This is a genomic window from uncultured Arthrobacter sp. (genome assembly GCF_964021775.1).
GTDB lineage: Bacteria > Actinomycetota > Actinomycetes > Actinomycetales > Micrococcaceae > Arthrobacter.
Genome location: NZ_CAXHZI010000003.1, coordinates 1 through 55,472, shown reverse-complemented (window position 1 = coordinate 55,472; position 55,472 = coordinate 1). Strand labels below are relative to the sequence as shown.

The following is a 55,472-nucleotide window of genomic DNA, read 5'->3' as shown; positions in this document are numbered from 1 at the left end:
GACCTGCCGTGGCGGGCCGCCGACTGCTCCGCCTGGGGCGTGCTGGTCAGCGAAATCATGCTGCAGCAGACCCCCGTGGTGCGGGTGCTGCCGGTCTGGGAGGAATGGCTGCTGCGTTGGCCCGCCCCGGCCGATCTCGCCCGGGAGCCTGCCGGCGAGGCGGTCCGGTCCTGGGGACGGCTGGGCTATCCGCGGCGGGCGCTCCGGCTCCATGCGGCCGCCGTCGCGATTGTGGACAACCACGACGGCGAGGTGCCCGGCAGCTACCCGGACCTGCTGGAACTTCCCGGCGTGGGCAGCTACACGGCGGCCGCCGTCGCCGCGTTTGCCTTCGGCCGCAGGGAGACGGTGGTGGACACCAACATCCGCCGGGTCCACGCACGCCTCTTCACCGGGGCCGCGCTGCCGGCGCCGGCCCTGACAGCCGGGGAGATGCGGCTGGCCGCGCAGTTGCTGCCCGACGACGATGCCGCCTCGGTGCGCTGGAACGCCGCGGTGATGGAACTGGGGGCGCTGGTCTGCACCGCCCGGTCGCCGAAGTGCGGCGAGTGCCCTGTCCGCGGGGCTTGCGCCTGGCTAGCTGCCGGTGAGCCGCCGCCCACCTACACGCCCAAGGGGCAGGCCTGGCACGGGACGGACCGGCAGGTGCGCGGGGCAGTGATGGCGGTCCTGCGGCTGGCCGAGTCGCCGGTGCCCCGGGAGCTGCTGGAGCGCGCCCCGGCGGACCTGGGGTTCGACGCCGACGGGATCGGCGTCCCGCTGGCGGCGCTGCACCGGTTGAACACGGCGCCCGAGCAGCTTGAGCGGGCCGTGGCCGGGCTGCTGGGCGACGGCCTGGCCGAGCTGCACCCAGGCGGCCTGCGGCTCCCGGGCTGACCTGTCCCTGGCTTCCTTACCCTGGGCGCGGGCCTAGGGCTCGCCGAAGCCGGCGCTGATCAGTCCGCCGAGGTAGTCCACCGCTTTAGCCGCGTCCGTGCCGCTGGCCTCAATATGCAGCACGGTCCCCTTGCCGGCGCCGAGCATCATGAGCTCCGTCATGGAGGCGCCGTCGACGCCGTTGACGGTCACCTCGGCGTCCATTCCGGCCAGCCCGCCGGCAATCTTGGCCGCCGGCCGGGCGTGCATGCCGGCCTGGTTGACGAGTTCGAAGTCGCCCTGGGCATCCGGCGGCTGCTGGTGCTCGTGCCCGGGCGCGTGCGGGTGGGCCGGGGGCCGGTAAACGGCTTCGGCCGCATCTTTCACCGTCCCGGCGTCGGCCCCCGCCTGGGCGGAAACGGCTGCCGCGACGAGCCCCTCGATCAGCGGGGCGTCGGCCAGCCGGATGGACTCCGGGTCGGCGGCGAACTCGACGGCCGATTCCGCGGTCATGACGGCGGAACCCAGGTCGGTGAGCACCACGACGCCGCTTTCCCCGGCCGCCCGTTCCAGCGCGGCCATCACCTTCTCCAGGCTGGTTCCGATCCGGCCGTCGTCGGTGCCGCCCGCCGCGACAATCACGACGTCGGGGGCCATTTGCGCGGCGAGTTCGACGGCGCCGTCGGCGATCTTTTCGCTGTGCGAGACGACGACCAGCCCGACCGTCATCCGGCGGCCCCCACGGCGGCGCGCAGGATCAGGGCGCTCGAGACGGCACCGGGGTCGCGGTGGCCGATGCTGCGCTCCCCCAGGTAGCTGGCGCGGCCTTTGCGGGCCAGCATCGGGTCGGTGGACACGGCTCCGGCTTCGGCCGCGTCGGCCGCCGCGGCCAGGACTTTGCGGACGTCGCCGTCGCCGGCCGCGGCCGCGGAGGCGTCCACCGCGGGCGTCCAGGCGTCCACCATCGTTTTGTCCCCGGACTCGGCCTTGCCCCGGGCCACAATGCCGTCGCGGGCCGCCTGCAGGGCGCCGGCCAGCGTGGCGGCGTCAATGTCGGCGGCGTCCCCGAGTGCCGTGGCGGCGCGCAGGAAAGCCGTTCCGTACAGCGGCCCGGCGGCGCCGCCCACCTTCGACATCAGGGTCATGGCGGTCAGCTTCAGCGCCGCTCCGGCGGTTTCGGGGGGCGATTCAGCGAGTTTGTCCATCACGGCTTTGAACCCGCGGTCCATGTTCTCGCCGTGGTCGGAGTCCCCGATCGGCCGGTCCAGTTCAATGAGTTCGACGCGGTGTTCTGCCATGGCCTCCGCGGAAAGCGTCAGCCACCGCACGGCCCAGTCGACATCCAGCCCCACGTTCAGACGCCCCAGCGGAGGGCGGCGGTGTGGACGGGCGCGTCCCAGAGGGCGGTCATTTCGTCATCGAGGCGCAGGACCGTGATGGAGCAGCCCTGCATCTCCAGCGAGGTGATGTAGTTTCCGACCAGCGAGCGCTCCACGGTGACGCCCTGTTCGGCGAGCCGCTGCGCGGCCCGGCGGTAGACGATGTACAGCTCGCTCTGCGGTGTGCCGCCCATGCCGTTGACGAACAACAGCACCTTGTCCCCCGAGGCGAGTCCGAGGTCGCTGACCACGGGGTCCAGCAGCCGGTCCGTGATGCCGTCGGCGGCCTCCATCGGGATTTTGTGCCGGCCGGGTTCCCCGTGGATGCCAATGCCGATCTCGATTTCGTTGTCCTCGAGCTCAAAGCTGGGCACACCGGCGTGCGGGACGGTGCAGGCACTCAGGGCCACGCCCATGCTGCGCACGTTCTGGTTGACGCGGTCGCCGATGGCCGCGACGGCGTCGAGGCTGTCGCCGCGCTCGGTCGCGGCGCCGGCGATCTTCTCAACCAGGACCGTTCCGCCCACACCGCGGCGCCCCGCCGTGTAGAGCGAGTCCTGCACGGCGACGTCGTCGTTGACCAGCACGGTGCGGACCTCCACCCCCTCGGCCTGCGCCAGTTCGGCGGCGGTCTCGAAGTTCAGTACGTCGCCGGTGTAGTTCTTCACGATGTGCACGACGCCGGCGCCGGAGTTCACCGCGAGCGTCGCCGGCAGGATCTGGTCCGGCGTGGGTGAGGTGAACACAGCCCCGGGAACCGCGGCGTCAAGCATGCCCATCCCGACATAGCCGCCGTGCAGGGGTTCGTGGCCGCTGCCGCCGCCGGAGACCAGACCGACCTTCCCCGCCACCGGGGCGCCTTTCCGGACGATGTATTTGGGATCCGGGTAGACGGTCACGAGGTCGGCGTGCGCAAGCCCGAACCCCTCCACTGACTCGTCGACCACGGCCTTGGGATCGTTGATGAGTTTCTTCATGGCTGTGCTCCCTGGATGGTTGTCCTGGCTGCTTGCTTAGACCCTACTACCGGGGCCCTGCCAGCGGTAGGCTCCCGGTGCGGCCGCCAAAAGGGGCTCAGGGGCTGGCCGCAGCCTCCGGCGCGAAGCTCGGCCAGGCGTCCGGGCCAAGCGCGGCCCGGGCCCGGAGCCGGCGGGAGGAGGCGTCGTCGGGCGCACCGCCGGAGCCGCCGCCCGCACCGGATGAATCCGGCAGAACCGACACGGCGTCGACCGTCATTTGGAATGCGGAGAAATCTGGAAAAATCACGCGATTCTGCAATTTCTGCCTCCGGAAGCTGGCGGCCCGCCCCATCGGGCCGGGATCAGTTTATCCACCAAGTTGATTTGGCGATAGACCCCGCGGCGGCAGGTTCAGGCGCAGCCTAGAGCGTCCGGATCATCCGGGTGTTGCCGAGTGTGTTGGGCTTGACCCGGGCGAGGTCCAGGAATTCGGCAACGCCTTCGTCATGCGAGCGCAGGAGCTCCGAGTACACCACCGGGTCCACGGCTGTCTGGTCGGCCATCACGTCGAAGCCGTGCCTCTTGAAAAACTCCACCTCGAAGGTCAGGCAGAAGACGCGGGAGACGCCGAGGGCCTTTGCGTCCTCCAGCAGGCGCTCCACCAGCAGGTGGCCTACACCCTTGCCGCGCCACGCGTCCGAGGTTGCCAGGGTGCGGACCTCGGCCAGGTCATCCCACATCACGTGCAGGGCCCCGCAGCCGATCACCTCGCCGTCGGGCGCCTCGGCGATCCGGAACTCCTGGAGGCTTTCGTAGTAGGCGACGGTTTCCTTGGCCATCAGGATCCGCTGGTCGGCCAGGGGTGCCACCAGGGTCTTGATGGCGGCGACGTCGCCGGTGCGGGCAGGGCGGATGCGGATCGTCTCAGTCACAGCCCAATCCTACGGCGCAGGTCCGCCCCGCCCCCGCCCGGAGCCCAACCCGAGGGCCCAGGCCGGGGGCCCAACCCGGCCCGGGCCGGGCCGGGCCGGGGTGGGCAGGCGTCAGAGGCCGAGCCCGTCGGGGACGGGGAGGAGGTCCTTGTCCAGCAGGTTTTTGGCCAGGAAGTGTTCGACGACGCCGTACCAGACCTTGGCGTGCTGCGGCTGCAGGATCCAGTGGTTCTCGTCCGGGAAGTAGAGGAAGCGATGGTCGGTCTCGCCGTTCTCGTCGGCCGGAAGCTGGGATTTGGAGAGCAGCTCGTACCAGAGCCGCAGCCCCTCCCCGATCGGTACCCGGTAGTCCTTGTCACCGTGGATGACCAGCATGGGCGTGCGGATGTTCTCCACGTGCAGGTGCGGCGAGTTCTCCGCAGCCATCCCGGCCGTCATTTCCTTGAGCCAGTACTGCGCGGAGTCCGTGGTGGGGCCGAACTGGTCCAGGGCCCAGAGGCTGGCGTGCGTGACGATTGCCTTGAACCGGTCCGTGTGGCCCGCCACCCAGTTGGCCATGTAACCGCCGAACGATCCGCCCATGGCCGCGGTGCGTGTCTCGTCGATGTCGGGGCGCTGCTCGACGGCATCGGTGATCGCCATCAGGTCCAGGAAGGGCGCCTTGCCCCACTCGCCCCAGCCGCGCTGGATGTGGTCCTGGCCGTAGCCGGTCGACAGGGCCGGGTCCGGGAGCAGCACCGCGTAGCCCCGGGCCACAAGCAGCCACGGGTTCCAGCGCCAGGTCCAGGCGTTCCAGGACCCCAGCGGGCCGCCGTGGATCCAGAGCAGTAGCGGAGCGGGGTTTCCGGCCGAGGCGCCTTCCGGCAGCGCAAGATATGCCGGGACGCGGTCACCGGTGGCCGAGGTCGTTTCCACCCGTTCGAGCGTGCCGCGGTAGGCCGGGCGCTCCGCCGGGGCCGGCAGCCGGGTGACGTCGCCACTTGCCACGTCGATGCGGACGGCCTCCGCCGGGAATTCGTAGGAGCTGCGCAGCGCGTAGGCGGTGCGTCCGTCTGGGGCGACGGCGACGTCGGTATAGGCGGCCGCATCGGCCGTCAGCCGCACCGGCGCGGAGTCTCCGCCGTCCGTCCCGGGTACGCTGATCCGGAACACCGGGGACGCCCCGTCCTCGTCGGCCGTCACGAGCAGGGCCGAGCTGTCCGGCAGCCAGGCCGCCGGGTGCGGCCAGCGGTCCCACTCCGGCGCGAGCGGCGTCAGGCGCGCGCCGCCGTCGGCACCGCCGCCCGAGTCGCCGCCCGTGACATCGAGCAGGTGGAGCCTGATCTGCGGTGCCTGCTCCGGGGTCGTGTCGGTCTCGCTCAGCACCGCCAGGGTGCGGCCGTCGGGGCTGACCGGACCGGGGAAGTAGTTCATGCCCTCGGTGTCCAGCAGGGTCCGGCGGGTGCCGGTGGCGACGTCGACCGCCACGAGCACGGTGCGTGAGTCGGCGTTGGCGAGCGGCTTGGTGAAGCTGCTGTACAGGGTTTTCCCGTCCGGACTGACGACGGTCTCGGCCTCCCGGAGCCCGTTCCCGGCGTCCGGAGTCAGGTTGCGCAGTGTGACCGGCGGGACGGCGTCGACCGTCGCGGGTTTGCCGGGCTCCGGCTCCGCGCCGGGCTCGACGGCGAACAGCCGCGGCTGCGCGGGGCCCAGGTCCGAGTCCCAGTACCGCACCGGGTAGCCGCTGTGCAGAATCGCGGCGACCTTATTGTCCTTGCGGTCCTTGCGGCGCTCCTCGTCGTTGTCCTCGTCGGTGGATCCGGCGAGCACGGACGCCGTCAGGAAGAGAGCGTCCGCCTCCTTCGCGGCCAGCAGGCTCCCGACGCCGCCGGCGCGGGAGAGCGCGACGCGGGCCTCGCCGCCGTCGGACGGAAGGACCCAGAGCGCGTTGACCGGCTCGGCCTCCGGACTTTCGGGGTCGGGCCGCGCGGAAGTGAAGTACAGGCTGCCGTCCGCGGCGAACACGGCGCCGGCCTCGCCCTTGGCGCTGCGGGTGATCCGCCGGGCCTGCTTTTTACCCTCGGGGTCCAGTTCCCACAGCGCCGTGCGGTACTCGGTGCCCTTGTCGTTGAGCGTGGCGACGGTGGTGACGAGCCGTCCGCCGTCGGGGCTCAGCGCCAGGCCGCTGACCCTCGGAATGGCGAGGTAGTGGTCCAGGTCGTAGAAAGGGGTCTCGGGGTGTTCGCCGGGGGTCTGCGTGTCAGAAGAAGCCATGCCCCCGATTCAACACCGCTTGTGCCCCGGATCACACCCCGTTCACTCAGAGTGAAACAGTGCTTTCAGACTGGATCTGCCCGGAAATCGCAGCGGGCTTTCAGGCAGGGTTGGCATGATGGGGGCATGAACCCTGAAAAGTCCCTGCCCCGACGCTCGATTCTGCTTGGTGCCGGCGCCGTCGGGGGCGGCGCACTGGCCCTCTCGGCGTGTGCGGCGTCGCCCACCGGCGCTACCGCTTCTCAAACCGCGGCCGGCCCCTCAGTCCCGCCCGGCACCGCCGTCCGGGTCGGCAAGCTCAGTGAGGTGAAGGTGGGCAGCACGGCCACCGGAAACGTCAACGGCAAAACGGTGGTGATCTTCCGGCAGGATGATAAGACCGTGCTGGCGTACGACGCGGCCTGCACGCATGCCGGCTGCCCGGTGGCGCCGGCGGGCGAAGACTTCGACTGCCCGTGCCACGGTTCCTCATTCAAAGGATCCGACGGCAGCGTGGTCAACGGCCCGGCCCAGGCGCCGCTGGGTAAGTTGAAGGCCGCCATCGACGGCGAATGGATCACCGTTACCGCCTGATCCCGCCGCTCCGGGCAAAGCCGCGCCGCGCAAGCCGCTAAGCCGCAAGGCGCGGCCACATCCTGCCGCGAAGCCCGCCGGCCGCCGGCCGCGCGCGGGCAGCGAAAAAGGCCCCGGCCGCCTCCCTGAAGGAAACGGCCGGAGCCTTCTGCTTGGAACCTTATATCCCTTGGCGCCTAGACGCTCGGAGCGATCTCCGGGATGCGCGGCTTGGCGTTGCCGGCGAAGGTGAACTTCGCGTCGTCGCCCTCGCCCTCCACGTCCACCACCACGATGTCGCCGGCGTGCAGCTCACCGAAGAGGATCTTCTCGGAGAGCTGGTCCTCGATCTCGCGCTGGATGGTGCGGCGCAGCGGCCGGGCACCCATCGCGGGGTCGTAGCCGCGGGTGGCGAGCAGCACCTTGGCCGCGGGCGTGAGCTCGATGCCCATGTCCTTGTCCTTGAGGCGCTTCTCCAGGCGGGTGACGAACAGGTCCACGATCTCGATGATCTCGTCCTGGGTCAGCTGCGGGAACACCACCACGTCATCGACACGGTTCAGGAACTCGGGGCGGAAGTGCTGCTTAAGCTCCTCCGTGACCCGGGCACGCATGCGGTTGTAGCCGGTCTGTGTGTCCGTCCCGGACTGGAAGCCGGTGGCGACGCTCTTGGAGATGTCCCGGGTGCCGAGGTTCGTTGTCATGATGATCACGGTGTTCTTGAAGTCCACCACGCGGCCCTGGGAGTCGGTCAGGCGGCCGTCTTCCAGAATCTGCAGCAGTGAGTTGAAGAGGTCGGCGTGCGCCTTCTCCACTTCGTCGAACAGCACCACGGAGAACGGACGACGACGGACCTTCTCCGTCAGCTGGCCGCCTTCCTCGTAGCCCACGTAGCCCGGAGGGGCACCGAAGAGCCGGGAGACTGTGTGCTTCTCCGAGTATTCGGACATGTCCAGCGTGATCAGCGCGTCTTCCTCGCCGAACAGGAACTCCGCGAGAGCCTTGGCCAGCTCGGTCTTGCCGACGCCGGTGGGGCCGGCGAAGATGAACGAGCCGCCCGGACGCTTCGGGTCCTTCAGGCCGGCACGGGTGCGGCGGATCGCCTGGGACAGGGCCTTGATAGCCTCGTTCTGGCCGACCACACGCTTGTGCAGTTCATCTTCCATCTTCAGCAGGCGCGAGGACTCTTCCTCGGTCAGCTTGAAGACCGGGATGCCGGTGGAGTTCGCCAGCACCTCGGCGATGAGATCCTCATCCACCTCGGAGATGTCGTCCATGCCGCCGGTCTTCCACTGGCGTTCCTTTTCGGCGCGCTCGGCAATGAGCTTCTGCTCCTTGTCGCGCAGTGAGGCGGCGCCTTCGAAGTCCTGCGCGTCAATCGCGGATTCCTTCTCCAGCTTCATGGCCGCGATCTTCTCGTCCATGACCTTGAGCTCGGGCGGGGCGGTCATCCGGCGGATGCGCAGCCGGGCACCGGCCTCGTCGATCAGGTCGATCGCCTTGTCCGGCAGGAAGCGGTCCGAGATGTAGCGCTCGGAGAGGCTGGCCGCCGAGGCGAGGGCGCCGTCGGTGATGGTGACGCGGTGGTGCGCTTCGTAGCGGTCACGCAGGCCCTTGAGGATCTCAATCGCGTCGGCGACGGAGGGCTCCTTGACCTGGATCGGCTGGAAGCGGCGCTCCAGGGCGGCATCCTTCTCGATGTGCTTGCGGTATTCATCCAGCGTGGTCGCACCGATGGTCTGGAGCTCGCCGCGGGCCAGCATGGGCTTCAGGATCGAAGCCGCATCGATGGCACCTTCGGCAGCGCCGGCACCCACGAGGGTGTGGATTTCGTCGATGAAGAGGATGATGTCGCCGCGGGTACGGATCTCCTTGAGCACCTTCTTGAGGCGCTCTTCGAAGTCACCGCGGTAGCGGGAGCCGGCCACGAGGGACCCGAGGTCCAGCGTGTACAGCTGCTTGTCCTTGATGGTCTCCGGCACGTCGCCGCGGACGATCGCCTGGGCCAGGCCCTCGACGACGGCGGTCTTGCCGACGCCGGGTTCGCCGATCAGCACCGGGTTGTTCTTGGTGCGGCGGGAAAGGACCTGCATGACGCGTTCCATTTCCTGCTCGCGGCCGATCACCGGGTCCAGCTTGTTCTCCCGGGCGGCCTGGGTCAGGTTCCGGCCGAACTGGTCAAGGACGACCGAGCCGGCGGGGGTGCCTTCGGCCTGGCCGGAGCCGACGCCTGCGCCGGTGGTTTCCTTGCCCTGGTAGCCGGAGAGCAGCTGGATGACCTGCTGCCGGACGCGGTTCAGGTCCGCTCCGAGCTTGACCAGCACCTGCGCTGCCACACCTTCACCCTCGCGGATGAGGCCGAGCAGAATGTGCTCGGTGCCGATGTAGTTGTGGCCCAGCTGCAGGGCCTCGCGCAGCGAGAGCTCCAGCACCTTCTTGGCGCGCGGGGTGAAGGGGATGTGGCCGGACGGGGCCTGCTGGCCCTGGCCGATGATCTCCTGCACCTGCTCGCGGACACCGTCGAGCGAGATGCTCAGGGACTCGAGGGCTTTGGCGGCAACACCTTCACCCTCATGGATCAGGCCCAAGAGGATGTGTTCGGTACCGATGTAATTGTGGTTCAGCATGCGTGCCTCTTCTTGGGCAAGCACAACTACGCGACGGGCACGGTCCGTAAATCGCTCAAACATTTCGCCACACTCCTAGCTACGACGTACTTTGATGCTACGTGGCGGAGTTGCAGATTTGTGGCTTGTTCGCCACGGGGGAAACCGGGACACCCTGCGCACCCCTTCCGGACCCACGCCGGCGGCGCTCCGCCCCCGGCGGCCCGCAGCCTGCCCGCAGTCACCCGCGACCCGGCCCCGGCGGCGCTCCTGCCCAGTTCTTCCTGCCGGGACCGGCGCGGCCCCGGCGTGTCCCGGCGTTTCAGCCGCTAGTCCGCCAACAACCGGGCTGGAACGCAGCAGCACGGTCAGCACACCCGGCCGGCACCCGCGGTCAGCACCCGCGGCCGGACATGACAAAGCCCCCGCCGGACGACGGGGGCTTTGTTGACGTCAATTGCGTCGCGGCACCGGTTCGACGCCGCGGGCAACCAGGCCGTGCTAGGAATTTGCCTTTTGGTAGGCTTCCTGAATTTCGGCCTGGATACGGCCGCGGCTGTTTACCGCATAGCCGTTGTCCCGGGCCCATTGACGGATCTGTGCCGAGTCCTGATTACGGCCGCCCGAGACTTTTGTCCGGGTTGCGCGGCCACTTGACGTTTTACGGGCGTGGGCTACGTACCGCTCGACTGCCGAGCGGAGTCCCGACGCATTGCTTGAGGACAGGTCAATTTCGTAACTGACGCCGTCCAGGCCAAACCGGACAGTTTCGTCCGCGGATCCCCCATCCAGATCATCAACGAGGATGATTTTAACTTTCTGTGCCATAAAAACTCTCTTTTCAAAAGGATGAGTATTTAGAAAAGCAGGATGTATCTGTAAAAAGTATCCATCGTTTTATGGCCGTGAGTCAAAGCGAAAATGCCCTCGCAAAGAAAATCCGCAGAAGGGAATCGCCCGCGCTTTTTAGCGCTGGTCGGGGGAATGCCCGTTTCCGGGGGCGGGTTTCTCTTCCGGGCCACGGGCGGCGGCCTCCGCCTGGGCGCGGGCCTCCGCCTGGCGCTCGGATTTGTCGGCGTTGAAAATTGCCTTCATGGCGAACCAGAAGATGAGCCCGACCACCACGGACGGGAGCAGGACGGCAATGTATTCCATGATCAGTGGCCCTCGGGCTTGAGCAGCGGGAAGAGGATGGTCTCGCGGATACCCGCGCCGGTGAAGAGCATGACCAGCCGGTCGATGCCCAGGCCGATGCCGCCCATCGGCGGCGCACCGTACTCAAGGGCGCGGAGGAAGTCCTCGTCCAGCTGCATGGCTTCGACGTCGCCGGCGGCCGAACGGCGGGACTGCTCGGTGAGTCGTTCGCGCTGGATCACCGGGTCGATCAGTTCGGAGAACGCGGTGCCGCGCTCCATTCCGCCGATGATCAGGTCCCAGGCTTCGATCAGCCGGTTGTCCTCGCGGTGGTGGCGGGCCAGCGGCTGTGCGGAGGGCGGGTAGTCATAGACGAAAGTCGGGTTCAGCAGGGTCGGTTCGACCAGCTCGCCGAAGAGCTCGACCACGAGCTTCTCGGCATCCCAGCCGGCGTCGACCTTGACCTCGTGCTTCGCGGCGAGGGCCAGCAGCTCCGCGGCCGGCGTTTCCGGGGTGATCTCCTGGCCGACGAAGTCGGACAGGCCCGGGTAGACGGCCATCCAGGCCCAGTCGCCGTCGAGGTTGATCTCGCCGGCCTCGGTCTGCAGCACCCGGCCCACGCCGGCGGCGTCGGCGGCGTCGAGGATGATCTCCTTGATGCGGTCCGCCATAACGAACTGGTCGGCCCACGCCTCGTAGCTCTCAAGGGTGGTGAATTCGGGGCTGTGCGTGGAGTCAACGCCCTCGTTGCGGAAGACCCGGCCCATGTCGTAGACCCGGTCGATGCCGCCGACCACCGTGCGCTTGAGGTACAGCTCGGTGGCGATCCGCAGGGTCATCTTCTGGTCGAAGGCGTTCATGTGGGTCTCGAACGGACGGGCCGTGGCGCCGCCGTGCACCAGCTGCAGCATCGGCGTTTCCACCTCGACGTACCCCTGGCGGTGCAGGGTTTCGCGGATGGACCGGGTGATCGCGGCCCGGGTGTAGACCATTTCGCGGGCCTCGTCGCGGACAATCAGGTCCACGTAGCGCTGGCGGACGCGGGTTTCCTCGTTGAGCTCCGCGTGCAGCACCGGCAGCGGCCGCAGCGCCTTGGACGCCATGGACCACGATTCGGCCATCACGGAGAGCTCGCCGCGGCGCGAGGAGATGACTTCGCCCTTGATGAAGACGTGGTCGCCGAGGTCAACGAGGGACTTCCAGTCCGCGAGCGCTTCCTCACCGATGTTGGCCAGGCTGAGCATGACCTGCAGCCGCACGGCCTTGCCGTCGAGGCCGCCCTCCTGCAGGGTGGCGAAGCAGAGCTTGCCGGTATTGCGGATGAAGACGATGCGGCCGGTCACGCCGACGACGTCGCCGGTAGTCTCGTCGGCCACGAGGTGCGCGTACTTTTCGCGGATCTCCGTCAGCGAGTGGGTGCGCTCGACTCCCACCGGGTACGCCTCAACGCCGCGTTCGATCAGCTTGGCGCGCTTTTCCATGCGGACCAGCGTCTGTTCGCTGGCGTCGGAGTGCTCGGCGGAGTTCGGGGCGGGGGTGTTTTGGGAAGTCACAATCCCCAAGTTTACCGGGAGTTCGCCCTCCGCCGGTGCGGCGGGGGCGGGAATGGGCCGGGAATAGACTCACAGCTATGGAGACGTGGACGATTCGGACCGACGACGGCGAGGGGCACCTCGAGCTGCACACCTTCCGGCCCGCCCCGGCAGCAGCCCCGGAACCGCATCCGGAGCGCACCGCCGGCGCGTCTGAGCCGGCGCCGGAAGCGGCGGCTGGGACTGGCGTCGGGACCGGCGTCGTGCTGGTGCATGGGACCCTGGTTACGGACGCACTGTACCGTTCGTTCGCGCGGAGCCTGGGCCGGCTGCTGGGCCGCCCGGTGCACTGCTACAACCGCCGCGGCCGGGCCGGTTCCTCGCCGCAGCCCGCGGACTACTCCGCCGCCACGGAGGTGGCCGACCTGGCCGCCGTGCTGCGCCGGACCGGCTCCACGGACGTCGTCGCGCACAGCTACGGCGGTTTCGTGGCGCTGCAGGCCGCGCGCAGCGTTCCGATCCGCCGCCTGGTCACCTATGACGCGGCCGTGTCCCTGGCCGGGAACCTGACCAGCCGCTGGCGCCCGGAGCTGGAACGGTCGGTGGCCGCCGGGGAACTGGACCACGCCTGGGCCCACCTGGTCCAGGGGCTGGAAACCGCGGGCCCGGTGTCCCGGCTGCCGCTGGGTGCCCTGCGGATGCTCAGCATTCTCTCCGCGCGGACCACCCTGGGCGCGGAAATGCGGGCGCTGCTGCCCACCGCCGTGGCGGAAATGCGCGCCGTGCTGGCCGCCGACGCCGAGCTGGGCGACTTTGCCGGCGTCGGGACCCCCACGCTGATGCTCACCGGGGGCTGGAGCCCGGACTACTTCGCCGAAACCGGGCGGCAGCTCGCGGCGGCGGTCCCCGCGATCGAGTTCGCGGTGGTGCCGGGCCAGCTGCACGAAGGACCGATCCGCCCCGGCAACCGGCGGCTGGCGGTCATCGCTGCCAGGTTCCTGCTCGGCGGCGACGCTTCCGGCCCGGCGCGGTTGCAGGTGCGGCGGCGGCTGCGGCCGGCCCGCTGACGTCTGGCATTGGACGTCTGGCACTAGAATCGGGGGCGACCTAAGTCGAAAGGACCCCCTTGGCCAAGCTCTACTTCCGCTACGGAGCGATGAACTCCGGCAAGTCGACGGGCCTGCTGCAGGCAGCGTTCAACTATGAGGAGCGCGGCCAGCGAGTGGTGCTCGCCAAGCCGGACATCGACACCAAGGGCGACGCCGACGTCGTGTCCCGGCTGGGGATGACCCGCTCGGTGGACTTCCTGATCCCCGCCGGGGCGTCCGCCCGCCAGCTGTTCTCCGCGCACGCCCACGGGGATGACCCCGACGCCCTGCTGCAGCACGTGGACACGCCGCCCGTGGCCTGCCTGCTGGTGGACGAGGCCCAGTTCCTCGAGCCGGAACAGGTGGACGATCTGTTCCGCATCGCGGTGCTGGACAACGTCCCCGTGCTCGCCTACGGCATCCGCACCGATTTCCGGACCCGCGCCTTCCCCGGTTCGCTCCGGCTGCTGGAAATTGCGCACACCCTGGAGGAGCTCAAGACGATCTGCCGGTGCGGCCGCAAGGCCATCTTCAACACCCGCCGGATCGGCGATGAGGTGGTGTTCGACGGCGACCAGGTGGCCATCGACGGGCAGGACGCCTGGTACGAGTCGCTGTGCGGATCCTGCTACCTGGAGATCTCCGGCGGCCGCCTGGGCTAGCCGCTCCCCGCTGTGCGGTTCCGGGCGCCTCGGCTAGGCTCGGAGCATGACCCGCGAGAACATCAGAACCCCCGACGGCGGAACCCTTGAGCTTTTTAGCACGGGCGCGGAGCTCGCCGCGGCGGGTTCCGGCGTCGTCGTCGTCCCGGCCTCAATGGTGACGGCCGCCGACTACACCCGGTTCGCCCAGAAGCTCAGCGCCGCCCTGGGCCGCCCGGTCCACACGTTCAACCGCCGCGGCCGCGGCTCGTCCTCACCGCAGCCGGAGGATTACACGCTGGACGTGGACATCCGTGACTTGGACGCCGTGATGAAGCACACCGCCAGCACCGACGTCTTCGGCCACAGCTTCGGCGGCGCGGTGGCGCTGCACGCGGCCCGCACCCTGCCGGTGGAACGGCTGGCCGTGTACGACCCGGCCGTCTCGGTAAACCACAGCGTCACGGCGGACTGGACTGCCGAATACGAGCGGCTGACGGCGGCGGGCGACGACGACCGCGCTCTCGCCGTGCTGGTCCGCGGCCTGGAGACCGGAAGCGCGCTGTCCCGGATGCCGCTGTCGATGCTGACGCTGGCGCACAAGCTCACCGCCGGCACCCCGGTCGGCAAGCAGCTCCGCGAGCTGATGAAGACCGGCGTCCGGGAGATCAAGGCGATCATCGCCGCGGACATGCCGGCCGAGCCGTTCCTGGAGCTGCCGCTGGAGACGCTGATCATCGTGGGCGAGAAGAGCCCGGCGTACTTCGGGGTGGCCTGCGGACAGATCCACGACGTGCTCTCCGGTTCCAGCTACACCATCCTGCCGGGCATGGGCCACGACGGGGTCAACAAGGCGCCGGACAAACTCATCGCCGAACTCAGCGACTTCTTCGCCGGCTAGACCCGGCCTCCCCAGGCGCGAACGTACACTTGCGGCCCTTTTGTTAGGGCCCCAAGTGTCCGTTCGCGCGAAAAGTCGGCCCGCTTAGTGGGCGGCCGGGGCTGCCGCGCCGTCGGTCTTGCGCATCAGCAGGGACAGCACGACGGCGGCGAGTGCGATGGCAGCCGCGGTCAGGAACGCCGCGTGCATGCCGGCGACAATGCCGGAGCCGGCCGAGACGGCCGCGAAGATGGAGACCAGCAGCGCGGTGCCCGCCGCCCCCGCGACCTGCTGCAGGGTGCTCATGATGGCCGAGCCGTGGGAGTACAGATGCGGCGGCAACGGGTTCAGCCCCGTGGTGAAGGCCGGGGTAAACAGCAACGCCAAGCCCAGGCTCAGCGCCACGTGCAGCGCGATGATCCAGCCCACCGGCGTCTGGGCGTCCAGCCGGGAGAACTGCCAGAGTGAGAGCACCATCATGACCGACCCGGTCACGGTCAGCGGCAACGGGCCCACCTTGTCGAAGAGCCGGCCGATGACCGGGCCCAGCAGCCCCATCGCCAGGCCGCCCGGCAGCAGGGCGAGGCCGGTCTCGAGCGACTTCAGGCCCCGGATTTCCTGCAGGTACAGCGGCAGCAGGATCACGGCGCCGAACAGGGCAATCATTGCCACCACCAGCAGCAGCACGGATACAGTGAACATCCGGAAGTTGAACGCGCGCAGGTCCAGCAATGGCGCCTCGGCCTTCTGCAGCCTGAGCTGGCGCAGGACAAAGGCCAACAGGGCCACGACACCGACGGCGAGCGCGGCGACCGCCGGGGCGCCGGCACCGCCCCCGCCGCCGCCAATCTGGCTCAGTCCGTAAACGACCCCGCCGAAGGCCGGGACAGAAAGGACGACCGACAGCACGTCGAGCCGGGTTTTCTCGTTTTCGCCGATGTTCCTCAGGAACCGGGCACCGATGCCGAACGCGAGCAGCGCGATGGGGAGCACGAACACGAACATGAACCGCCAGGAAAAGTGCTGCAGGATCATTCCGGACACCGTGGGCCCCATGGCCGGTGCCACCGAGATCGCGATGCTCACGTTGCCCATGACGGCGCCGCGGCGGGAGACCGGGACCAGGGTGAGGATGGTGGTCATCAGCAGCGGCAGCATGATGGCGGTGCCGCCGGCCTGGATAATTCTGGCCAGCAGCAGGACTTCAAAACCAGGGGCGAGGGACGCCAGTAGGGTGCCCGCCGAGAACAGCCCCATCGCCAGCATAAAGACCGCCCGGGTGGAGAGCCGCTGCAGGATGAAACCGGTGGTGGGAATGACCACGGCCATGGTCAGCATAAAGCCGGTGGAAAGCCACTGCACGGTGGGGGCGTCCACCCGCAGGTCCACCATCAGCCGCTGCAGGGCGACGTTCATGATGGTTTCGTTGAGGATCACCACGAAGGTGGCTACCAGCAGGGTGGCGATGATGGTGACGGATTCCCGGGACAGCTTCTCCGGCGCCGGGGTCTCCGGGCGCTGGACGGGCGCCGGGGGCACGACGGCGGTCCGGGCCGGCTGCGCCAGGCCCTCCTGGACGTTGGAAGGGGCATCTGCTGGCATGGGAATCCCCTTTGGAGTCGACGTTGGGTTTCGGCGAACTATGTCGCCACTACGATTTCCAACCCGTGCCGCGCGGCAGTAATTCCCTGTCCCGCAAAAGTGCCTGCCCTGGGCCCCCGGAACGGCGCGAACGGGCACTTGCGGCCCTCGGGAGGGGGCCTCAAGTGTACGTTCGCGCTATCAGCAGTAGGAGCTGGGGTCAGGGAGCTGGGGTCAGGGGCCTCAGGAGTCCAGCGGCACGTTGTCGATCAGCCGCACCGGGCCGACCTTGGCCGCGATCAGGACCAGGCCCTCGCCGCGGAACGGGGTCTCCCGGCAGTTCTCCGCGAGCGGCTCGAGGGTCCGCGGGTCCACGACGTCGAAGTAGTCCAGTTCCACTAGGGGCTGGGACTCCACCAGGGCCCGGGCGGAGTCCAGGTCCAGGGGTTCGTGCGCGTTGGCCCGCTCCTCGACCAGCCGCAGTGCCCGGGACAGCACCAGGGCCGCCTCGCGCTCCTCGGCCGAGAGGAAGCGGTTCCGGCTGGAGAGCGCCAGCCCGTCCGGGGACCGCACGATCGGCACCGGGACGATCTCCACCGGAAAGTTCAGGTCCGCCACCATGCGCTTCACGAGGGCCAGCTGCTGGGCGTCCTTCTGGCCGAAGTAGGCCCGGTACGTGCTCTGTCCCAGCGCGGGCAGCCCGTAGTGCAGCAGCTTCGCCACCACCGTCAGGGCGCCGTCGAAGTGCCCGGGCCGGGAGGCGCCCTCCCACTTGTCTCCCAGCACACCGGAGGTGATCCGCACCAGGGGTTCCCCGCCGGGGTACACCTCCTCCACCGCGGGCGCAAAGGCGAGATCGACGCCTTCGGCCTCGAGCAGGGCCAGGTCCGCCTCCAGTGTCCGCGGGTACCGTTCGAGATCCACCGCCTCGCCGAACTGCAGCGGGTTGACGAAGATACTCGCCACCACAACGTCGTTCTCGGCGACGGCGGTGCGCGCCAGCTGGGCATGTCCCTCGTGCAGGGCGCCCATCGTCGGCACGAGCCCCTGCGAGGTGCCGCGTTTCTCGGTGAGCAGGCGGGCGCTCTCGGCACGCAGCCGGGCAGCCGTGGTCACGAGCTGGATTGCCATCTCAGGGTCCTTCCTCAGGAATCGGGCCATCGGCGTCGGGGCCCTCGAGCGCCCGCCGGATGCCCTTAATTTGGTCCGGCTTCAACAGCCCGCGGCTGCCCGCGCGGCGGGCCGTCGCCCGTGCCATGGCCAGGTACGCCTCCAGAATATCGCCGCCGGAGCCGCCGTCGAGTTCCCGCAGCGCCTCCGAGTGCGCGGCGACAGTACCCACGTCACCGCGGGCCACCGGCCCGGTCAGCGCAGACTCGCCCGAGGCCAAGGCGTTTTCCAGGCTGGCGCGCAGCAGGGGCCCCAGCATGCGTTCGGGGGCTTCGACGCCCACCTCGCGCAGCAGTTCGGACGCCTGGGCCACGAGGGTGACCAGGTGGTTCGAGCCGTGGGCCAGGGCCGCGTGGTAGAGCGTGCGGTCGCCCTCGGCGATCGCGACCGGCTCGGCGCCCATCTCCACCACGAGCGCCTGCGCGATGGGCAGCATCGCCGGGTCGGCCGTCACGCCGAAGCTGCAGTCCAGCAGCCGGGTAAGGTCCAGGCTCATGCCGGTGAAGGTCATGGCCGGGTGCAGCGCCAGCGGGATTGCGCCCGCGGCCCGGACCGGGCGCAGGATGCCGACGCCAAAACGCCCGGACGTATGGGCCACGAGCTGGCCGGGCTGCCAGGCGCCGAGCTTCGCGAGTCCTTCGACCAGGGGGCCGAGCGCATCGTCGGGGACCGCCAGCAGCACCAGTTCGGCGCGCTCCACAATGTCCTGCACCTCGAGGACGGGGACACCGGGCAGCAGGGTTTCCGCGCGTTCGCGGCTCGCGTCCGAGACGGCGGAAACCCCGACGACGGCGTGCTCGGCGGCCCGCAGCGCCGCGCCCAGGACGGCGCCCACCTTGCCGGCTCCGATGATTCCGACGCCGAGGCGTCCTGGCTTAGCCATGCTGCGGCCCTTCCTTCGGTTCGTGGTCGAGAAGTTCGTGGTCGAGAAGTTCGTGTTCGACTGGTTCGTGTTTGAGCGGTGCGGCCGTGTCGAGCCAGTGTTCGCTGGTCTGCAGTTTCCGCGCGCTCCGGGCCCGGGCCGCCTGCGCGTCGAGCAGGGCCCTGCCCTCGTCCAGGCCGGCCTGGACCAGCCGCGGCGTCACCGGCCCCGCGGTGGTGTGCAGGACCAGGTCCGCCACCCGGAAGCGCCGGGCCAGCGGACCTTGCTGCAGCGCGATCGACTGGGTGCGCTGGTGCGGGACCAGCACCAGCTGGCGCCACCAGCGGCCGGACCGGATCAGCAGCGCGGTGTCGGTGGCGGCGAAGCCGTTGCGCCGCCAGCCCAGCGGGGCGAGCGGCCGCGCCCGCGCCGGTGTGGTGACGAAGCCGCCGTCGTCATCCCGGGCCGCCGGACCGCCGGAGGGCGCCAGGCCCTTCAGGCCCGCCGTGAAGACGCGCACGGGGTCCGGGGTGCCGGGGTCGGGCAGGACCAGCGAGAGCATGATGAAGACCTCCGCCAGCGTTCCGACCGGCAGCAGGGTGGTCCTGGAGGAGCCTTCGCCGTTGCCGCCGGTCGTGCCATAACCGGCCACGTTGACCTGCATCCGGTACCAGCCGAAGATCCGCCAGAGCGGCGGCTGGCTGATGCGCAGGGCCTGGACCCGGCCCGGCGGCAGCGTCTGGGCCTGGGTGTCCAGCAGGCCGTAGCGGAGCCGGATGCCGTCCGGGGAAATGGCAGCGGTGAAGTTGTAACCCTTGTTGAAGGAGTTCCAGTACGCCGCGGCCAGGCCCAGCCCGGCAGGGATCAGGTAGAAATAGAAGCTGCGGTTTTCCGTGACGGCCGAGAGCAGCACCGAGGCCACGGCACCAAGGACAATGAAGACGCTCTGCTCGCTCAGCACCAGCGACCCCGCCAGGCGTCGCGGCGGCACGGTCAGCACCACCCGTTCCGGCGCCTCCACGGCGGCTGCCGCCGGCTGGCCGGGCGCTGCCGCCGCCGCGGCACCGGCAGCACCGGGGGCGCCGGTGCCTACGGTAGCACCAGAGGCACCGGCCAGGATGGTCGCGCGCAACTGGCGGGCCTCGTCCGCGCGCAGGTAGGCCAGGTGCACCGCGGACGCTCCGGCGTCGGCGACCTCGAACCGGAGCTCAGCGAGCCCGAAAATCCGCGCCAGCAAAGGCTGCACGACGTCGATCGCCTGGACCCGGTCCAGCCTGGCCTGGCGCTGCTGCTTGAACAGCACCCCGGTGTTGACGCGCACGTACCCGTCAGCCACCTGGTAGCGGGTGAAGTACCAGCTCAGGACAAAGCCGATCACGGTCAGCAGCAGCACCGTGCCGCCGCCGAGCACCAGCCACGGCGCCCGCCCGGCGAACCGCTCGTCAAAGACCGGGCCGCCCTGGAGCAGCCGTTCGAAGGCGTCGCGGCCGAAAAAGAAAAACATCGCTGCCAGCGCCACCCAGCCCCGGACGAACGGGGAGGCCGGATGAACGCGCTGCCAGCCGTCCCCGGCGGCGCTCACAGCCCGGCCAGACGGGCCTCGCCGCGGGCGGACAGCTGTTCGCGCAGCCGCGCCCCCTCTGCCGCGGGCAGGCCGGGGATCTCCGCGCTGGTCCCGGCCGAGGCGGTGTGAAGCTTGAGGGTGCACAGGCCCAGTCCGCGTTCCACCGGGCCGGCGCCGATGTCCACGTACTGCATCCTGCCGTACGGCACCACCAGGACGCGCTGGAAGAAGATGCCGCGCCGGATCAGGAGGTCGTCCTCGCGTTCGGCGTAACCGATGGAGCGCACCTGGCGCGGGATGAGGACCAGCCGCCAGAGGGCCAGCACGAGCGCCGCGGCGGGCAGCGCGACGGCGAGCCAGAGCGGTGGCCAGTCCCACACGCCGGTGAGGACCAGGACGAGGGGCAGCGACAGGACCGCGACGGCGGCCACGTTGGCCAGGGCCCAGGCCGCCACCCGCACGGTGACGTAGCGCGGGGAAACCCGCAGCCAGGCCACCCCCGGAGGGTCAATCGCCTCGGTACGCATATTCGCCTTCGGCCTCGGGTTTGCCGCGCTTGCCCTGCAGCCCGGGGGTTCCCTCGGCGTCGCCGTCCTCCGGGGGAATCCGGCAGAACCGCTCCACCACGAGGCCCACCACCACCATGACAAGGCCGCCGCCGGCCATGGACAGCGTCTCCCAGGTGATGGATTGCCCGCTGCGCACAGACCACAGCCGCAGCTGGTCCAGGAAAATCCCGGCGTGCCAGCCCAGCAGCACGGTCCCGGTGTAAGCGCAGGCCTGGGCGAGGACGAGGGTCCAGGCGGCAAGGATCGGGTTGAGCATTTTCTTCTTTTTCCCGTTGCGCCAGCGCAGCACGCGGATGCCGAGGACCAGGGTGACGGCCACGATCACGCCCATGGTGATCAGACCGGTCAACGGCAGCACCGGGGTGTTCAACCCGTAGCGGGCGGTCATCAGGCTGGCGAGCCAGCCCAGGACGGCGAGGGCGACGCCGATGACGAGCAGCAGGAGCGGGCTGATCAGTTTCACGGCGCCTCCACCACGCCGGCCGTGCCCTTGAGTTCCTCGAAGCCGTCGAACGGCACGAGGTCCGGAAAATCGGCGGCCTTGGCCGCGAGGTCGCCCACCCGTTCCCCGTTCAGCTCGGCCGCGGGCTCGATCAAGGACCAGGGATAGAGCACAAAGGCGCGCTCCGCGGCGCGCGGATGCGGAAGCGTCAGGTCGGGGTCGGAGCTGACCACGTCGCCGTAGGTGATGATGTCCACGTCGAGGGTGCGCGGACCCCAGCGGACCTCGCGGACCCGGAAGTGCTTTTGTTCCACCGCGTGGCAGTGCCGCAGCAGGTCCTTGGGGGACAGCGAGGTTTCCACGGCGATCACCATGTTCAGGAAGTCCGGCTGGTCCGGCGGGCCGCCGACGGCCTTGGTCTGCACGATCGGCGAGATGGCCAGCAGCCGTACCTCGGGCGGGTCGACGAGGTCGGCGACGGCGGCGGAAAGCGTGTCGTTGCGCTCCCCCAGGTTGCTGCCAAGCGCGATCACGGCGCGCGTGTAGGGGGCGGCGTGCGGACTCATGGCCGTTCCCGGTGCACGCTGACGGACACGTCGCCAAAGTCGACCTGGATCGGGGCCTTGGGCTTGTGCACGGTGATGTCCACCGCGGCCACCGGGAAGCGCAGCAGCACATCGTCGGCAATCCGCACCGCGAGGGCTTCAATCAGGTTCAGCGGGGTACCGGTAATCCAGCCGCGGATACACTCGGCCACCTCGCCGTAGTGCGCGGTGTCCCGCACGTCGTCGCTCGCGGCGGCCTGGGAAAAATCCAGGTGCAGCACGGCGTCGACGACAAACGGCTGGCCGTCCCGGCGTTCGAAGTCGAACACTCCGTGGTGCCCGACGGCGGTAACACCGCTCAGCGTGATCCGGTCCATAATGCGCCGGTTCAGCTGTCGCCGGGTGCGGCCGGAGCCGCCGGGCCGGTGGCCGGGAGGGCCGGGCGGGCCGGACTGCTGGCCGGGGCGAGGCGGGCGGCGACCTTGACGGCGTCGAGGCTGGGCCCAACGTCGTGCACCCGGACGGCCCAGGCGCCGCGGTACGCGCTGATGGCGGTCACGGCCGCGGTGGCGGAGTCCCGTTCGTGGGGTGCGGCGGCCTTGCCGGCGACGGTCAGGAGGCTGCCCAGGAAGCGCTTCCGGGACGCGGCGACCAGGACCTTGTGGCCCAGGCCCTGCAGCACGTCGATGTTGTGCAGCAGTTCCCAGTTCTGCGACTCGTTCTTAGCGAAGCCCAGACCCGGGTCCAGGATGATCTGCTCCGGCGCGGCGCCGGCCGCGTACAGCTTGTCCCGGACACCGGCGAGTTCGGCGGCGACTTCCGCTGCCACGTCGTTGTAGTCGGCCAGCGAGTCCATGGTGTTCGCGTCGCCGCGGCGGTGCGTGAGGATGTACGGCGCCTTGCTCCGCGCCACGAGTTCGAGCATTTCCGGCTCGATCGTGAGGCCGGAGACGTCGTTGATGATCGCGGCGCCGGCGGCCAGGGCGGCCTCGGCGGTGGCGGCGTGCGTGGTGTCGATGCTGACGAGGGCTCCGGCCTTGACCAGCGCCTCCACGACGGGCAGCACCCGGCGCTGCTCCTCCTCGACGCTGACCCCGGCCGCGCCGGGACGGGTGGATTCCCCGCCGACGTCGATGATGTCCGCGCCGGCGTAGAACATCCGCAGTCCGGCGGCGATGGCTGTGTCCGGCGTCGCGTGGCGGCCGCCGTCGCTGAACGAATCAGGGGTGACATTCAGGATCCCCATCACGAGCGTCCGGTCCGTCGGCAGGTCCTTGAAACTCGCGGCCGGGCGCGGCTTGCGCAGCACGGGCAGCGGCGAGGTGGCAGGACCTGTTCCAGGGGCTGCGGCGAGGGAATCCATAGTGTGTTTTTTCTTACCTTCCGAGGATGAGGCTCATGGCTTCGGCGCGGGTGGCCGGGTCATGCAGTTGCCCGCGGACCGCGCTGGTGACGGTCTTCGCACCGGGCTTGCGGATGCCGCGCATCGACATGCACAGGTGTTCGCATTCGACGACGACGATCGCGCCGCGCGGCTTGAGGTGGGTGACGAGGGCTTCGACAATCTGCGTGGTCAGCCGTTCCTGCACCTGCGGGCGGCGGGCGAACATGTCCACCAGCCGGGCCAGCTTGCTCAGCCCGGTGACCTTGCCGTCGTGTGAGGGGATGTACCCGACGTGGGCGACGCCGTGGAAGGGCACCAGATGGTGCTCGCAGGTCGAGTAGAACGGGATGTCCTTGACCAGGACCAGTTCCTCATGGTCGAGGTCGAAGGTGGTGGCGAGGATCTCGGCCGGGTCGTGGTGCAGTCCGGCGAACATCTCCGCGTAGGCCTTGGCGACGCGTTTGGGGGTGTCCTGCAGGCCGCTGCGGTCCGGGTCCTCGCCGATCGCGAGCAGGATCTCGCGCACCGCCGCCTGGATCCGGGGGTGGTCCACGGTGGTGGTGTTCTGGCCGGGGGCCGCCGCCCCTTCCGCGGGGAAGGGGCCGGCGGTGGCGGGAACGTCGTCGTCGTCGAAGTAGGAAGTCACAGAAGAAGCCTAGCCGGGATGGCCGTCAGGCCCCAGATCCGTAACACCGCCCTGGAAGGGCTCCTGCCCGGGGACGCCCTGGGCGTGCGGCGGCCGGGTGTCCAGCGGTTCCTCGAGCCGGGCTTCCTTGGCTTCCTCCTGGGCTTCGCGCTCTGCCTTTTCACGGCGGGACTCGACCGGGCCGACGGCCTGGATCGGCCGGGTCTCCTTGGAGAGCCAGATCTCGCGGAAATCGCGTTTGCGGATATTCGTGAAGACCTGCGCGATCTCGTTCTGGTTCAGGGTTTCGCGTTCCAGCAGCTCCAGGGCCAGCTGGTCCAGGACGTCGCGGTTCTCGGTCAGGATGGCGTAGGCCTCGTCGTGCGCTCCCTCAATCAGGCGGCGCACTTCCTCGTCCACAACGTAGGCGATCTGATCCGAGTAGTTGCGCTCGTGGCCGGCGTCGCGGCCCAGGAACGGTTCGCCGCCGCCTTGTCCGAGGCGCACCGCGCCCACCCGCTCGCTCATGCCGAACTCGGTGACCATCTTGCGGGCGATCCCGGTGGCCTTTTCGATGTCGTTGGAGGCGCCCGTGGACGGGTCGTGGAAGACGAGTTCCTCGGCCACCCGGCCGCCCATGGCGTAGGCCATCTGGTCCAGCAGTTCGTTGCGGGTTACGGAGTACTTGTCGTTCTCCGGAACCACCATGGTGTAGCCCAGGGCCCGGCCGCGCGGCAGGATGGTGATCTTGGTGACCGGCGCCGAGTTGCGCAGCGCCGCCGCGACCAGGGCGTGGCCGCCTTCGTGGTAGGCGGTGACCTTGCGCTCGTGTTCCTTCATCACGCGGCTGCGCTTCTGCGGGCCGGCCATGACGCGGTCGATCGCCTCGTCGAGGGCGCGGTCATCGATCAGGTTGGCGTTGGAGCGGGCCGTGAGCAGTGCGGCTTCGTTGAGCACGTTCGCCAGGTCCGCGCCGGTGTAGCCCGGGGTCTTCTTCGCGACGGCCTTGAGGTCGACGCCGGGAGCCATCGGCTTGCCCTTCGCGTGCACCTTCAGGATCTGGTCGCGGCCGATCAGGTCGGGCGCCTCGACCGAGATCTGGCGGTCAAAGCGGCCCGGCCGCAGCAGCGCGGGGTCGAGCACGTCGGGCCGGTTGGTGGCCGCGATCAGGATGACGTTGGTCTTGACGTCGAATCCGTCCATTTCAACCAGGAGCTGGTTGAGGGTCTGCTCGCGTTCGTCGTTGCCGCCGCCGATGCCGGCACCGCGGTGCCGGCCGACGGCGTCGATCTCATCCACGAAGATGATGGCCGGCGAATTCGCCTTGGCCTGCTCGAACAGGTCACGGACCCGGGAGGCACCCACGCCAACGAACATTTCAACGAAGTCGGAACCGGAGATGGAGAAGAACGGCACGCCGGCCTCGCCGGCGACGGCGCGGGCCAGCAGCGTCTTGCCGGTGCCGGGAGGGCCGTACAGCAGGACGCCCTTGGGGATCTTGGCGCCCACGGCCTGGAATTTGGCCGGTTCCTGCAGGAATTCCTTGATCTCCTGGAGTTCCTCGACGGCCTCGTCGGCGCCGGCGACGTCGCTGAAGGTCACCTGCGGCATGTCCTTGTTAACCATCTTGGCCTTGGACTTGCCGAACTGCATGACCTTGGAACCGCCGCCCTGCATCCGGGAGAGCAGGAACCAGAAGAGCACACCCAGCAGCAGCACCGGGACCAGCAGCGAGAACAGGCCGGAGAACCAGTTGCTTTCGACCGGCTGGTCGGTGAAGCCGCTCGGCGGCTTCGCAGCGGTCACGGCCTTGACGACGTCGGCGGCGCGGGCGTTGACGAAGTAGAACTGGACGTTTTTGCCCTTGTTCTGCCCGTCAGCCTGGTAGTCGTCCCGCAGCACCAGGTCCACGCGGTTCTCGGCGTCGAAGATCTTGGCCTGCTCGACCTTGCCGGTGGACAACTGCTCCAGGCCCTTGTCCGTGTCGATCCGGACCGATCCCCCCGGGGCCAGGGTGGCAAAGGCCAGCAGGAGCATGCCGATAACAACGACAATCCAGATGCCCGGGCCTTTGAAGAAACTCTTAGCTTTCATCTGATCGGGGGCTCGCCCCGTCCCTCCTGGTAGTGCTGCACGGCGACCGATCTGCGCGCGTGTGGTGCTGCGTCAGGTTCTAGCTATACACCGTCGCAGTAACTCACGCACGGTCAAGGGTAAAAGTTCCCTATCGGCGTAGCGGAGGGCTGTGCGGGGGGCAGAACGGGCTCAGCGTCGAGCCGGGGCGGTGCCGCCGGTTCTACTCGTAGACGTGCGGTGCGAGGGTGCCCACGAAGTCGAGGTTGCGGTACTTCTCTGCGTAGTCCAGGCCGTACCCCACGACGAATTCGTTGGGGATGTCATAGCCGACGTACTTGACGTCGATCTGGACCTTGGCGGCAGTGGGCTTGCGGAACGCGGTGCAGATCTCCACCGAGGCCGGGCCGCGGGACTCCAGGTTGGTCTTGAGCCAGGAGAGGGTGAGGCCGGAGTCGATGATGTCCTCGACGATCAGGACGTCCTTGCCCATCAGGTCCGTGTCCAGGTCCTTGAGGATGCGGACCACGCCGGAGGACTGCGTGCCGGAACCGTAGGAGGAGACGGCCATCCAGTCCATCGAGACGTGGCTGTGCAGCGCGCGGGCCAGGTCCGCCATGACCATGACCGCACCCTTGAGCACACCGACGATCAGCAGATCGCGGCCTTCGTAGTCCTTGTCGATCTGGGCAGCGAGTTCGGTGATCCGGGACTGGATCTGCTCCTTGGAGTAAAGAACGTGCTTGAGGTCTGCCTGGACGTCGTTTGAATCCACCAATGGCTCCTGTGTAGATGCGGGTGCGACTATTCTTGGGGCGGTTTTTGAGGCCGGAATACAAGCTTCCCACAGCGGGCGCCCTCACGGGGACCGCCGGCGTCGGCGGACCGCTCCGCCGCGAGCAGCTGGGCGAGCGAGAGCCGGTAGACGCTGACACCGCCGGGCAACTCCACCGGCCCCGCGGAGCCCTGCCGGCGCAGCAGCGCCTCCGCGGCGAGCAGCCGCTGGTAGCTCGGCTGCTGACCGCCGACGGCGGCGGCCGCCTTGGCGATCACGCGGAACCTCACTGCCGGCGCCAGTTCGCGCAGCGCGGCCTCGGGCAGGCTGAGCTCCGTGCCGGCGCGCTCCTGCAGGCGGGCAAAAGTGTCGTTTGCCACATCCTCAAGGTAGTCGGCGTCGAGCTGCAGGATGGACGCCGTCCTGGCCAGCGACTCGGCCACGCCCGGGCCGAGTTTGTCCTCCAGCATCGGCAGCACCTCCACCCGGGTCCGTGACCGGGCGAACGAGGGGTCCTCGTTGCTGGGGTCGTGCCAGGGGTCCAGTCCCTCGACGGCGCAGATTTCCAGGGTGTCGGCCCGGCGCAGGCCCAGGAACGGCCGCAGCAGGCGGCCGCGCACCGGCCGCATCCCGGCGAGCGAGCGGGTCCCGGAGCCGCGCGCCAGCCCCAGCAGGACCTGCTCGGCCTGGTCGTCCAGGGTGTGGCCCAGCAGGATGGCTCCGGCGCCGGTCCCGTCGGCGGCGGCTTCGAGGGCGGCGTGCCGGGCGTCCCGCGCGGCGGCTTCCGGGCCCATCCCGGCGGGGGCGACGTCGACCGTGCAGACCTGGACAGGGGCGAGTCCCAGCTCCTGCAGCGCCGCGGCCGCCGCGGCGGCCACCTCCGCCGAGCCGGGCTGGAGCTGGTGGTCCACCACGACGGCGCCGACGGACACCGGGTGCCCGTCCACGTGGCCGCGGCGGCCGAAGTAGGCCGCGACGGCGGCGAGCGCCAGCGAGTCAGGGCCGCCGCTGCAGGCCACCAGCACCCGCGCGGGGTAGCCGGCGTCGGCGAGGGCGTCCTGCAGCATTTTCCGCGCCTTGCCGACGACGGGCGCCAGCCGGCCGGGCCGTCGTCGTCCGCCGGAGGCAGCTGGGAGATCCGGGTTGCTGGTGGCCGGCACGCGGACTAGAGCCCCATCCGTTCGAGCCAGAGCTTCGAGTCGTGGATTTCGGGTTCAGTGGGCAGGTGGTCGGCGGACTCCCAGACCTTGTTGAAGCCTTCCATGCCGGCGGCGTCAACGACTTCGCGGACGAATTTCGACCCGTCGCTGTACTGCCGCATTTTTGCGTCCAGGCCGAGCAGGCTGCGGATGAACTTCTCGATCGCTCCGCGGTCCTTGCCGCGGGCGTTGAACCGCTGCCGGATGGTCTTGACGGACGGGACGATGCTGGCGTCCACCGCATCCATGACCACGTTGGCGTGGCCTTCCAGCAGGCTCATGACCGCGGTGAGGTGCGAGATCGCCGCACGCTCGGCCGGGTCCTGCAACAGGTCCAGGATTGCCCCGCGGCCGGGGGCCGCTCCGGGCGCGGACCGGTCCTTGAGGGCCTTCGCAGCTGCCGCGGCGCGTTCCATGATCGAGTCGACGTTGCCCAGCAGGTGGGCGCTGAGGTCCTCGATCTGGTCCAGCATGTGGTGACGGAGCCAGGGGGCGGCGGCGAATTGCACGCGGTGGGTCTGTTCGTGCAGGCACACCCAGAGCCGGAAATCCTCGGGCGCGACGTTGAGCTCACGTTCCACCGCGATGATGTTGGGGGCCACCAGCAGCAGCCGGCCGGCGGCGGGGGCCGTGGAATTTTCAGCCAGCGCGGAAAAAGGGTCGTACTGGCCCAGGACCTTGCTGGAGAGGAACGCCAGGATGGCGCCCAGCTGGCTGCCGGTGATCGCGCCGCTGACGCTGGCGGCGCCCGGGCCCACGTTTCCACGGCGGCCTTCGAGCATTTTCTCGATGGCGGGCTGGAGCATCACGGCGAAGCTCTGCGTGTTCGCCTTCGCCCAGGACGCACGGTCCACCACCAGGACGGAGGAGTCGCGGAGGTCCCGGGCCGCCTCGAGTCCGGTGATGTCATGGACGTGCGGCACGGAAATGTCGGCCATCAGGCGCAGGTTTTCGACGGCGGCGCCGATCTCCGCGGACCCCAGCGACGGCCCGGCCGGCGTGAGCCGCGCGGCCGTGGACGCCGCGAGCTCCCAGTTGATCAGGGCCTGGGCCGGTGTTTGGCCTGGCGTCTGGGCTGCTGTCTCGCGCGAAGAGGACTCCATAGCCCCATCAGATCACAGCGGACCGGGGATGCGCCTTAAGTTCGTCGCGGAGCGAACGGGCAGCCGGTGCCCGCCGTTTCGATGGTTCCCCGCCGATTAGACGTTTCGCCCCACGAAAGCGCAGGGAACCGTCGAAACGGCGCCGCCTCAGCGGCAGCCGCAGCCGGCCAGGACCGAGGCTGTCCGGTCTAGGGCCGTCTTGTTGCCGGCAGCCCCGGGGGTGAGGCCGTTGCCGATGAAGGAGAAAACCAGGAGCCGGCCGTCGGCGTCCACGACGTAGCCGCTGAGGGCGATCACGGTGTTCAGCGTCCCGGTCTTGGCGCGGACCAGGCCGGCGCCCCGGGCGGTGCTGGTATCCGTGTACCGGCTGCCCAGTGTTCCGGTCAGTCCGGCCACGGGGAACCCGGCCAGGGCGGACCGGAGGCGGGTGTCCGTGCCCGTGGTCATCGCGCGGACGACGGCGGCGAGCTGCCGCGCCGAGACCTTGTTATCCAGGGTCAGTCCGGCCAGGTCGGCTGCCCGGAGCGTGGCCGCGGGAATGCCCAGTTCCTCGAGCTGCCGCAGGACGGCCGCGACGGCGCCGGCGTTGCTGGCCGGTTTCCCGCTGGCCACCGCCACCATCCGGCCCAGCACCTCGGCGAGGTAGTTGTCCGAGGTGCGCAGCATCAGGTCCACCTGCTGGCTGACGGTGGCGGACTGGACTTCGGCGAGGACCTTGCCGGCCTGTCCGCCGGCGGCCGGGGAAGGCTTGCGCGCCGCGGGCAGCCTGGCGACGCCGGGTGCCACGGTGAGCCCCGCGGCGGCGCCCGCGGCCGAGAGCCGGGCGGCGAACGCCTCGGCAGCGGTCATGGCGGCGTCCCGGGGACGGGGTCCGGTGGTGACGGCGGGGTCGAAGCGGGCCGAGTTCAGTGCCAGCGGAAACAACGGCGCCACTTCGCCGGCGGCCACGTCCTCCGGGCTCCAGGCCGGGCTGAGGGACGGTCCGGTGAAGAGCGAATCGTCCAGCAGGACGGACACCGGGCCGGTTGTGCCGGCTTTCCGCAGGGCATCCACGGTGGACTCCGCCAGGGTGGCGAGCCCGCCACGGCCCAGGACCGCGTCCGGCGCGGACTTGCCGGCGCCCAGCAGCACATCTCCGCCGCCGGTCAGGACCACGGAACCGGGCTTGGGGCCGGCCACGACCCTCGTGCTGAAGCGCCGGTCCGGGCCCAGCGTGCGCAGCGCGGCGGCGGCGGTCAGCAGCTTGATGTTGGATGCCGGGGCGCGGACCTCGTCGCCGGACCGGTCGAAGAGCACCTTGCCGGTGATGGCGTCCTGCACCACGCCGCTGAAGGATCCGGCGCCGTCGGTCTTCAGCGTGGCGGTGAGGGCTGCGGTGAGGACTGCGGCTTCCGGTACCGGTGCCGCGTCACTGAGCGGCCGCATGGCGCCGGCGGTTCCCGGACCGCCGTCGGGCGTGCTGAGGCTGGCGGGCAACTGCTGCCAGGGTCCGGCCGCGGCGGGTTCCGGGGGCCGGGCCGGACCCCGGAATCCGGGGCTGACCGCCACGCCGGCGGGGACGGCGAGCGCGATGACCAGAAGGGTCAGCAGCAGCATCGGAATGGTGCGCCCCAGCGTTCCGGGCGCGTGAGCCGTGCCCTCCCGGCTCTTTCTGGGTTTCATGCTGCTGTTGGTCCTTTAGTCCTGAAATGTCCCCACTAGTTCCTGAAACCAGGGCCTGTCGCTATATCCTCAATAGTAGTCGGCGGCACCGGCACTGATTTTTTGCTGGTCGTGTGTGCCGCGCACCCCCTGAATCCGTCGAGGAGCATTCCATGAAGCATGACGTGACCATCGAGATCCCCAAGGGATCGCGCGTCAAGTACGAAGTCGACCACGAGACCGGCCGCGTCCGCCTGGACCGCGTCCTGTTCACCTCCATGCAGTACCCCACGCACTACGGTTTCTTTGAGAACACCCTCGGCGAGGACGGCGACCCGCTGGACGCCCTGGTGCTCCTGCAGGACTTCGACCTCTACCCCGGCGTGATCGTCGAGGCCCGCCCGATCGGCGTCTTCAACATGACCGACGACGGCGGCGGCGACGCCAAGGTCCTCTGCGTCCCGACGGATGCCCGTTTCGACCACATCAACGAGATCGGCGACGTCAGCGAGTTCCTGATCAAGGAGATCGAGCACTTCTTCACCCGGTACAAGGACCTGGAGCCGGGCAAGTGGGTCAAGGCCGAGGGCTGGGGCGACCGTGCCGCGGCCGAAGCCGAACTCGAGGCGTCGATCAAGCGCTTCGTCCCGGGCGCCGGACACTAGTCCCGCCCCCTTCAGAGCGCGAACGTACACTTGAGGCCCCCGAATCCGCGGATTTTGGGGCCTCAAGTGTACGTTCGCGCTCTGCCAGCCGTGGATCAGGAATGTGTGAAATCGTTGGTTCATGAACGCCGAGCCTGCCTTTAGCCCGCCCTGCGGCCCGGTCACCGGGTGGCGCGACGGCGGCGTGCTGCGCGCCACCGGAATCCCGTACGCCACCGCCGCACGTTTCCAGCCGCCGGCGCCCGCGCCGGACCGGACCGACACCCTGGCCGCCACCTCGCTCTCCCCCGCCTGCCCGCAGGCCCCGGTGCCGTTCCTGGACGACATCCTCGGCACCCGCTACGGGGAGCTTCCCGGCAGCGAGGACTGCCAGCGGCTTTCCATCACCATTCCGGAGGACCTGCACGACGGCGAACGCGTGCCGGTGATGGTCTGGCTGCACGGCGGTTCCTATACCTCCGGCTCGGGCGACCTGGCGATCTTTGACCCCAGGGCCCTCGTCGCCGAAAACCGCGTCATTGTGGTCTCCGTGACGTACCGCCTGGGCCTGTTCGGCTATCTGGCCACCGGCACCGGCCGGCCCGCCAACCTCGGCCTGCTGGACCAGCTGGAGGCCTTCCGCTGGGTGCAGCGCAACATCAGCGCTTTCGGCGGCGATCCGGAAAACGTCACGGCCTTTGGGCAGTCCGCCGGCGGCGACGCCGTCGCGCACCTGATGGCGACGCCGGAGGCGCCCGCCCTGTTCCGGCGCGCCATCATCCAGAGCGCGCCGCTGGGCATCACCCGGGGCCGGGACAAGATGAGCCGCGCCATGGGTGTCGCCGCGGAAGCCGTCACCGAAGACACCCCGGCGATGGATGTCGTGGAGATCGAGGAGCACGTGTCGCAGGTGGCCCGGAAGTTCGGGCTGATCGCGGCCATGCCCTTCGGCACGCAGTACGGGCACGCGCCCCTGCCGCCGGAGTCCGGGATTGAGCAGGCCTGGAACAGCACGGCCCCCGGCATCGAGGTCCTGATCGGGCACACCTCCGAGGAGGCCCGGATGTTCCTGCCCCGCAACCGCGCGGTCAGCCGCCTGGCCAAGGTCCCGGTACTCGGAACCGCCGCCGTCAAGGCCATCAACTGGGCCGTGACCGAGGCGGTATACGGCCGGTCCGCCAGGCGGTTCGCCCGGCGCCACGCGCGGGCCGGCGGCACGGCGTACAGCTATGTGCTGTCCTGGGCCGCGCCGGGGAACTTCTACGGGGCCGCGCACACCGTGGACCTGCCGCTGCTCTTCGGCGACCGGCAGACCTGGGCCGGAGCCGGGCTGCTCACCGGCGCCAGCTGGGAGGACATCAACGCCCACGGCCGGGCCCTGCGCGCCGTGTGGGCCCGCTTTGCCTCGGGGAAGGGCCTGGAGCGCCGCGGCGGGATTCCCGGCGCGTTCCGGTACCGCTCGCTGTGAGCCGGACGAAGGGCTGATGCCGTGACCGTGTCGCCGAACAACCCGGACCGGCCGCGGATGCTGACCCTCGGCATCGACCTCGCCGCGGCCACAAAAAAGACCGCGGCAGCCGTGATCGAGTGGGGCGGGGGCACCGCCCGCCTGTCGCACCTGTCGCTCGGCGTGGACGACGACGACATTGTGCGGCTTTTCGGCGCCAGCGACATGACCGGGATCGATTGCCCCGTGGGCTGGCCGGACGCGTTCCTGCCGTTCATCGCGGGACACCTGGCCGGCGAGGCGCACCCGGTGCTGGACTACGACGGTATCGAGGGCCGCCGGTTGCTGGCCTACCGCGACACCGACCGCTTTGTCACCGGGCGGACCGGGCTGATCCCGCTCAGCGTCTCCGCCGACCGGCTGGCGCACCCGGCGATGCGTTGCGCCGTCATCCAGGCCAAGATCGCCCTGGACCAGGGGCCGCAGGCCAGGGACGGCAGCGGACGGCTGGCCGAGGTCTACCCGGCCGCGTCGCTGAAGTCCTGGGGCCTGCTGGCCCGGGGGTACAAGGGCCGCGGCGGCGCGGAAACGCAGCGGCTGGGTGAACTCCTGGACGGGCTCCGGCAGGCGGCACCCTGGCTGGACCTGGCCGGACATGAGGACGCGCTGGCCGGCTCGGACGATCTGTTCGACGCGCTGATCGCCTCGCTGACCGCGCGGGCCGTGGCCCTCGGCGCGACCCTCCGTCCCGACGCCGGCCACGCCCGGGCCGCCCGGTCCGAGGGCTGGATCCATCTGCCCACCGGGGGGCTGTCCGGGCTCACCGGCCCTTAGCCGGCCCGCGGCGCGGGCTGCTACCCGGGCCGGCCGGTACGCGGCTATTCAGGTACGCGGCTATTCAGAGCTGAGGGTCCAGCCGCTGATCTCCTTCGCATCCTCGCCGTGTTCCCGGGTGTGGTTGTGCGCGCGGATGCGCCGGTCCTGCAGCGACTGGCGCAGCAGCGAGTGCCGTTCCGCCAGTCCCGGCACCCGGTCGATCGCGTCGATGGCCAGCTGGTAGCGGTCGATCCCGTTCAGCATGGCCATGTCGAACGGCGTCGTGGTGGTGCCTTCTTCCTTGTACCCGCGCACGTGCAGGCCGTCCTGGTTGGTCCGGCGGTACGCCAGCCGGTGGATCAGCGACGGGTAGCCGTGGTAGGCGAAAATGATCGGCTTGTCCGCGGTGAAGATGCCGTCAAAGTCCCGGGACGAGAGGCCGTGCGGGTGCTCGGCGGCGTCCTGGAGCCGCATCAGGTCCACCACGTTCACCACCCGGATCTTCAACCCGGGCGCCCCTTCCTTGAGCAGTTCGGCCGCCGCCACCGTCTCCACCGTGGGGACGTCCCCCGCGCAGGCCAGCACGACGTCGGGCTCCTCGCCCGGAACCTCCGACCCGGCGAATTCCCAGATCCCCAGGCCGCGCTGGCAATGGTGCGCCGCCTCGGCGGGCCCCAGCCAGGTGGGTGAGGGCTGCTTGCCGCTGACCACGATGTTGACGTAGTCCCGCGAGGCGAGGCAGTGCTCCATCACGGAGAGCAGGGTGTTGGCGTCCGGCGGCAGGTAGACGCGGATGACCTCCGCTTTCTTGTTCACCGCGTGGTCGATGAAGCCGGGGTCCTGGTGCGAGAAGCCGTTGTGGTCCTGCTGCCAGACGTGGGAGGAAAGCACGTAGTTCAGCGAGGCGACCGGCTGGCGCCAGGGCAGCTCGCGGTGGACCTTGAGCCATTTGGCGTGCTGGTTGAACATCGAGTCGACAATGTGGATGAAGGCTTCGTAACAGCTGAACACCCCGTGCCGGCCGGTCAGCAGGTAGCCTTCCAGCCAGCCCTGGCACAGGTGCTCGCTGAGGACCTCCATCACCCGGCCGGCGCGCGCCAGGTGCTCGTCGATCTCTTCGATCCGGTACTGCCAGACCTTGTCCGTCACCTCATACACGTCCTGCAGCCGGTTGGACGCCGTCTCGTCCGGACCGAACAGACGGAAGGTCTCCGGGTTGAGCGCAATCACGTCCCGCAGCCAGCCGCCTAGGGTCAGCATGGCGCTGACCCGCTCCTGGCCCGGCCGGGCGACGTCCACTGCGTGGTCCGTGTAGCCGGGCAGCAACAGGTCCCGCAGCAGGACGCCGCCATTGGCATGCGGGGTGGCGCTCATCCGCAGCTTCCCGCCGGGGGCGTTGGCGGCGACGTCGGGCCGGAGCCGGCCCTCGCCGTCGAACAGTTCGTCCGGGCGGTAGGACTCCAGCCACCGGCCGAGCTGGGCTAGGTGTTCGGGGTTGGTACGGACTTCGGCCAGGGGCACCTGGTGGCTGCGCCAGGTGCCTTCCACCTGCAGCCCGTCGACCGTCTTCGGGCCGGTCCAGCCCTTGGGTGAGCGCAGCACGATCATCGGCCACGCGGCGGCTGGCGCGTCGTTGCCGCCGGCCCCGCCGGCTGTTGTTGCGACCCTGCGGGCCGCCTGGATCGCCCGGATGTCGGCCAGGCAGCGGTCCAGCACCGCGGCGAAATCGCGGTGCGCGGTCGCGGTGTCCTCCGGGTCGGTGACGGTGACGAAGTGCGGTTCATGGCCGTACCCGCGCAGGAGCTGCTCCAGCTGGGTCTCCGGCATCCGCGCCAGAATCGTCGGGTTGGCGATCTTGAAGCCGTTCAGGTGCAGGATCGGCAGCACGGCACCGTCCGCGGCCGGGTCCAGGAAGTTGTGCGAGTGCCAGCTCGCGGCCAGCGGCCCCGTCTCCGCCTCGCCGTCGCCGATCACGACGGCGGTGATCAGCTGCGGGTTGTCGAACACCGTGCCGTAGGCGTGCGCCAGCGAGTAGCCGAGTTCGCCGCCTTCGTTGATGGAGCCCGGGGTTTCCGGGGCGGCATGACTGGGGATGCCGCCGGGGTAGGAGAACTGCCGGAACAGCTCTGCCAGGCCGTCCTCGTCCGGGCCCACGTTGCTGTAGATCTCGGAATAGGTGCCCTCCAGCCATGCGTTCGCGACGACGGCGGGCCCGCCGTGGCCGGGGCCGGCGACGAACAGCATCTCCTGGGAATCCCGCCGGATGACCCGGTTCAGGTGCGAGTAGATGAAGTTCAGCCCCGGCGTGGTCCCCCAATGGCCGAGCAGGCGCGACTTGGTGTCCGCGGCGCTCAGCGGTTCGCGCAGCAGCGGGTTGGAGCGCAGGTAAATCTGGCCCACGGACAGATAGTTGGCCGCCCGCCACCACCGGTCCACCAGGCCAAGTTCGTCCGCGCCGGCCGTCTCCGCGGTCCGCTGCCCTGTCCCCTGCTCCAACCCATCAGCCACTGCTGCACTCCGCCCCGGTTCGTGCCGCCGTCGGCAGCGTCTTGATCCATCGCAACATTTCCGGCGGCCCGAGACAAGCCCGCCGCGCGTCCCGGCGGGGGCCGCGGCGGGTCTGTGACGGGGGCTGTCCCGGGTACTTGCCTCGCGTTTGCCACGCGGTAGTGTGGCATCCAGTATGTTCACGCTGACCATCAACCAAACCGACAGCCGGCGCGACGGCGACCGTGTGCCGCAGCTCCTCAAGGACCTGCGGCACATTCCCGCGCGCCTCGACTTCGACCGCTCGGTGGAGGATGAGGTCCAGGGCATCCTGGACTGCCCGCGGCAGGCCGTCGAGGCGGCGCTGATCGCCCTGCGGACGGGTGCCTGGTACGTCGGCATCGGAGTCGGCCCGGTCAACGAACCGCTGCCGAACCAGATCAAGGACGCCTCCGGCCACGGACTGATTTATGCGCGCCGGGCGGTGGACCGGCTGAGGAACAGCAAGGAACGCATCCCGGTGGCGGTTGAGGGCCCGTACTCGGACCTGGCCGCGGAAGCCGAGGCCGTGCTGCGGCTGCTGGGCCATATTGTGCACGACCGAAGCGCCGCCGAGTGGCGGGTGCTGGACCTGCTCACCCCCGGCGTCCGCGGCCAGCAGAAGGCCGTAGCCGAGGAATTGGGGATCACCACCCAGGCCGTGAGCAAGGCCGTGGCCCGGTCGCAGTGGAATGAGGAGCACGCGGCCCGGCCCGCCGCCGCCCGGCTGCTGGGCCTGATCCTCGACGTCCGTTAGGCCGGACCCGCCCCGCAGAAGCCGGCCCGCCCGCGCCGCCTTAGCCGAGGATGCTGCGCAGCACGTGCGCGGCGCCGTCGTCGTATACCGAGTGGGTGACCTCGTCAGCGGCGGCGATCACCTCGGCCGGCGCCTGTCCCATCGCCACGCCGCGGCGCGCCCAGGTGAGCATTTCGATGTCGTTGCGGCCGTCGCCGACGGCCACCGTGCGGTGCGCGCCGATGCTGAGGCGCCCGCGCAGCTGCTCCAGGGCGCTGGCCTTGGTGACGCCGGCGGCGGCGATGTCCAGCCAGGCCGTCCAACCGACGGAGTAGGTGACGCCGGCGAGGCCCACGTGGCGGATCGCCGCGTTGAACTCCTCGGGCGTGTTCTCGGAGCTGAACACCACAACGCGGACGGCGGTGGCCTCCAGCATGGTCTGGAAGTCGACGCCGATCGCCTCGACGCCGAAGCTGGCGTCCTGGAAGCGTTCGGTGGAGAGGAAGTTGCCGTTCTCGTCCTCGAGCGCATACTTGGCCGAGGGCAGCCGCTTGCGCAGCGCCCGGAGCGCGGGGCCGGGGTCGAAGGTGGCCTTGTGCAGCACCTGGTAGCCGTCGGCGAGTCCGGAATCCACGCGCAGCGTAACGCCGCCGTTGGAGCAGACCGCGTAGCCGGTCTCGATGCCGATGTGCTCGATGATGGGCAGGGTCGCGTTGAGCGAACGGCCCGTCGCGATCATGACCTCGTGCCCGGCAGCCACCACGGCCTGCGCGGCTTCCCGGACGGGAACGGACATGTGCCCGTCGTGGTCGACGAGGGTTCCGTCGACGTCGAGGGCGATCATCATTTTTTCGTTTGCTTCGCGCTGGTCATCGTTGCCAGCGACTGAGGCTTCAGTCAATGTAGTCATCCAATAAGTAGAGCAGACACCGCCGACAGCTGCTAGGACGCGCGCCACAGCGGCGCGTGAAGCCTGGGTAAACAGCTGCCGACGGCGGGTGGGCTAGAGGACTGATCGTTTTAGAGGACCGGGAGCACCGTCATGCCACCGAGGTACTTTTGCAGCGCTGCCGGGACGTTGACCGAGCCGTCCGGGTTCTGGTGGTGTTCCAGGATGGCGACGATCCAGCGGGTCGTGGCGAGGGTGCCGTTGAGGGTGGCCACCGCGCGGGTGCCCTTGGGTGCGCCCTCCTCGTTCAGCACGCGTTCACGGATGTTGAGCCGGCGCGCCTGGAAGGTGGTGCAGTTGGAGGTGGAGGTCAGCTCGCGGTAGGCGCCCTGGGTGGGGACCCAGGCTTCGCAGTCGAACTTGCGGGCCGCGGAGGTGCCAAGGTCGCCGGCGGCGGTGTCGATCACGCGGTAGGGCAGCTCGCACTTGGCCAGCATTTCCTCTTCCCAGGCCAGCAGGCGGGCGTGCTCGGCGGCGGCCTCTTCGACCGTGGTGTAGATGAACATTTCCACCTTGTTGAACTGGTGGACGCGGATGATGCCGCGGGTGTCCTTGCCGTGCGAACCGGCCTCGCGGCGGTAGCAGGAGCTCTGCCCGGCGTAGCGGATCGGGCCGCCGCTGAGGTCCAGGATTTCGTCGGCGTGGTAGCCGGCGAGGGCCACCTCGGAGGTTCCCACGAGGTAGAGGTCGTCCTCGGCGAGGCGGTAGATCTCGGCGTCGTGCTTGACGTCGAATCCGGTGCCCTGCATGGTTTCGGGACGGACCAGCGTCGGGGTGATCATGGGGACGAAGCCGGCGTCGATGGCCTGTTCCATGGCCATCTGGAGCAGCGCCATTTCGAGCCGGGCGCCCACGCCGCGCAGGAAGTAGAAGCGCGATCCGGAAACCTTGGCGCCGCGTTCCATGTCGATCGCGCCGATCAGCTCGCCGATCTCCAGGTGGTCCCTCGGCTCGAAGTCGGGGAATTCGCGCGGCGTTCCGACCGTCTTCACCACCACGTAGTCATCCTCGCCGCCCGCCGGGACGCCGTCCTCTACCAGGTTGGGGATGCCTCGCAGGAGCTCCTCCTGGGCGGCCTGGGCGACGTCGGCCTCGGCCGAGGCTTCCTTGACCGAAGCGGCGAGCACCTTGACCTCTGCGAGCAGGGCCTGCTTCTCCTCGCCCTTGGCCTGGGCCACCTTCTTGCCGAAGGCGTTCTGCTCGGCCCGCAGGTTTTCGAATCGGATCAGTGCCGCGCGCCGGGCCGCATCCGCGGCGATGATCGCGTCCACCACGGATTCATCGGCGCCGCGGGCGCGCTGGCTGGCACGGAACTTGTCCGGATTTTCGCTGAGGTCTTTTACGTCGATCACGAGATAAGAGTATCGAATCCGGGGGCCGCGACCGGGCAGTCCTGCCGGGTCGCGGGCGCGGGATAGTGTTGGAGCATCATGCGCGACTGGCTGCTCTACCTCATAATCGCTGGAGCCCTGGTATTTGCCCTCTCCAGTTGGTGGGGCGTGCGCCGGCTGAAGGCCAAGCACACCCGCAGCGCCGTCTGGGAAGACACGCACAACCCCGGCCTGGCCAGGCAGAAGGTCGCCGTCGTGATGAACCCGATCAAGTCCAGGTCCGCGGAGGCCCGGGTCCTGGTCGAAAGCGCCTGCCTCGCGGCCGGCTGGGAGGCCCCGCGCTTCTTCGAAACCACTGCCGAGGACCCCGGGTTCTCGCAGGCCCGGGCCGCCGTCGACTATGGCGCCGACGTCGTCCTGGTGGGCGGCGGCGACGGCACCGTCCGCGTGGTGGCCGACGCCCTCGCGCACACTGACATCGCCATGGGGCTCCTCCCGCTGGGCACCGGCAACCTGCTGGCCCGCAACGTCCATCTCGACATCGGGGACCTGCACGGTTGCGTCGAGATTGCGCTGTTCGGCCACCAGCGCTTCATCGACACCGCCCGCATGAGGGTGGAGAACGCCCTGACCGGCCAGTCCGAGGACCATGCCTTCCTGGTGATCGCCGGGATCGGCATGGACGCCGAGGTGGTGGGCGACACCAACGACGGGCTCAAGAAAGCGGTGGGCTGGCTGGCCTACACGGAGGCCGGGGTGCGGCATCTTCCCGGCCGCCGCAAGCGGGTCTCGATCTCGCTGGACGACCAGCCCGAGCAGTCCCGGAAAATCCGCAGCGTGCTATTCGCGAACTGCGGCCTGATCCCCGGCGGAATCGACTTCATCCCGCAGGCCATGATCGACGACGGCATGCTGGATGTGGTGGTGATGAGCCCGCGCAGCGCCATCGGCTGGCTGGCGATGTATTGGAAGATCGTGCTGAAGCACAAAAGAAACCTGCCGGTGATGACGTATTACCGCTCCGGCAAGATCGTGATCAAGTGCGCCGAACCGATGCCCACTCAGGTCGACGGCGATCCGTCCGGCGAGGCCACCACGGTCACCGTCCGGGTGGCCCCCCGCTCGCTGCTGGTCCGGGTTAAAGAGGACGAAGCCAGGGACGCCGCGCTGACGGCGGGCGGGGCCGGCAGCCAGCCGGGGCCGGACGCCAACTAGGCGCAGCACCCCGGCCGGCCGGCGTCCCGACAGGGCAGCCTGGCGGGGCAGCCTGGCGGGCGCCCCGACGGGGAGTTGGCTGGCCTAGCTGGCTTCCTTTTTGGCGTCTGCTTCCTTCTTCGCATCCGCGGCCGCCTTGGCGGCGCGGGCCTCGGACTGTTCGCGGATCATCGCCTGCTCCTCTTCGAAGCGCAGCCGGTCCGCACGATCGGCGTCGTCGCCGTCCCAGTCCTGGTTTTCAGCTGTCGGCTTGGGATTAACAATCATTCCCTGGCCGTCATTTTCTGTGCTGGTGCCTGACATGACCTGCTCTTTCCGGTAGAGGGCTACCCAAATATGGATCAGGCAAGCATACGCACAGTTTCCATGGGGAGGAAGTGCCGGATGTGGCGTTTGTCTACGCTGTGGGCGAAGCCTCCGGCTTATATTCCGGAACCACAGATGCCCCCGTGAGTATGTCTTCGACCCAGGCATGGGCGGCCCGGAATGCCTGGTCCGACGTGTGCGGCGCGACATCTGCGCGCTGGCCGTCGGCCCGGCCGTAGGAGCCCAGAAACCTGGTCGCGGGGCTGATCCGGTGCAGCCCCGCGAGCGCGTCGGCCACCCGCGCGTCACCCACGTGGCCGTCGGCGTCGATGCTGAAGAAGTAGTGGCCCAGGTACTGGCCGGTGGGCCGCGACTCGATCCGGCTCAGGTTCACGCCGCGGGTGGCGAACTGGTCCAGGATCTCCATCAGTGCGCCGGGCCGGTCCTCCGGAAGCGGGACCACCACCGTGGTCTTGTCCGCACCGGTTCGTTCCGGCAACACACCGGGCCGGCCGACGAGCACAAAGCGGGTGACCGCTCCCGGGTTGTCGCCGATGTTTTCGGCCAGCACGGCCAGTCCGGGTTGCTCGGCGGCGACTATCGGGGCGCAAATGGCGGCGTCATAGTGCGGGTCGCCTTCCAGCAGGCCCAGTGCCGCTGCGGCTGTGGAAGACCCCGGGATATATTCCGCGTCAGGAATATTCGTGTCGACCCAGAGCCTGCACTGCGCCCAGGCGTGGCCGTGGGTGGAAACCCGGCGGATGTCCTCGATCCGGACGCCCGGCCGGGCCACCAGCACGAAGCTGATGGGCACCAGGGCCTCGCGGAGGATCCGCAGCTCCTGGCCGGTGGCGATCGCGTCCAGGGTCGCGGTGACCCCGCCCTCGACGGAGTTCTCGATCGGCACCATCGCCGCGTCCGCGGATCCGTCGCGGACCTTGTCCAGCGCCGTGTTCACGTTCGAGGACGGGATGCGGACCGCCTCCGCGGCACCGGGCACCTGCATCAAGGCCGCCTCGGTGAACGTGCCTTCGGGGCCGAGGAAGGTGTAGGTGACAGGGGAGGCGGGCATGGGTTCTTCCTTCGTTTACAGGATGACGGGCTTGAGCCCGTTGTCGGACACGAGCGGCAGGCCGTTCTCAAGCCACTGGTCCATGCCGCCGGCCACGTTCATCGCGGAATAGCCCTGGCCGACGAGCCATTGCACGGCGCGGAAAGAACGTCCGCCGGTGCGGCAGATGACGTAGAGGTCCTCGTCCGGGTCCAGTTCGTCGAGCCGGGCCGGGAGCTGGTCGAGGGGAATATGCACAGCGCCCTCCGCGTGGCCGGCAGCCCACTCGTAGTCCTCGCGTACATCCAGAATGCGCGCCGCTTCGGGCATATCGGAAACGGTCACGGTGTCGATATCGCTCATGGTCGTCCTCTCCGCTGGTACCAGGGTTCTTCCCCCAGCGTATCGCCAGCCGTCGGAGCCAGGTCCAAACCAGCGGCAGGTTACGCTTCTGGAGAGCGCAAAGGAGACCCATGGCAGCCGCACGGCGCACGATTCCGGCCCCTCGGCCACCCCGCCACCACCGGACATGCCCTCCCCCGGCCGCCCCGGTTGGACATGCTGCCACTATGTCCAATGCTGGCCACGAAGAATGGGCATGTCCCCCGGGCGCGGAAGCCCGCACGGACCGCCACCACCGGAAGCCCCTCCACCGTGGCTGAGATCCACGAACTGTCGGCGGTCGCGCTCCGGGATGCCCTGCGCTCCGGCGAACTCTCCGCCCGACAGGCCGCGGCGCATTACCTGGACCGCATTGCCTCCGAGAACCCGCACCTTGGCGCCTTCATTACCGTCACCGCTGAGCAGGCGCTCAAGGACGCCGATACGGCGGACAGCCGCCACGCCTGCGCCTCCGCCGCGTCCACGAGCGACGGCGGCGGCCCGGCCCTGCCGCTGCTGCACGGGATGCCGACCGCTTTTAAAGACCTGACCGACGTCGCGGGTGTCGCCACCACGCACGGCAGCGCCGCCCTGGAACACAGGCCGGCCCCGGCCGACGGCGCCCTCGCCGCCACGCTGAAGGGCGCCGGGGTTGTTTCGCTGGGCAAGACGCAAGTCCCGGAGTTCGGGCTGACGGCTTACAGCGAGAACCGGATCGCCCCGCCCTCACGCAACCCCTACGCGCTGAGCCGGAGCTCCGGCGGCTCCTCGGGCGGCAGCGCTGCCGCCGTCGCCGCGGGGCTGCTTCCTTTCGCGCCAGGGTCCGACGGCGGCGGCTCCATCCGGATTCCCGCCGCCGCATGCGGCCTGGTGGGCCTGAAGCCGGGCCGCGGGCTGGTCCCGTCCGGGGAAAGCACCGGCGACCCTGCCGGACTAGTGGTCGCCGGCCCGCTGGCCCGCTCCGCGGCCGACGCCGCCCTGATGCTCGACGCCCTCGTCCCGCCGCGCCCGACCCGCCAATCACCGGGAGAACCAGCCGGCAGCCGGGGCAGCTACCTCCAACTGGCCGGCCAGGACCCGCCCCGGCTCCGGATCGGCGTCAGCCTGGACAGTCCGTGGCAGGCGGTCTTCCCTTTCGCCCCGGAGCGCGAAGCCCTCGATGCGCTCAACACGGGTATCAGGCTGCTGGAGGCGGCCGGGCATGAGACCGGCGAGGCGGCCATCCGCTACGACAACCGTTACCCCGGCGCGTTCACGACCGCGTGGACCGCCGGCGTCGGGAGCGCCCGCATCGCGCCGCAGCGCGAGGCCCTGCTGACCCCGTTAACCCGGACCTTCCGGCGCCGCGCCCAGCAGCGCAGCGCTGCGAAATTGAACGAGGCCCTCGGGTTCCTGCGCCAGTTCCAGCGGGACACTGTCGCCCAGTTCTCGGCCTGGGACCTGGTGCTGAGCCCCGCGTTGGCACAGACGCCCCGGCCGGTGGGCTGGTTCACGGGCGCCGCGCACGGCGACGGCTACTGGCCGGCCGAGTGGCCCGCCGACGCCGACGACGACTATCGCAAGCAGTGCGAGTTTGCCCCGTGGTCCTCCCTGGTCAACGTCTGCGGGCTGCCCGCGATCAGCATTCCGGTGCACTGGACGGGCGGGTCGCCGGGTGAAGGGCTGCCGATGGGCATCCAGCTGGTCGGGCCGATGGGTTCCGAGGCGCTGCTGCTCCAGGTGGCCGGGCAACTGGGCTTCTAGGCAGCCGCCGGCGGGGATTTCCCGGGTCCGGCCGGGTGCGGTTTACTGGTCCAAACGCGGTTAACGACACGAGAGGGATCGATGAAGATCACCGGTGCAGTACTTGAGGAAATCGGCCGCCCCCGGCCCTTCGCGGAGTCGAAGCCGATCAGTATCTCGGAACTGGAGCTCTCCGCCCCCGGGCCCACGGAGATCCTCGTCCGGCTCGAGGCCGCCGGCATCTGCCACTCGGACCTCAGCGTCGTCGACGGGAACCGGGTGCGCCCGGTGCCCATGCTGCTGGGCCACGAAGCCGCCGGACGCGTCGTCGAGGTCGGCGCGGAGGTCACCGACCTGCAGCCCGGCCAGCGCGTGGTCATGTCCTTCCTGCCGCGCTGCGAGCAGTGCGCGAACTGCGCCGCGGACGGCCGGCTGCCGTGCACCGCCGGTTCCAAGAGCAACAACGAAGGCACCCTGCTGCACGGCTCCATGCACCTGAGCCGCGGCGGCGAACAGATCTACCACCACCTCGGCGTCTCCGGCTTCGCCAGCCACGCCGTCGTGGACCGGGCCTCCGCGGTGCCGGTTGGTGACGATATTCCGGCGGACATCGCGGCCGTGCTGGGCTGCGCGGTGCTCACTGGCGGCGGCGCCGTGCTGAACGCCGCGAAACCCCGCCCCGAGGACAGCATCATGATCGTCGGGCTCGGCGGCGTCGGGATGGCCGCGCTGATCACCGCGGTCTCCCAGGGCGTCTCGCGGATCGTCGCCGTGGACACCCTGGACGAAAAACTGGAGCACGCCCGCCGTCTCGGGGCGCACGAAACGTACACCCCGCAGCAGCTCGCGGAGCAAGGCGTCAAGGCCAAGTTCGTCGTCGAATGCGCCGGCAGTGCGCGGGCGTTCGAGACCGCCTTCGCGGCGACCGACGTCGGCGGCACCACGATCACGGCCGGGCTCCCCTCACCCGAGGCGCGCGCCCAGCTCTCCCCGCTGACCATCACGGCGGAGGCCCGCACGATCATCGGCAGCTACCTCGGCTCGGCCGTGCCCGCCCGGGACATTCCCAAGTACGCCCAGCTCTGGCGGGACGGAAAACTCCCCGTCGAGGAGCTCATTTCGTCCCGGATCGCCCTGGCGGACATCAACCAGGCCATGGACCAGCTCGCGGACGGAAAAGCGGTCCGCCAGGTCATCATGTTCGACGCCGGCTAGCCTGGCCGAGGGTGCCTCCCCTCCCGCAGCCTGGGCCGAGCCGGGCCGCGAAACACCCGCGGATTGACTTGCCCCGGACCGCCGCGGATGTGACAATCGCCCGCCGCGGTGTCAGCATTAAGTAAATGAGCACAACTCATTTAGCCGATCCCCCCGCTACAACGCCGGGCGATACCTCGTTTTTTGGCCACCCAAAGATGCTGGCCAGCCTCTTCTCCGTAGAAATGTGGGAGCGCTTCTCCTTCTACGGAATGCAGGGGATCCTCCTCTATTACATGTACTTCACAGCCGCCGAGGGCGGCCTTGAGATCGACAAGGCCCTCGCCGCCAGCCTGGTCGGCGCCTACGGCGGCGGTGTCTACCTCTCCACCATCCTGGGCGCCTGGCTCGCGGACCGGCTCTTCGGCTCCGAGCGTGTGCTCTTCGGTTCCGCGATCATGATCATGGCCGGCCACATCGCCCTGGCCCTCATCCCGGGGATCCCGGGCCTGGTCGCCGGCCTCGTGCTGGTGGGCGTCGGATCCGGCGGCCTCAAGGCCAACGCCACCGCGCTGGTCGGAAGCCTGTACCGCGAGAAGGACGAGCGCCGCGACGCCGGGTTCTCCATCTTCTACATGGGCATCAACGCCGGCGCCCTGATCGGCCCGCTGGTCACCGGCTGGCTGCAGGAAAGCCAGGGCTTCCGCTGGGGCTTCGGCGCCGCCGCCGTCGGCATGGCCGTGGGACTAGGCATCTACGCCCTGGGCCGCAACAAGCTGCCTGAAGAGGCGCACCGGGTACCGAACGCACTGCCCGCCGCCAAACGCACCCGCTACGGCCTGATCTTCGCCGGTCTCGCCGTGGTCATCGCCGTGCTGCTGGCCACCGGCGCCGTCAACGCCGGCAACCTTGCCCTCTCCATGGCGTACGCGGCCATCGGCGCGTCGGTGCTGTACTTCGTGCTGATCTTCAGCAGCAAGAAGGTCAACGCCACCGAGCGCAGCCGGGTGGCAGCGTTCATCCCGCTGTACATTGCCTCCGCCGCCTTCTGGGCGCTCTTCCAGCAGCAGTTCACCTTCATTGCCGTGTACTCGGAGGAGAAACTGGACCGGAACCTGTTCGGCTGGGAAATGCCGGCGGCCTGGGTCCAGTCGATCAACCCGGTGTTCATCATCATCTTCGCCGGCGTGATGGCCGCGCTGTGGACCCGGCTGGGACGCAGGCAGCCGGGCTCGGCGCTGAAGTTCTCGATCGGCCTCTTCGTGATGGGCCTGGCGTTCCTGGCCTTCATCCCGCTGGCCGGCGAGGGTAAGACGCCGCTGCTGGCCCTGGTGGGAATCCTGCTGCTGTTCACGCTGGCTGAGCTGTTCCTCTCCCCCATCGGCCTGTCCGTGACCACCAAGCTGGCCCCCAAGGCCTTCCACACCCAGATGGTTGCCTTGTTCTTCCTCTCGGTTTCGCTGGGCACCACGCTGGCCGGCCTGCTGTCGGGGCTCTACAACCCGGACGACGAACTGCCGTACTTCATCGGCGTCGGCGGCACGGCGATGCTTCTGGCCGTCGGCCTGGCCGCGGCCTCGCCTGCCATCAAGAAGCTCATGGGCGGCGTACGCTGAGCTGAATGAGCACCCGAGATCGCCCGCCGGTTGAGGTGCGCGTCTACGTCCCCGCCCCCGGCGAGGCGTCCGACGTCGAACTCATGCCGGCGGGCGATGTCACTGAAGGCGTGGTGCGGGTTGGCGGGACCATCCGCCGCCCGCACCAGCCGCAGAGCCTCGCCGTCGCCGGTTACCTCGACTGGCTCGAGGACGTCGGTTTTGACGGTTCCCCGCGGTACCTGGGCCGGGACGCGGACGGCCGGGACGTGCTGACCTTCCTGCCGGGGCAGTGCGCCGGCCCGCTCCCGGAGGCCTGGGTGCAATCCGAGGAGCTGCTGGCCTCGGTGGCGCGGTTGCTGCGCCGGCTCCACACCGCCTCGGCCGGTTTTGTGCCGGATACCCACCCCTTTCCGCCCCGCTTTATCCCAGCGGGCGCAGTCAGCCAGGATCCGGCGGAACTCGTGTGCCACCTTGACGTCACGCCGCAGAACGTGGTGGTTCGGGACGGCCTCGCCGCCGGGCTGGTGGACTTCGACCTCGCCGGCCCCAGCACGGCCCTCAAGGACGCCTTTAATACCGCCATGCACTGGGCGCCGCTCCGCGACCCGGCGGACGCGTGGCCGGGCTGGGAGGGAACGGACCCGTTGCGGCGGCTCCGGATTTTCGCCGACGCATACGGCTGGGGCGAGGAGGAACGGCTGGCGCTGCCGGCTTTCGGGATCGAGGCAACGGCGCTGAGCTATGAACGGATGCGGCACAACGCGGCGGTGCTCGGCGGGGGCTGGGCCCGGATGTGGAACGACGGAGTGGGCGGACTGATCCTGCGCCGCCGCGGCTGGCTGGAGGCCAACGCGGAGCGGCTGGTGGCCGCGCTTAGCGGGTGATGAAATCCGCGTTTGCGAAGGCGACGCCCAGCGTGACCACCACCAAAAGGGTGATGGCGATCGCGGCATAACCGAGGACCAGGCCCGCGATGGCGAGGCCCTTGCCGCCTGGCTCGCGGTTGAGCGCCAGGTGACCGAGGACGACGGCGGCCAGCTGCGGGAGCAGGAAGAAGCCGAAGCCCAGGAAAGCCGCGATGCCGCAGCACAGGCTCGCGATGCTCAGGCCCTTCGGAGCGGGAGCCACGCCGTAGTAGTAGGGCTGGCCGTAGGCGTCGGCGTAGGGACCCGCCGGCTGGCCGTAGGCGTCGTAGTTGCCCGCCGGCTGCCCCAAGTGCGGCGCCCCCGCCGGCATCGGCGGAACGTGGCCGTCGTTTTCGTACGGCGGACGGTACGGCGGCGGCTGGTAGCCCCGGTACGCCTCGCCGTTCCCGGGCCTGGGCTGCTCGGTCATGAAATTCCCCTCTGACATGTATACGTCCAGACTAGCGCCGTGCCGATTTCCCGGCCGTAGCTGCAGCGTCACAGCGGGCCCGTTTCCAGCGAAATCATGTTGCCAGGCCCCCTCGTCTGGCATGCTGGAGCCATGGCTAGCCGCGCGGGCACAGTTGCCCAACCCCAAGACCTTGTTGACCTCACTGCGCTCCTGGACGCGTACTACGACGTTTCGCCGGATCTGGGGGACCCAGGCCAGCGGGTGGCGTTCGGGACCTCCGGCCACCGCGGTTCGAGCCTCAAGGCATCGTTCAACGAACCGCATATCCTGGCCATCACCCAGGCCATCGTGGAATACCGCGCCGGCCAGGGCATCACCGGGCCGCTGTACCTCGCCAAGGACACGCATGCCCTGAGCGAGCCAGCGCAGAACTCCGCGCTTGAGGTCCTCGCCGCGAACGGCGTGCACGTGCTGATCGACGCCCGCCACGGCTACACGCCCACCCCGGCGCTGAGCCACGCCATCCTGACGCACAACAACAACTCCGCCGCCGGAGCGCCGCAGGCCGACGGCATAGTGGTGACGCCGAGCCACAACCCGCCCGGCGACGGCGGCTTCAAGTACAACCCGCCGCACGGCGGCCCGGCCGACACCGACGCCACCGGCTGGATCGCCAACCGTGCCAACGAGCTGCTCGAGAACGGACTGCGCGGGGTCAAGCGGGTTCCCATCGCGGACGCCATGGCCGCGGACACCACCGGCAAGTTCGACTTCCTGAGCAGCTACGTCGATGACCTGCCCTCGGTGCTGGACCTGAACGCGATCCGCGAGGCGGGCGTCCGGATCGGCGCCGACCCCATGGGCGGCGCGTCGGTGGATTACTGGGGCGAAATCGGCGAACGCCACCATTTGAACCTCACGGTGGTGAACCCGACCGTGGACCCGCAGTGGGCCTTCATGACGCTGGACTGGGACGAGAAGATCCGGATGGACTGCTCCTCTCCCTCAGCCATGGCCTCCCTGATCAACCGCATGGCTGTCGGTGCGGACGGGTCCGCACCCTTCGACGTTGCCACCGGCAACGACGCCGACGCCGACCGGCACGGCATCGTCACGCCGGACGGCGGGTTGATGAACCCGAACCACTACCTCGCCGTCGCGATCGATTACCTGTACCGGCACCGCAGCGGTTGGAACCCGCAGTCCGTGATCGGCAAGACCCTGGTGTCCTCGTCCATCATCGACCGGGTTGCCGAAAGCCTTGGCAGGAAGCTCGTCGAGGTTCCGGTCGGCTTCAAATGGTTTGTGCCCGGGCTGCTGTCCGGCGAGGGCGCCTTCGGCGGGGAGGAGTCCGCCGGCGCCTCCTTCAACAAAATGGACGGCAGCGTCTGGACCACCGATAAGGACGGCATCCTGCTGGCACTGCTGGCCTCCGAGATTACGGCGGTCACGGGCAAGTCGCCGTCGCAGCTGTACAAGGGCCTCACCGACCAGTTCGGCGATCCCGTTTACGCACGCATCGACGCCGCCGCCACGCGGGAACAGAAGGCTGCCCTGGGCAAGCTCTCGCCGGCGGACGTCACCGCGACGGAACTCGCCGGCGAAACCATCACCGCGAAGCTGACCGAGGCGCCCGGCAACGGCGCGGCCATCGGCGGACTCAAAGTGGTCACCGAGAACGCCTGGTTCGCGGCCCGGCCCTCGGGCACCGAGGACGTCTACAAGATCTATGCCGAGTCCTTCAAGGGCGCGGAGCACCTCAAGCAGGTGCAGGCCGAGGCCAAGGCCCTGGTGGACGGGGTGATTTCCTAGCCGCCGGTCTCAGGCCGTCTGCTCCTCGCGGAGGCTGGCGGCCAGCACGGACCGGTCCCGGCCCAGCGTCTTTGCGCGGTAGAGAGCGGAGTCGGCCGAGGCGACCAAGGCCTCCAGGTCAGTCCGGCCGGGGCCGGTGGTGGCGATCCCGTAGCTAACGGTGGGCAGCCGGGCTTCGACGCTGGGCTGCGCCTCCTGCAGCCGGCGGCTGATGGTGGCTGCCATTTCCCCGGCGCGTTCCGGTGAGACGCCCGGCAGGAGCAGGATGAATTCCTCGCCCCCGTAGCGCCCCACGAGGTCGGTGGAGCGCACCGAGGACGTGCACGCGGCGGCGAACGCCTGCAGCGCGGCGTCCCCGGCGGCGTGCCCGTACTGGTCGTTGACGGCCTTGAAGTGGTCCAGGTCGGCCAGCACAAGCGCCGCGGTGGTCCGGGCGTTGCCGAGCCTGCGCAGTTCGTTCGCGGCCAGGTCCATAAAGGCGGTCCGGTTCAGCAGGCCAGTGAGCCCGTCAACCGTCGCGCGAGCCCGGAGGTCCCGGGTCAGTTGTTCGTTGCTCAGCTCAGCCATGGTGAAGGATGCGAGCACCAGGACCATCGAGGTGAGCAGCGTGGTCACCACCGACCCGAAATAGGCGACGAACACGGGTCCCTCCGGACCGTCCAGGAGAAACGCGGCCAGCCGGCCCGCGTAGAAGACGGTCAGGAGGCCGGAGCCGTAGGCGAGCGGGCGGTGCACCCGGGAGTAGTCGACGTCGAGCAGGAAAAGCTCTCGGGAGGAGAGCCCGAGCATCAACGCCATCATGCCCAGCAGCACCGGCCCGCCGGACCAGTTGTTTGTCGCCGGGTGGTCCAGGACCGACACGACGCCGGTTACCACCGGCCCTGCCAGCAGGAACCACAGCCGGGGGTTTCCGCTGCGCAGTGAGCGGGCGCCGGCCCACATGGCTCCGGCTCCGCCTACCAGCAGGGTGTTGCCGAGCGGGTTTGCCCAGGCCTGGTGGGAGGTGCCGTCCAGCAGGTAGGACGCGGATCCGGTGAGGAAGAGCAACAGCGCCGAGCACCACCAGGCGCTGAACGGAGAACGGGTCCGCCGGTAGGTGATGAAGTAGAAGAGGCACAGCAGCGTCAGGGTCACGACCGCCAGGGCGACACGCAAGGTGGAGGTGTCAAGCATCATCCTGTGGCTCCCCCAGCACGCACCCAGTGACCCCAGTATTCGTCGGTGTCAGTCCCAATTTGACCCCAGTATTGCACCTTGGGCCGCAAATGAAGAGGTTCATTCACAATGTGGCCTCCCAAAGCCGGAGCACGCGCCGCGTGGCGTGTCCGCCGTCGGGGGCCATATCCACCAGGGCGATACGGTCCAGCGCCAGTTGCCCGCCTGCACGGGGCGCCTTGCCGCCGCGGTGCGACACGTGCGGGCGGTAACCCGCCATGGTGTAGCCGGGGGTGGCGATGCGTCCGGGCAGCGTCGCGACGACTCCGACGAGGGCTTCGTGGAGGGCCTGGAGCGGTGCGCTGGGTTCGATCAGGCTGACCGGGATGGAGCCGGCACGGCCAAAGCCTGCCTCCAATCCAACGGTTACGGCGGAGCCCAGCGCGGCCCGCACGGGTGCATCCATGCGCCCGGCCACCTGGCTGGCCAGGCTGTCCCCGGCGACGGCGGTGCCGCCAGCAGATTTGCCGCCGCCGGCGTCGGCGTCGGCCGGAAGCGGATCGACGACGTCGAACTTCACCAGCGTGATGTGCAGCGGCCAGGCGTCCCGCGGGAATTCCATCCCCTCGGTGACGGGCTCCAGAAAAGCGACCACAATCAGGTTCCGCATGGGCATAGTCTGCCACCGCCCTCTGACACGGGCGGCGACATGCGGGCCTCAGACGGTGCGAACAACGTCCTCGTAAGCGAACTTCGGCTTCGGGGCGCCCCAGGCATCCTCGGCGGCCTGGCCGATGTTAACCACCATGAAGCTCTTCTGGCCGCCGTCCGGGAAGAACGCTGTGTCGATTTTGCCGAAGTCGGCCCCTGTCATCGGCCCGGCGGAGAGTCCCAGCGACCGTACGGCGAGGATGAAGTAACCCGCCTGCAGGTGGGCGTTATCGTTCCCGGTGGATGCGGCGAGGTCCGGGGCGGCGTCGTACATGGCTTTGGGGGCGTTGTAGCCAGGAAGGAAGGTATCCCACTGCTCATGCCAGGCGGTATCGACGCTGAGGATCGCGACCAGCGGCGCGGTCGCCGTCTTGGCGCGGTTCCCGGCGGACAGTGCTTCCACCAGCGCGGCGCGGGCCTCCTCCGAGCGGACATAGGTGACGCGCAGCGGCTGGGAATTGAAAGCGGTGGGGCCGAACTTTGTCAGCTCGTAAATGGCCCGGGCCTGCTCGTCCGTGACTTCCCCGGTAAAGGCGTTGGCGGTGCGCGCCTGGGCAAAGATGGCGTCCACTGCTGCGGCGTCGATTACTGCTTCTTCATGGGCGATCGTCATTCGCGTCCCTTTCGCTGGGCTCGCCCCGTCCGGGCGCTTCTGCTGTCCCTAGGTTCAACGGAGGCCCGGGACGGCTCCTTCCCGGCTCACCGGGTGACGTCGCCCACTTCCCCGGAAGGACCACCTCAGGCGGCACTGTCCGGACCGGTCGTCATTCCTGTTCCGCGAGCCGCACCATTCGGAGACTGTCGCGGCGGTACATCGCGGCATGGTCGCCCAGTTCCGGGCGGCCGGTCGCGGCCGCCCGTCCGTCGGAGTAGTCGGCCAGCTCGCGGAGCCTGGCCCCAAGAGTTTCCAGCACGTCCCGGCGAGAGAAGGGGAAACCGTAGGCCGCAATCAGTTCATCCAGGCGGGCCAGCACCTCCGGACCCTCCGGCGCACCCGCTCCGCCGCCTTCGATCAGCGGCGCCAGCTGGTAGGCCAGGTAGCAGAGATCCCAGATCCTCGGCCCGGGCGACGCCGCATCAAAATCGAAGACGCCGGCAAACTGCTTGTCCCGGAACACCATGTTGTAGGGGGCGAAGTTGTTGTGACAGACCACCTCAACCGGTTCATGGGTTGGCAACTGCCAGCTCAGCGGCTCCTGGGCCAGTTCGACGCTGGCGTCGTGCAGCTGCCGGAGCAGTGCCGCCGCGTCCCGCAGGATCGAGCGGTGCCAAATCCATGCCGGCAGCGGATACTGCACCACATCCCCCGGCAGGAACGACAGGATCTCGCGTCCCTGCTCGTCGAGGCCGGCCGCCGCCGGAACCCGGCTGATTCCGCTGGCACGAAGCGCGTCCAGCAAGGCGTGAACGGCCGGCGTCCACGGCCCCGAATTCCTGCGAACGGTGTCCCCCACGCGCACCACGACGCTGGAATTGCCGCCGGTAAGGTTCTCTTCGTTCCCCATCCATCCAAATCTAGACGACGGGCAGTGGCCAGCCGCGGCGGTGCCCCGTCGGCGCCCGGGGCGCCTAGGCGTCGTCGTGCTGGACGGAGGACGAGAGCTCGCCGTGGGCGCTGGCCTGTCCGTGGCGGGAGTGCTCAACCGCCTGGACCCGCTGGGGCCGTCCCTTCGCCCGGATTTCGTTCAGCCGCCCTTCGGCCGGTCTGGCGGGAGACCCTCGACGTCGGCGTCCTCTGAAGGGGTGGACGGGGCGGGTTGAGCGAGTTGGGCGGTGATTTCATCTGTCCAGCTGTCGACGGCCGCCCAGTCCCGCAGGTCCCCGAAGCGACCGCCGGTGAGCCGGAAGAGGAGTCGGAGCGGCGCGGGCATCTGGCCGGCTTCGTAGACACCCGACAAGACTTTGTGGCCGCGAAGTGGAACGTCCTGAAATTGAGATCGTTCCAGGCGTTGCTGCTGCAGTAGCGCACCACGCTTGCGAAACAGCTTAGGCAGGGCGTCGGACATTCCGACGCTGAAGGCCCAGACAGGCCGCTGGGCCAGCTCGTGCGCGTGCTGTGAGACGAACAGCAAAGCCGGCGGGAGCCACGCCTGGTTGTGGATCGCGCTGCCGACCACGACAGCTTCGTAGCCGGAGACAGCCTCGATCTCCTCCACGGACCGGCACTCCACCGGGCCCAGCGCAACGGCCATGCGGTCAGCTATGTGTTGGGCAATTTCGCGGGTGGACCCCAGAGCACTTGCATAGGCAACGAGAACCTTCATGGCTGAACCTCCTACCTTCCTCGCCCCAGTCTGTTGGAACCTCGGGCCGGTTGTAACCTGCCATAGGTCCCGCCAAGGGGGCATAGCAGGGACGCGTTGCAAAAGGCGAGGACTCGACGCCGGTGACCCTGTGGTGCGGGGCCGCTCCTATTGGACTGCGACAGGGGTGATCGGCCGGGACCGAGGACGACCAAGGGCAGCGCTACGTCAGAGTTTCGAGGGCGTCAGTGGCAGCCGAAAAGCACAGCTGCAGCCCGAGACTGGGTGCCGCACATAGTGTCAGTGCCCAGCACGAGAATTAGTCCATGGGAATCAGTGGAGTTCTCGCATCTCGTCCGGCCAGATGGCCAGACGCTGCTGCCCGGTGGGTGCCGGTGGTGCGGGGCGTGCTGCTCCTGCGCGGCGGTCTTGCCGGCTGTTTCGTTGCGGCGTTTAGTGTCGTAGGTCGCTGGTTGGATGGGTTCATGGGATCCAGTGCAGCTCTCGCCCTTCGTCCGGCCAGTCGGCCCGGTGGTGCTGCGCGGCGGCTGTCCGTGGTGCGGGGCGTGCTGCTCCGGTACGGCGATGGTGCCGGCCGTTCCGTCGCGTGCCCTGGTGCCGCTATTAGTGTCGTAGGTCGCAGGCAGGATTGATTCATGGGATCCAGCGCAGCTCTCAGCGTTTCTCCGGCCTCCCGGGCCGGTGATACTGCGTGCGGGGTTCCGTCGCTGGGAAGTGTTCTGGGGCAGGTGCGGGAGTTGTGCGCGACGGCGATCGGCGACGCGGCGCTGTTCGGGTTCGCGGAGGCCGCGGAGTACGCCGCCGGGGTCGAGGAACTCGCCCGGGGGGTGGAGTTCCTGCAGCTTGTCGGCGCGGCCGCGGTGGACCGGACCCGGAAGGAAGCCGCCGCCGCGGACTCCCCGGTCCTGGATGACGGTTACCGCAAGAGCGGGGACTTCCTGCGGGACCGGTTGCAGATCACCGGCACCGAAGCGCACCGCCGGCTGTCCCTGACCGCCGCGGTCCTGCCGCGGACCGGGATCACCGGGCAGATCCTCCCGCCGCTGCATGAGGAACTCGCCGCCGCCGTGGCCGCCGGGACCGTGCCGTCCCGGTCCGCGACCATCATCGCCCAGGCCCTGGACCGGGTCCGGCCCCTGTGTGACCCGGCCACGACCGCCCGGATGGAACACTCCCTCACGGCCACCGCGGCCGAGCACGACCCGGACTTCCTGGCCCGGGTCACCCGGCGCTGGCTGGACGCCATCGACCAGGACGGCGCCGAACCTTCCGAGGAGGTCCTGCGCCAGTTACAGGGCGCGTTCATCCGTAAACCCCGCCACGGCCTGCACCACCTGGAAATCTTCGCCACCACCGAACAATTCGAGACCCTCCTCACCGTAATGAACACCGCCACCAACCCCCGCACCACCCCCGCCCCCACAGGCACCGACAGCAGCCCGGACGCCACCAGTAGCGGGGCGGACGGCGGCGGGGTGACCGGGGCGGACGGCGGCGGGAAGGTGGGCGTGGCCGGGGAGGTTACCGGGGCTGAGGGGTTCGTGCCGGGCGGGCTGGACTGGCGGTCCCGGCCGCAGAAATACCTCGACGGCCTGGTCGGCGGCTGCAAAATAGCCCTCGCGTCCGGCGGGCTGCCCGCCACCGGCGGACACCGGCCCCAGATCATGGTCACCATCGACTACCGCGACCTCCTCGAACACCTCCTAAACGCCACCAACATCAACGCTGCCCCTGCCACCGACAGCCAGACAGGCCCGCTCGCCACGGCCGTTGACGCCAGCGCCGCCGGACGCACCCCCGGCACCGGGGCCGGCCCGTTCGGCTTCACCGGCACCGGGGCCGGTCCGCTCGGGGCCGCTGGCGCCGGGGACGCCAGCGGACGCGGCACCGGTCCGCTGGGGTTCACCGGCACCGGGACCCTGGCCTTCACCGGCCCCGTCACCGCCGCGACCA

Annotated in this window: 53 protein-coding genes; 16 read left to right on the top strand and 37 right to left on the bottom strand. The window is 69.5% G+C overall.

Translation table 11 applies throughout. The features are described from left to right. Positions 1 to 39 precede the first annotated feature (39 nt). Positions 40 to 876: an A/G-specific adenine glycosylase gene (locus ABIN76_RS03850; protein ID WP_346958645.1), complete on the top strand. Its 837-nt coding sequence runs from the start codon at positions 40 to 42 to the stop codon at positions 874 to 876. Between the two features lie 33 nt (positions 877 to 909). Here ABIN76_RS03850 and dhaM read toward each other — a convergent pair whose 3' ends face one another. From dhaM to ABIN76_RS03820, 6 genes are all read right to left on the bottom strand, one after another. Continuing rightward, positions 910 to 1,584, bottom strand: a complete 675-nt coding sequence (dhaM, locus tag ABIN76_RS03845; RefSeq protein ID WP_346958402.1) for a dihydroxyacetone kinase phosphoryl donor subunit DhaM — start codon at positions 1,582 to 1,584, stop codon at positions 910 to 912. After that, positions 1,581 to 2,207: a dihydroxyacetone kinase subunit DhaL gene (gene dhaL / locus ABIN76_RS03840; protein WP_346958401.1), complete on the bottom strand. Its 627-nt coding sequence runs from the start codon at positions 2,205 to 2,207 to the stop codon at positions 1,581 to 1,583. Before dhaL ends, dhaM begins: the two co-directional genes overlap by 4 nt. Before the next feature lie 2 nt (positions 2,208 to 2,209). Further along, positions 2,210 to 3,211 carry a dihydroxyacetone kinase subunit DhaK gene (dhaK, locus tag ABIN76_RS03835; RefSeq protein WP_346958400.1) on the bottom strand — a complete coding sequence of 334 codons (1,002 nt, stop codon included), beginning with the start codon at positions 3,209 to 3,211 and terminating at the stop codon, positions 2,210 to 2,212. A 97-nt stretch (positions 3,212 to 3,308) separates the two neighbouring features. Next, positions 3,309 to 3,470, bottom strand: coding sequence for a hypothetical protein (locus tag ABIN76_RS03830; protein WP_346958399.1), 162 nt, complete (start codon positions 3,468 to 3,470; stop codon positions 3,309 to 3,311). A gap of 145 nt (positions 3,471 to 3,615) precedes the next feature. Continuing rightward, positions 3,616 to 4,125 (bottom strand): amino-acid N-acetyltransferase, encoded by a 510-nt coding sequence (locus ABIN76_RS03825; RefSeq protein ID WP_346958398.1) that lies wholly within the window; start codon positions 4,123 to 4,125, stop codon positions 3,616 to 3,618. A gap of 111 nt (positions 4,126 to 4,236) precedes the next feature. Then, complete coding sequence (locus tag ABIN76_RS03820; RefSeq protein ID WP_346958397.1) at positions 4,237 to 6,378, bottom strand: prolyl oligopeptidase family serine peptidase; 2,142 nt, start codon at positions 6,376 to 6,378, stop codon at positions 4,237 to 4,239. Between the two features lie 126 nt (positions 6,379 to 6,504). On the opposite strand from ABIN76_RS03820, the gene ABIN76_RS03815 reads away from it, so the two are divergent. After that, positions 6,505 to 6,951 (top strand): Rieske (2Fe-2S) protein, encoded by a 447-nt coding sequence (locus tag ABIN76_RS03815; protein WP_346958396.1) that lies wholly within the window; start codon positions 6,505 to 6,507, stop codon positions 6,949 to 6,951. Positions 6,952 to 7,127: 176 nt separating this feature from the next. On the opposite strand, the gene ABIN76_RS03810 is transcribed toward ABIN76_RS03815, so the two are convergent. The 4 genes from ABIN76_RS03810 to lysS form a co-directional block, all read right to left on the bottom strand. Continuing rightward, positions 7,128 to 9,620, bottom strand: a complete 2,493-nt coding sequence (locus tag ABIN76_RS03810) for an ATP-dependent Clp protease ATP-binding subunit (RefSeq protein WP_346958395.1) — start codon at positions 9,618 to 9,620, stop codon at positions 7,128 to 7,130. Between the two features lie 417 nt (positions 9,621 to 10,037). Then, positions 10,038 to 10,364 (bottom strand): Lsr2 family protein, encoded by a 327-nt coding sequence (locus tag ABIN76_RS03805; RefSeq protein WP_346958394.1) that lies wholly within the window; start codon positions 10,362 to 10,364, stop codon positions 10,038 to 10,040. Positions 10,365 to 10,502: 138 nt separating this feature from the next. Continuing rightward, a complete protein-coding gene (locus ABIN76_RS03800) occupies positions 10,503 to 10,691 on the bottom strand; it encodes a hypothetical protein (RefSeq protein WP_346958393.1) in 189 nt (62 codons plus the stop codon). A 2-nt stretch (positions 10,692 to 10,693) separates the two neighbouring features. Continuing rightward, positions 10,694 to 12,223: a lysine--tRNA ligase gene (gene lysS, locus ABIN76_RS03795; protein WP_346958392.1), complete on the bottom strand. Its 1,530-nt coding sequence runs from the start codon at positions 12,221 to 12,223 to the stop codon at positions 10,694 to 10,696. A gap of 77 nt (positions 12,224 to 12,300) precedes the next feature. Between lysS and ABIN76_RS03790 the strand changes: the two genes are divergently transcribed. From ABIN76_RS03790 to ABIN76_RS03780, 3 genes are read left to right on the top strand one after another with little or no spacing between them, the layout of a single operon-like run. Then, entirely contained in the window at positions 12,301 to 13,269 is a 969-nt protein-coding gene (locus ABIN76_RS03790) for an alpha/beta hydrolase (RefSeq protein WP_346958391.1), read from the top strand. A gap of 59 nt (positions 13,270 to 13,328) precedes the next feature. Next, positions 13,329 to 13,952 (top strand): thymidine kinase, encoded by a 624-nt coding sequence (locus tag ABIN76_RS03785; RefSeq protein WP_346958390.1) that lies wholly within the window; start codon positions 13,329 to 13,331, stop codon positions 13,950 to 13,952. Positions 13,953 to 13,998: 46 nt separating this feature from the next. Beyond that, the gene (locus tag ABIN76_RS03780) at positions 13,999 to 14,832 is read left to right on the top strand and encodes an alpha/beta hydrolase (RefSeq protein WP_346958389.1); all 834 of its coding nucleotides are present in this window, start codon (positions 13,999 to 14,001) and stop codon (positions 14,830 to 14,832) included. 84 nt (positions 14,833 to 14,916) lie between these two features. On the opposite strand, the gene ABIN76_RS03775 is transcribed toward ABIN76_RS03780, so the two are convergent. From ABIN76_RS03775 to dacB, 15 genes are all read right to left on the bottom strand, one after another. Beyond that, on the bottom strand, positions 14,917 to 16,413 hold the full coding sequence (locus tag ABIN76_RS03775; RefSeq protein WP_346958388.1) for an MDR family MFS transporter: 1,497 nt from the start codon (positions 16,411 to 16,413) through the stop codon (positions 14,917 to 14,919). A gap of 222 nt (positions 16,414 to 16,635) precedes the next feature. Continuing rightward, positions 16,636 to 17,523, bottom strand: a complete 888-nt coding sequence (panC, locus tag ABIN76_RS03770) for a pantoate--beta-alanine ligase (RefSeq protein WP_346958387.1) — start codon at positions 17,521 to 17,523, stop codon at positions 16,636 to 16,638. A 1-nt stretch (position 17,524) separates the two neighbouring features. After that, positions 17,525 to 18,445: a DUF2520 domain-containing protein gene (locus ABIN76_RS03765; RefSeq protein WP_346958386.1), complete on the bottom strand. Its 921-nt coding sequence runs from the start codon at positions 18,443 to 18,445 to the stop codon at positions 17,525 to 17,527. Further along, positions 18,438 to 20,006: a PH domain-containing protein gene (locus ABIN76_RS03760; RefSeq protein ID WP_346958385.1), complete on the bottom strand. Its 1,569-nt coding sequence runs from the start codon at positions 20,004 to 20,006 to the stop codon at positions 18,438 to 18,440. The genes ABIN76_RS03765 and ABIN76_RS03760 overlap by 8 nt, the downstream gene beginning before the upstream one ends. Continuing rightward, positions 20,003 to 20,515: a PH domain-containing protein gene (locus tag ABIN76_RS03755; protein ID WP_346958384.1), complete on the bottom strand. Its 513-nt coding sequence runs from the start codon at positions 20,513 to 20,515 to the stop codon at positions 20,003 to 20,005. The genes ABIN76_RS03760 and ABIN76_RS03755 overlap by 4 nt, the downstream gene beginning before the upstream one ends. Further along, positions 20,496 to 21,020, bottom strand: a complete 525-nt coding sequence (locus ABIN76_RS03750; RefSeq protein ID WP_346958383.1) for a DUF3180 domain-containing protein — start codon at positions 21,018 to 21,020, stop codon at positions 20,496 to 20,498. The genes ABIN76_RS03755 and ABIN76_RS03750 overlap by 20 nt, the downstream gene beginning before the upstream one ends. Continuing rightward, on the bottom strand, positions 21,017 to 21,565 hold the full coding sequence (gene folK / locus ABIN76_RS03745; protein ID WP_346958382.1) for a 2-amino-4-hydroxy-6-hydroxymethyldihydropteridine diphosphokinase: 549 nt from the start codon (positions 21,563 to 21,565) through the stop codon (positions 21,017 to 21,019). Before folK ends, ABIN76_RS03750 begins: the two co-directional genes overlap by 4 nt. Beyond that, positions 21,562 to 21,921 (bottom strand): dihydroneopterin aldolase, encoded by a 360-nt coding sequence (folB, locus tag ABIN76_RS03740; RefSeq protein WP_346958381.1) that lies wholly within the window; start codon positions 21,919 to 21,921, stop codon positions 21,562 to 21,564. Before folB ends, folK begins: the two co-directional genes overlap by 4 nt. A gap of 11 nt (positions 21,922 to 21,932) precedes the next feature. Continuing rightward, the gene (gene folP / locus ABIN76_RS03735) at positions 21,933 to 22,907 is read right to left on the bottom strand and encodes a dihydropteroate synthase (protein ID WP_346958380.1); all 975 of its coding nucleotides are present in this window, start codon (positions 22,905 to 22,907) and stop codon (positions 21,933 to 21,935) included. Between the two features lie 13 nt (positions 22,908 to 22,920). Beyond that, positions 22,921 to 23,574, bottom strand: a complete 654-nt coding sequence (folE, locus tag ABIN76_RS03730; RefSeq protein WP_346958379.1) for a GTP cyclohydrolase I FolE — start codon at positions 23,572 to 23,574, stop codon at positions 22,921 to 22,923. Positions 23,575 to 23,583: 9 nt separating this feature from the next. Continuing rightward, on the bottom strand, positions 23,584 to 25,647 hold the full coding sequence (gene ftsH, locus ABIN76_RS03725; protein ID WP_346958378.1) for an ATP-dependent zinc metalloprotease FtsH: 2,064 nt from the start codon (positions 25,645 to 25,647) through the stop codon (positions 23,584 to 23,586). Between the two features lie 202 nt (positions 25,648 to 25,849). Beyond that, positions 25,850 to 26,401: a hypoxanthine phosphoribosyltransferase gene (gene hpt, locus ABIN76_RS03720; protein WP_138767802.1), complete on the bottom strand. Its 552-nt coding sequence runs from the start codon at positions 26,399 to 26,401 to the stop codon at positions 25,850 to 25,852. Positions 26,402 to 26,430: 29 nt separating this feature from the next. Further along, positions 26,431 to 27,468 (bottom strand): tRNA lysidine(34) synthetase TilS, encoded by a 1,038-nt coding sequence (gene tilS, locus ABIN76_RS03715; RefSeq protein WP_346958644.1) that lies wholly within the window; start codon positions 27,466 to 27,468, stop codon positions 26,431 to 26,433. Positions 27,469 to 27,566: 98 nt separating this feature from the next. Further along, positions 27,567 to 28,703 carry a zinc-dependent metalloprotease gene (locus ABIN76_RS03710; RefSeq protein ID WP_346958377.1) on the bottom strand — a complete coding sequence of 379 codons (1,137 nt, stop codon included), beginning with the start codon at positions 28,701 to 28,703 and terminating at the stop codon, positions 27,567 to 27,569. Positions 28,704 to 28,850: 147 nt separating this feature from the next. Beyond that, the gene (gene dacB, locus ABIN76_RS03705) at positions 28,851 to 30,365 is read right to left on the bottom strand and encodes a D-alanyl-D-alanine carboxypeptidase/D-alanyl-D-alanine-endopeptidase (protein ID WP_346958376.1); all 1,515 of its coding nucleotides are present in this window, start codon (positions 30,363 to 30,365) and stop codon (positions 28,851 to 28,853) included. Between the two features lie 152 nt (positions 30,366 to 30,517). Here dacB and ABIN76_RS03700 point away from each other — a divergent pair, with 152 nt between their 5' ends. The 3 genes from ABIN76_RS03700 to ABIN76_RS03690 all read left to right on the top strand — a co-directional run bounded on the left by ABIN76_RS03700 (position 30,518) and on the right by ABIN76_RS03690 (position 33,269). After that, the gene (locus tag ABIN76_RS03700; protein WP_346958375.1) at positions 30,518 to 31,009 is read left to right on the top strand and encodes an inorganic diphosphatase; all 492 of its coding nucleotides are present in this window, start codon (positions 30,518 to 30,520) and stop codon (positions 31,007 to 31,009) included. A 121-nt stretch (positions 31,010 to 31,130) separates the two neighbouring features. Next, a complete protein-coding gene (locus tag ABIN76_RS03695; RefSeq protein ID WP_346958374.1) occupies positions 31,131 to 32,456 on the top strand; it encodes a carboxylesterase family protein in 1,326 nt (441 codons plus the stop codon). A gap of 57 nt (positions 32,457 to 32,513) precedes the next feature. Beyond that, complete coding sequence (locus ABIN76_RS03690; RefSeq protein ID WP_346958643.1) at positions 32,514 to 33,269, top strand: DUF429 domain-containing protein; 756 nt, start codon at positions 32,514 to 32,516, stop codon at positions 33,267 to 33,269. Between the two features lie 60 nt (positions 33,270 to 33,329). On the opposite strand, the gene ABIN76_RS03685 is transcribed toward ABIN76_RS03690, so the two are convergent. After that, positions 33,330 to 35,759 (bottom strand): phosphoketolase family protein, encoded by a 2,430-nt coding sequence (locus tag ABIN76_RS03685; RefSeq protein WP_346958373.1) that lies wholly within the window; start codon positions 35,757 to 35,759, stop codon positions 33,330 to 33,332. A 175-nt stretch (positions 35,760 to 35,934) separates the two neighbouring features. Here ABIN76_RS03685 and ABIN76_RS03680 point away from each other — a divergent pair, with 175 nt between their 5' ends. Beyond that, on the top strand, positions 35,935 to 36,534 hold the full coding sequence (locus tag ABIN76_RS03680; RefSeq protein WP_346958372.1) for a hypothetical protein: 600 nt from the start codon (positions 35,935 to 35,937) through the stop codon (positions 36,532 to 36,534). A 40-nt stretch (positions 36,535 to 36,574) separates the two neighbouring features. Here ABIN76_RS03680 and ABIN76_RS03675 read toward each other — a convergent pair whose 3' ends face one another. Then, positions 36,575 to 37,423, bottom strand: a complete 849-nt coding sequence (locus ABIN76_RS03675; protein ID WP_346958371.1) for an HAD family hydrolase — start codon at positions 37,421 to 37,423, stop codon at positions 36,575 to 36,577. 110 nt (positions 37,424 to 37,533) lie between these two features. After that, positions 37,534 to 38,814: a serine--tRNA ligase gene (gene serS / locus ABIN76_RS03670; RefSeq protein WP_346958370.1), complete on the bottom strand. Its 1,281-nt coding sequence runs from the start codon at positions 38,812 to 38,814 to the stop codon at positions 37,534 to 37,536. Between the two features lie 78 nt (positions 38,815 to 38,892). On the opposite strand from serS, the gene ABIN76_RS03665 reads away from it, so the two are divergent. Further along, complete coding sequence (locus ABIN76_RS03665; protein ID WP_346958369.1) at positions 38,893 to 40,008, top strand: diacylglycerol kinase family protein; 1,116 nt, start codon at positions 38,893 to 38,895, stop codon at positions 40,006 to 40,008. 84 nt (positions 40,009 to 40,092) lie between these two features. Here the strand turns inward: ABIN76_RS03665 and ABIN76_RS03660 are convergent, their stop codons facing one another. The 3 genes from ABIN76_RS03660 to ABIN76_RS03650 all read right to left on the bottom strand — a co-directional run bounded on the left by ABIN76_RS03660 (position 40,093) and on the right by ABIN76_RS03650 (position 41,728). Continuing rightward, complete coding sequence (locus tag ABIN76_RS03660) at positions 40,093 to 40,311, bottom strand: hypothetical protein (protein ID WP_346958368.1); 219 nt, start codon at positions 40,309 to 40,311, stop codon at positions 40,093 to 40,095. A gap of 94 nt (positions 40,312 to 40,405) precedes the next feature. After that, a complete protein-coding gene (gene pheA, locus ABIN76_RS03655) occupies positions 40,406 to 41,386 on the bottom strand; it encodes a prephenate dehydratase (protein ID WP_346958367.1) in 981 nt (326 codons plus the stop codon). Between the two features lie 15 nt (positions 41,387 to 41,401). Further along, the gene (locus tag ABIN76_RS03650) at positions 41,402 to 41,728 is read right to left on the bottom strand and encodes a rhodanese-like domain-containing protein (protein ID WP_346958366.1); all 327 of its coding nucleotides are present in this window, start codon (positions 41,726 to 41,728) and stop codon (positions 41,402 to 41,404) included. A 291-nt stretch (positions 41,729 to 42,019) separates the two neighbouring features. On the opposite strand from ABIN76_RS03650, the gene ABIN76_RS03645 reads away from it, so the two are divergent. The 4 genes from ABIN76_RS03645 (at position 42,020) to ABIN76_RS03630 (ending at position 47,144) form a co-directional block, all read left to right on the top strand. Next, complete coding sequence (locus tag ABIN76_RS03645) at positions 42,020 to 43,489, top strand: amidase (protein WP_346958365.1); 1,470 nt, start codon at positions 42,020 to 42,022, stop codon at positions 43,487 to 43,489. A gap of 81 nt (positions 43,490 to 43,570) precedes the next feature. Next, positions 43,571 to 44,683: an alcohol dehydrogenase catalytic domain-containing protein gene (locus ABIN76_RS03640; protein WP_346958364.1), complete on the top strand. Its 1,113-nt coding sequence runs from the start codon at positions 43,571 to 43,573 to the stop codon at positions 44,681 to 44,683. 125 nt (positions 44,684 to 44,808) lie between these two features. Next, positions 44,809 to 46,278 (top strand): oligopeptide:H+ symporter, encoded by a 1,470-nt coding sequence (locus ABIN76_RS03635; protein WP_346958363.1) that lies wholly within the window; start codon positions 44,809 to 44,811, stop codon positions 46,276 to 46,278. 5 nt (positions 46,279 to 46,283) lie between these two features. Then, the gene (locus ABIN76_RS03630; protein ID WP_346958362.1) at positions 46,284 to 47,144 is read left to right on the top strand and encodes a phosphotransferase; all 861 of its coding nucleotides are present in this window, start codon (positions 46,284 to 46,286) and stop codon (positions 47,142 to 47,144) included. Here the strand turns inward: ABIN76_RS03630 and ABIN76_RS03625 are convergent. Then, entirely contained in the window at positions 47,134 to 47,595 is a 462-nt protein-coding gene (locus tag ABIN76_RS03625; protein ID WP_346958361.1) for a DUF4190 domain-containing protein, read from the bottom strand. The genes ABIN76_RS03630 and ABIN76_RS03625 overlap by 11 nt on opposite strands. 132 nt (positions 47,596 to 47,727) lie before the next feature. Between ABIN76_RS03625 and pgm the strand changes: the two genes are divergently transcribed. Continuing rightward, entirely contained in the window at positions 47,728 to 49,389 is a 1,662-nt protein-coding gene (pgm, locus tag ABIN76_RS03620; RefSeq protein ID WP_346958360.1) for a phosphoglucomutase (alpha-D-glucose-1,6-bisphosphate-dependent), read from the top strand. A 9-nt stretch (positions 49,390 to 49,398) separates the two neighbouring features. Here the strand turns inward: pgm and ABIN76_RS03615 are convergent, their stop codons facing one another. The 5 genes from ABIN76_RS03615 to ABIN76_RS03595 all read right to left on the bottom strand — a co-directional run bounded on the left by ABIN76_RS03615 (position 49,399) and on the right by ABIN76_RS03595 (position 53,519). Further along, positions 49,399 to 50,565 carry a GGDEF domain-containing protein gene (locus ABIN76_RS03615; protein WP_346958359.1) on the bottom strand — a complete coding sequence of 389 codons (1,167 nt, stop codon included), beginning with the start codon at positions 50,563 to 50,565 and terminating at the stop codon, positions 49,399 to 49,401. Positions 50,566 to 50,668: 103 nt separating this feature from the next. Further along, on the bottom strand, positions 50,669 to 51,214 hold the full coding sequence (locus tag ABIN76_RS03610) for a 2'-5' RNA ligase family protein (protein ID WP_346958358.1): 546 nt from the start codon (positions 51,212 to 51,214) through the stop codon (positions 50,669 to 50,671). A gap of 48 nt (positions 51,215 to 51,262) precedes the next feature. Then, positions 51,263 to 51,868, bottom strand: coding sequence for a malonic semialdehyde reductase (locus tag ABIN76_RS03605; protein WP_346958357.1), 606 nt, complete (start codon positions 51,866 to 51,868; stop codon positions 51,263 to 51,265). A gap of 151 nt (positions 51,869 to 52,019) precedes the next feature. After that, the gene (locus ABIN76_RS03600; RefSeq protein WP_346958356.1) at positions 52,020 to 52,760 is read right to left on the bottom strand and encodes a phosphotransferase; all 741 of its coding nucleotides are present in this window, start codon (positions 52,758 to 52,760) and stop codon (positions 52,020 to 52,022) included. 180 nt (positions 52,761 to 52,940) lie between these two features. Continuing rightward, complete coding sequence (locus ABIN76_RS03595; protein WP_346958355.1) at positions 52,941 to 53,519, bottom strand: flavodoxin domain-containing protein; 579 nt, start codon at positions 53,517 to 53,519, stop codon at positions 52,941 to 52,943. Positions 53,520 to 54,154: 635 nt separating this feature from the next. Between ABIN76_RS03595 and ABIN76_RS03590 the strand changes: the two genes are divergently transcribed. Then, on the top strand, positions 54,155 to 55,472 hold a 1,318-nt coding region (locus tag ABIN76_RS03590), incomplete at its 3' end, for a DUF222 domain-containing protein (protein WP_346958354.1).

Excerpts from the sequence above, each read along its gene's own strand:
- dhaM (WP_346958402.1), bottom strand. The coding sequence starts at position 1,584 with ATGACGGTCGGGCTGGTCGTCGTCTCGCACAGCGAAAAGATCGCCGAC.
- dhaK (WP_346958400.1), bottom strand. The coding sequence starts at position 3,211 with ATGAAGAAACTCATCAACGATCCCAAGGCCGTGGTCGACGAGTCAGTG.
- ABIN76_RS03830 (WP_346958399.1), bottom strand. The coding sequence starts at position 3,470 with ATGACGGTCGACGCCGTGTCGGTTCTGCCGGATTCATCCGGTGCGGGC.
- ABIN76_RS03820 (WP_346958397.1), bottom strand. The coding sequence starts at position 6,378 with ATGGCTTCTTCTGACACGCAGACCCCCGGCGAACACCCCGAGACCCCT.
- ABIN76_RS03815 (WP_346958396.1), top strand. The coding sequence starts at position 6,505 with ATGAACCCTGAAAAGTCCCTGCCCCGACGCTCGATTCTGCTTGGTGCC.
- ABIN76_RS03810 (WP_346958395.1), bottom strand. The coding sequence starts at position 9,620 with ATGTTTGAGCGATTTACGGACCGTGCCCGTCGCGTAGTTGTGCTTGCC.
- ABIN76_RS03805 (WP_346958394.1), bottom strand. The coding sequence starts at position 10,364 with ATGGCACAGAAAGTTAAAATCATCCTCGTTGATGATCTGGATGGGGGA.
- ABIN76_RS03800 (WP_346958393.1), bottom strand. The coding sequence starts at position 10,691 with ATGGAATACATTGCCGTCCTGCTCCCGTCCGTGGTGGTCGGGCTCATC.
- ABIN76_RS03790 (WP_346958391.1), top strand. The coding sequence starts at position 12,301 with ATGGAGACGTGGACGATTCGGACCGACGACGGCGAGGGGCACCTCGAG.
- ABIN76_RS03780 (WP_346958389.1), top strand. The coding sequence starts at position 13,999 with ATGACCCGCGAGAACATCAGAACCCCCGACGGCGGAACCCTTGAGCTT.
- ABIN76_RS03775 (WP_346958388.1), bottom strand. The coding sequence starts at position 16,413 with ATGCCAGCAGATGCCCCTTCCAACGTCCAGGAGGGCCTGGCGCAGCCG.
- panC (WP_346958387.1), bottom strand. The coding sequence starts at position 17,523 with ATGGCAATCCAGCTCGTGACCACGGCTGCCCGGCTGCGTGCCGAGAGC.
- ABIN76_RS03765 (WP_346958386.1), bottom strand. The coding sequence starts at position 18,445 with ATGGCTAAGCCAGGACGCCTCGGCGTCGGAATCATCGGAGCCGGCAAG.
- ABIN76_RS03755 (WP_346958384.1), bottom strand. The coding sequence starts at position 20,515 with ATGCGTACCGAGGCGATTGACCCTCCGGGGGTGGCCTGGCTGCGGGTT.
- folK (WP_346958382.1), bottom strand. The coding sequence starts at position 21,565 with ATGAGTCCGCACGCCGCCCCCTACACGCGCGCCGTGATCGCGCTTGGC.
- folB (WP_346958381.1), bottom strand. The coding sequence starts at position 21,921 with ATGGACCGGATCACGCTGAGCGGTGTTACCGCCGTCGGGCACCACGGA.
- folP (WP_346958380.1), bottom strand. The coding sequence starts at position 22,907 with ATGGATTCCCTCGCCGCAGCCCCTGGAACAGGTCCTGCCACCTCGCCG.
- ftsH (WP_346958378.1), bottom strand. The coding sequence starts at position 25,647 with ATGAAAGCTAAGAGTTTCTTCAAAGGCCCGGGCATCTGGATTGTCGTT.
- tilS (WP_346958644.1), bottom strand. The coding sequence starts at position 27,468 with ATGCTGCAGGACGCCCTCGCCGACGCCGGCTACCCCGCGCGGGTGCTG.
- ABIN76_RS03710 (WP_346958377.1), bottom strand. The coding sequence starts at position 28,703 with ATGGAGTCCTCTTCGCGCGAGACAGCAGCCCAGACGCCAGGCCAAACA.
- dacB (WP_346958376.1), bottom strand. The coding sequence starts at position 30,365 with ATGAAACCCAGAAAGAGCCGGGAGGGCACGGCTCACGCGCCCGGAACG.
- ABIN76_RS03700 (WP_346958375.1), top strand. The coding sequence starts at position 30,518 with ATGAAGCATGACGTGACCATCGAGATCCCCAAGGGATCGCGCGTCAAG.
- ABIN76_RS03695 (WP_346958374.1), top strand. The coding sequence starts at position 31,131 with ATGAACGCCGAGCCTGCCTTTAGCCCGCCCTGCGGCCCGGTCACCGGG.
- ABIN76_RS03690 (WP_346958643.1), top strand. The coding sequence starts at position 32,514 with ATGCTGACCCTCGGCATCGACCTCGCCGCGGCCACAAAAAAGACCGCG.
- ABIN76_RS03680 (WP_346958372.1), top strand. The coding sequence starts at position 35,935 with ATGTTCACGCTGACCATCAACCAAACCGACAGCCGGCGCGACGGCGAC.
- ABIN76_RS03675 (WP_346958371.1), bottom strand. The coding sequence starts at position 37,423 with ATGACTACATTGACTGAAGCCTCAGTCGCTGGCAACGATGACCAGCGC.
- ABIN76_RS03665 (WP_346958369.1), top strand. The coding sequence starts at position 38,893 with ATGCGCGACTGGCTGCTCTACCTCATAATCGCTGGAGCCCTGGTATTT.
- ABIN76_RS03660 (WP_346958368.1), bottom strand. The coding sequence starts at position 40,311 with ATGTCAGGCACCAGCACAGAAAATGACGGCCAGGGAATGATTGTTAAT.
- pheA (WP_346958367.1), bottom strand. The coding sequence starts at position 41,386 with ATGCCCGCCTCCCCTGTCACCTACACCTTCCTCGGCCCCGAAGGCACG.
- ABIN76_RS03650 (WP_346958366.1), bottom strand. The coding sequence starts at position 41,728 with ATGAGCGATATCGACACCGTGACCGTTTCCGATATGCCCGAAGCGGCG.
- ABIN76_RS03640 (WP_346958364.1), top strand. The coding sequence starts at position 43,571 with ATGAAGATCACCGGTGCAGTACTTGAGGAAATCGGCCGCCCCCGGCCC.
- ABIN76_RS03635 (WP_346958363.1), top strand. The coding sequence starts at position 44,809 with ATGAGCACAACTCATTTAGCCGATCCCCCCGCTACAACGCCGGGCGAT.
- ABIN76_RS03630 (WP_346958362.1), top strand. The coding sequence starts at position 46,284 with ATGAGCACCCGAGATCGCCCGCCGGTTGAGGTGCGCGTCTACGTCCCC.
- ABIN76_RS03625 (WP_346958361.1), bottom strand. The coding sequence starts at position 47,595 with ATGACCGAGCAGCCCAGGCCCGGGAACGGCGAGGCGTACCGGGGCTAC.
- pgm (WP_346958360.1), top strand. The coding sequence starts at position 47,728 with ATGGCTAGCCGCGCGGGCACAGTTGCCCAACCCCAAGACCTTGTTGAC.
- ABIN76_RS03615 (WP_346958359.1), bottom strand. The coding sequence starts at position 50,565 with ATGATGCTTGACACCTCCACCTTGCGTGTCGCCCTGGCGGTCGTGACC.
- ABIN76_RS03610 (WP_346958358.1), bottom strand. The coding sequence starts at position 51,214 with ATGCGGAACCTGATTGTGGTCGCTTTTCTGGAGCCCGTCACCGAGGGG.
- ABIN76_RS03605 (WP_346958357.1), bottom strand. The coding sequence starts at position 51,868 with ATGACGATCGCCCATGAAGAAGCAGTAATCGACGCCGCAGCAGTGGAC.
- ABIN76_RS03600 (WP_346958356.1), bottom strand. The coding sequence starts at position 52,760 with ATGGGGAACGAAGAGAACCTTACCGGCGGCAATTCCAGCGTCGTGGTG.
- ABIN76_RS03595 (WP_346958355.1), bottom strand. The coding sequence starts at position 53,519 with ATGAAGGTTCTCGTTGCCTATGCAAGTGCTCTGGGGTCCACCCGCGAA.